We start from the raw sequence: 44,758 nt of genomic DNA, 5'->3' as shown, positions 1-44,758 counted from the left end.
CGTTCGCGAAGATCCTCAGAATATGGGTGCGTCATCCTTGCCGGCCGTCCTTTTCCGGTAGGACAGAGAATCATATTTCAGCTGATTTGCGAATCCGCGATTCTGAAAAATCGAAGCGTGCTCTAAACAGCCTGTTCCGTCCCTTCCTCCGCGGGGAGGGAGGCCTCAGAGCCCCAGCGCCGTCAGCATGACGAAGGTGGCGAAGAGGATGAAATGTGTCATGCCCTCGATGGCGTTTGTCTCGCCGTCGTTGAGGTTGATCGCGGCGGCAATCAAGGTGATCGTCACCATCACCGTCTGCACCGGGGTCATCGCCATGATGAAGGGCTGGCCGGTATAGAGTGCGATCGCCTCCATCACGGGCACCGTCAGGATCACCGTCGATAGCGAGGCGCCCATGGCGATGTTGACGGTCGCCTGCATTCGATTCTTGAGCGCCGCCCGCAAGGCGGTCAGGATTTCGGGGGCGGCCGAAATCGCCGCGACGACGACGGCCGTCACCGCGATCGGCGTGCCGCTGTCGCGCAGGCCTTCGGTCATGAAGGCCGACATGAATTCCGCCAGCAGGCCGATAATGACGACGCCGACGAGAATGGTGGCGATCGAGGCGGCCGCCGGTCCGTCGGCGCCGTGTCCGTGGTGACTTTCCTTCTTCCGCTCGGAGCGCGGGTAGCTGTAGCTGAAGAAATAGCTGTGCTGGCCGACCTGCATGCGCAGGAAGAGGCCGTAGAGAGCGATCATCGCGATGATGGTGAAGGCGGAATAATAGTGCCATTTGTCGCTCGGCACGAATTCCGGCACGATCATCGAAATGCCCATGGCGGTGAGGATCATCACGCCGTAGGTCTTGCCCGAATTGTCGTTGTAGGGCTGCTCCCCATGCTTGAGGCCGCCGAGGAGAGCTGCGAGACCGAGGATGCCGTTGATATCCAACATCAGGGCCGAGTAGATCGTGTCGCGCACGAGGGTTGGCGAGCTCTCGCCCCTCATCATGATAGCGAGAATGATGACTTCGACGGCGAGGGCCGAAAGTGTCAGGATCATTGTGCCGTAGGGATCACCGACCTTGACGGCGAGCAGTTCGGCATGATGGGCGACGCGGATCGAGGCGAGTACAATGGTGGCGACGAGTGCTGCGGCGGCGACGAGCGCCAAGCCGCGCCCCATCTCCATAATCGCATGCTCCAGAACGTGGGCGGTCAGCGCGACGACGAGTGCGGTGACCAGGAACTTCTCCTCTTTAAGGCGTGACGCGATGCCCAAATCTCAGCTCCCGTTGCGATTCACGCTTTTAAGTAAGTCACTGATTTCGGATGGGAAGCAAGCGGCGGCACTCTGCTATTTGCAGTCTTGGGCGTTTAATGGAATACTGACGCCCTCGGGGCCGGAAAGCAGATCGCGGCGTCCTCGAATTCTCGTCACGCGGCCGCGATGATCCGGACCCTGTCCGGAAGCATGCGAATGCGCAACAAGATGATGAGGAGACGGATGCATGATCAAGGTGGTCTATGAAGTCGTGCCACATGACGGCGGTTGGGCCTACAGGCTGGGAGGCGTCTATTCCGAGGCATTCCCGACCCATGCCGAGGCGCTCGAAGCTGCGCGCATCGTCGCGGCCGAACAGCAGGTCGGGGGCGATTCCGCCGAGATCAGCTGGCAGGACGAAAACGGCAAATGGCATGAGGAATATGCCGAGGGCGGCGACCGACCGGAAACCGAGGTGGTCGACGGCTTATGGCAGGAGCGTATGGCCGGAGCCTCGCAGAGCGCGGGACGTCAACCCTAAAGCGCGTCGCGATCTTTCAAATTCGCTTGCTGCGCTTTGGGCCTTTTGTTTCGCGCATGCCGTTATCGCAAAATCGCGCACACTTTTGCGCGACATGATCTATCCCTTCAATGCCCGCGTGACGATCGTGTCGACAAATTCGCGCTTCTCAGCGGTATAGCGATCGCCGTCCATTCTGAATTCGGCTGCCAGCCTGCGTTTGAGCGCGGCATAATCGGCCGCCGCCTCCGGATGTGCGATGAGATAATCCCGGAAAGCCAGCCTGTTTCGATGCGTGCCGTTGCCGGCCGGGCAAAGGTAGACCCGCTCCGCCGGCGCCGAATCTCTCGACAAAAATGCCCAAACCTCGTCGTCGTAGCGATTGCCGCGGGGCTCGTAGTTTTCCGAGAGAAGCACCTGCGTCGCAGGTTCGATATGCTTCAGACCGGGAAGAACGATGTCGATATCGATGAGCGGCTTGGCGGTCATATCAGGTATGGCGGTGCTGCCCACGTGATCGATAGCGAGCGCCTGCGGCAGCAAGGCCAGCAGCCTGGCTCGGATGCGCTGGAAAGCTTCCGGCCATTCCCTGTCATAACTCACGAGTTCAACCGGCTTGTGCATCGTCATCTCCATAGGACCTGCGAGATTGCCCATGATTCTCACCAAAAATCGATCTCGTTTTTCTACTTACGCGCCGGTCGAGTGATGATGGTAGGCCCGGAGGCCCTTGACCAGCGCGTCGAACGTGGCGCGGCAGCGCGGTGAGGTCTTCAAGCTTTCGTGCATGACCACCCATGTGCCGAGCGGAATTTCGAACGCGTCGGGAAGGACATGCACGAGGTCGGGGTTTTCCCGTGCCAGTCCGATCTGGCAGAGACCGATGCCGACGCCAGCGCGGATTGCAGAGAGCTGGGCAAGATTGCTGTCGGTCCTGTAGGCGAATTTGATGCCTTCGGGCGCCGGATAGCGTTTCATCACCATGCGGACGTAGGCCGTCTGCCGGTCGAAGCCGATGAGCCGGTGGGTGGCGAGGTCCGCCATGGTTTGCGGAATGCCATGCCGTTCGAGATACCGTCGGTGGGCGTGGAAGCCGATCGGGATGTCGCCGATGCGGCGCACGATGAGAGTACGCTGCTGTGGCTCGGCCATGCGCACGGCGATATCGGCCTCGCGATTTACCAGATCTTCAATCGCATCGGATGCCGAGAGCTCGATGTGGAGTTCGGGATAGGCTTCCTGCAGCGGCCCGAGAATCCGAGGCAAGACTTCGACGGCGACGACCTCGCTGGCGCTGACTCTGACCGTTCCGGCTACCTTCTCTCGCTCACCGGATGCCGTGCGCAAAAGGGCAGCGACGGTTGCCGACAGCGTTTCGGCATAGGGTTTCAGCGCCTGTGCGGCGTCGGTCGGCAGGAGGCCGTTCGGCGACCGGATGAAGAGCTCGGCGCCGATCGCCTGTTCCAGAGCAGCGACATGACGGCCTATGGTCGGCTGGGTCAGCCCCAGTTCGCGCGCAGCCGCCGAAAGCGACCCCTGCTGGAGCACGGTCAGGAAACTGCGGTAGAAATCCCAGCTTGGTTCGAGCGTCATATGTTTTTGTATAGCTGAGCCACTCATTTCGTCAATTTTGTTTATCCGGAAGCAGGAGCATAGTCATCTCGTTGCAATTGAAGGAGATGATTGCGATGAATGGAGAGATGAAGATCACGGCACTGGTTCTCGGCGCGACCGGCGGCATCGGCGGCGCGATCGCGCGCAAGCTTCTGGCCCGTGGCTGGCGCATCAGGGCGCTCAACCGTGACGCCGCCAAGGCGTCGAAGAACGAGCCGGCATTCGAATGGGTGCAGGGCGACGCGATGAATGCCGGCGACGTGCTGGAGGCGGCTGAAGGTGTTGGCCTGATTGTCCACGCGGTCAATCCGCCCGGCTATCGCGATTGGGAAAGGCTGGTGCTGCCGATGCTCGACAATACGATCGCTGCCGCTCGCATCGCCGGTGCCCGCATCGTGCTGCCGGGCAACGTCTATAATTTCGGTCCCGATGCCCTGCAGTCGCCGACGGAGGAAAGCCCACAGTGTCCCCTTACAAAGAAGGGAGCGATCCGGGTCGAGATGGAAAAGAGACTGAAGGCGGCCGCGCAATCGGGCACCGGTGCCATCATCGTCCGTGCCGGCGATTTCTTCGGTCCGGGCGCAACGGCCAATAGCTGGTTCTCATCGGGGCTGGTGACGCCGGGCAAGCCGGTCGGCACCATCAAGAATCCGGGGCGACGCGGCATCGGCCATCAGTGGACCTATCTGCCGGATATGGCGGAAACCATCGCCCAACTCATCGAGCGGGCCGATCGGCTGCCGTCCTTCGCCATCTATCACATGGATGGCTTCTGGGATGCGGATGGCATGCAGATGGCAGAAGCGATCAAGCGTGTCGCCGGCGGCAAGGCGAAGATCAGGCGCTTTCCCTGGTGGATCGTGCCGCTCGCCGCGCCCTTCATTCCGTTGATGCGGGAGATCAACGAGATGCGCTATCTCTGGAAAGTGCCGCTCAGGATGAACAACGCGAAGCTTGTGGCCGAACTTGGCGAGGAGCCGCGCACACCGATCGATGAGGCGGTAAGAGCCTCACTCGTGGCGCTCGGCTGCCTGCCCGAAGCGCATCGTGACACCGCGGCCGCCTTTATCGGGCATACGCTGCAGAAGGCGCCTTAGGCCGCCAGCTCGGTCAGCGCGATGCGCGCGACCTTCAAGGCAGTCTCCGCCTGTTCGATATTGGGGTCGCCAAGAAACCAGGCGGCGGAAAGGCCGGAATAGGCGGCGATCCATTGCAGCAGCCGCTTCGGCTCCAGCCCCGCCTCCGCAGAGACGATGGCGAGCTGGCGGCGAAAGCGGGCGGGGTCGGTGATCGACGGCAATTCCTCGTTGGCGAAGATATTGGTGAAATCGAAACCGCGCTCGCCGTGGAGCCGTTTCGGATCGATCGCCAGCCAACCGCGCTCCTCGAAATCGAGAATGTTGCCGTGGTGGATATCGCCGTGGAGGACGGCGAGATCGCGCGGATCGGCAAGGAGGGCGTTGGCGATCGCAGAGCAATCGGCAAGCGTGCCGCCATGTTTGCCGGCGGCCGGCTCGAGATCACGGAACCAGCGGGTGAGGGGAATGGGATCGGGGAGCGGTCTTTCGCGCGGCGCATGCAGCCGCGCGGCGGTGCGGCAGAGAATGCGGCTCGCTTCGTCGTCTTCTCCGTCCATCGCCATGACAAGCAGGGAGCGTTTCCCGGTTGCCCTTTCCAGCAACACAGCGTCGCCTTCGTGTGCGTAGACATGAGCCGCGCCGTCGCCCTCCAACCACTGCATCAACAGTGCGCCGTATCGTTCGTCGATATCCGTCGCCACTTTCAGCATGGCGGGTCTGTCCTGCCAGAGGACCGGCAGCAGACGGCTCGAATGGGTGATGATGGGCTCGCCGTCCGATATGAGCGACCAGCGATCGAGATAGGGAGCAAACATGCGTCCATATAGGGATATTGAACGCAGAAATTCCACCTCTCGGCAAGATTTCTGCGTTTTTCGACAAAGTCTCCTCCGCCATGCCAGGCCTTGTGCCGAGCATCTGACCACGGCAATTGCCTGGGAGGAAAACATTTATTTTCAGTCGCTTAATTGGATCGGCTGAGATCCTCGGCACAAGGCCGAGGTGACGTGCCGGGGTTGGAGCAGTTTGTTTCACCATCCTGAGAAATCCCGCCTCTCGGCGGAATTTCTCGATTCGTACTCAGGCAGCCTCAGGCGACCCTTTCGAGGGCGGGATAGTCGAGGTAGCCCTTGGCGGTGCCGCCGTAGAAGGTCGATTGGTCGGGCGTGTTGAGCGGCAGGTTCTTTGCCAGCCTTTCGACGAGATCGGGATTGGCGATGAAGGGTTTGCCGAAGGCGATCAGATCGGCGCGGCCGCTTTCGGCGGCGTCGATTGCGAGATCGCGGTCATAGCCGTTATTGACCATCCAGCTGGCCTTGCCGCCGGCCTTCTCATAAGCTTGGCGCAGCGCCTTGTAATCGAAGGAGGGGTTGTCGCCCTGCCGGTAATCACGGTCGCCGCCGGTCTGGCCTTCGATGACGTGGATATAGGCGAGGCCGTATCTGGCCAGCCCCTCGACGACATGGGTGAAGGTCGCCTGCGGATTGGAATCGTAGCTTTCGCCAGAGGGCGTTACCGGCGAAATGCGGATTGCGGTGCGGCCTGCGCCGATTTCCTTCACGATCGCATCGACGACCTCGAAGGTGAGGCGGGTGCGGTTTTCGATCGAGCCGCCATATTGGTCGGTGCGGTCGTTGACGCCATCGCGGATGAACTGATCGAGCAGATAACCATTGGCGCCATGGATCTCGACACCGTCGAAGCCGGCGTCGACGGCGGCGCGGGCCGCCCTTCGGTAATCCTCGATGATGCCGGGAATTTCGGACGTTTCGAGCGCGCGCGGCTCAGAGGTATCGGCAAAGCTGCCGCTGCCGTCGGCATTGACCAGATAGGTCTTGGCCTTGGCGATACGATTGGTCGAGGAGACCGGCTTGCCGCCGTCCGGCTGCAGCGTCGTGTGCGAGATGCGGCCGACATGCCACATCTGGACGACGATCCTGCCGCCGGCTGCGTGGACGGCGTCGGTCACCCGCTTCCAGCCGTCGAGCGCTTCCTTGCTGTAAAGGCCAGGCACGTCGGCGTAACCCTGGCCCTGATGGGTGATCGCGGTCGCTTCGGTGATGATCAGACCCGCGGTGGCGCGCTGGCGGTAATATTCGACATTGAGGTCATTGGGGATAGCACCCGGCGAGCGGTTGCGGGTGAGCGGCGCCATGACGATGCGGTTCTTGACTGAGATGTTGCCAACCTTGGTGGGTTCAAAAAGCTTGGCCATGATGGTCCTTTCTTTTGCGGGAGGATCACTCTGCGGGGCGAGGGCGGCCCGGCCCTTAGCGGAGAGATAGGTGAACGCCATCGCACCCGGGCTGATGAGGGCCATCAGGGCTGCGGCGAGTGGAACGCGGGTGACGAGAAGGGCATTCTAGAGATCCTGTGTCAGCTGCTTGAGGAAAGCAGCGATCGCTTCTTCGTTGCGCTTGTAGAAGATCCACTGGCCGACGCGTCTGGTGGTGACGAGGCCGGCGCGCTGCAGGGTTCCGAGATGAGCCGAGACGGTGGATTGAGATAGGCCGCAGCGCTCGAACTGGCTGGCGCAGACGCCCATTTCAAAGGGATGCTCCTGCGTGGGGAAATGTTCCTCGGGATTCTTCAGCCAGCTCAGAATGTCCATCCGGGTGGGGTGGGCGAGGGCCTTGATAATCTCGTCTTTGTCCATCGTTGTTTGCCGAACTATAAATCGTGTTTGAACGATATATTGATCGTTGAATGCCGATATGCAAATCACGGACACGTGAGGCGGCGGCTTTTGTCGATTGAGCAAATTTTGGGCAAAAAAAGAGGGCCACCGGAAAAACCAGGGCCCTTTGAATTGTGAAGGTCAATAACCTCCAGAGGGGAACAGCTAATGCGGTGGAACTGGGAGAGAAACCACGAAATGCATCAGCTGAGTTGGATATGGTGCTTCCTTAGGCAGGTTTCAATGCTTTTTTGTGCATGCCTGCTATGCGCCGCACAAATTTTTTGCGGCGCGGCATTTGTCGAGGCGGCAAGGCAAAAAAAGAGGGCCGCTGGAAAACCAGGGCCCTTATAAGTGTGAAGGTTCAAAAACCTCCAGAGGGGAACAGCTAATGCGGTGGAACTGGGAGGAAAAGCCACCATGTGCATCAGCTATGTGCGATATGGTGGTTTTATGGGCAAACGGCAACCCTCATTTGTGCATGCCAGTCATGCGCTCACCGCATAGTAGGGAAACATTCCATAAATCTGGCTTAAAAATTCCAGTTTCTGGCTTTGCTGACAATGAAATCGCGGAAAGCTTTCAGCTTGGCGGCATTCTTGATTTCGTCAGGATAGCAAAAATACGTGTCGAACGACGGTACGTCAGCATTGATCGGCAGCTGAATAAGGCCAGGATCGCGGCCAACGATATAGTCCGGCAGGCAGGCAACGCCGATTCCGAGCAGGCAGGCGCGCTTGATCGAAGTCTGGCTGTTGATTTGTAGATGCGGGATCCGCTTGTTGTCGGACGAACGGCCAGCCACTTCGAGCCAGTTGACATCGAGCAGGTAACTCGGCGCCGGTTCGCCGAAGGTGATAATGCGGTGATTGTCGAGGTCCTCGATCTTCTGAGGTTCGCCATGGCGGTTGATGTAGGAAGGTGCCGCATAGACGTGCATGTGCACGGTGAAGAGCTTGCGCTGGATGAGGTCGGACTGCTGCGGCTGACGAAGGCGGATTGCGCAGTCGGCGTGGCGCATGTTCACATCCACTTCCTCATTGTCGAGGATGAGCTGGATCTGCACATCGGGATAAAGCTGCAGGAACTCCTGAATCTTGTCGGTCAGCCAGCCCTGGCCGAGGCCGACAGTCGTGGTGACGCGCAGCTTGCCGGACGGCGTCTCGGTCGTCTCGGTCAACTGCATCTTGACGGTTTCGAGCTTCAGCAGCACGTCATGAGCGGTGCGGTAGAGCAGTTCGCCCTGTTCCGTCAGGATCAGGCCGCGCGCATGGCGGTGAAACAGCTTGGTGCCGACATCCTGCTCCAGCGCGCTCACCTGGCGGCTGATGGCGGATTGGGACAGATGCAGTTTATCAGCCGCATGCGTGAACGAACCCGCCTCGGCAGCTGCGTGGAAGATACGCAGCTTGTCCCAATCCAATGGCATTCCCCCACCCCTCATGCCGGTTTTACTCCGCGGCCACGGCGACGGGCATGTGGCCCGTCAGGTAGCGCTCGGCTTCGAGTGCTGCCATGCATCCCATGCCGGCGGCGGTAATCGCCTGGCGGAACGTATCGTCGGTCACGTCGCCGGCGGCATAGACCCCTTCCAGGCTGGTCGCGGTCGAATCAGGCGCCGTCCAGAGATAGCCATTCTCCTTGAGCTTCAGCTTGCCCTTGAACAGCTCGGTTGCCGGGGCATGACCTATGGCGACGAAGACGCCGTCGACCGGCATTTCGGTGATCGCGCCGGTCCTGACGTCGCGCAGGCGCGCGCCGGATACGGATTGCGGCATCGGTGGCTTGGGCGGCGTGCCGGTGATCTCGGCCACTTCGGTATTCCACAACACCTTGACGTTTTCCTTCGCGAACAGGCGCTCCTGCAGGATCTTTTCGGCGCGGAAAGAATCGCGGCGGTGAACGACGGTTACCGACTTGGCGATGTTGGAGAGGTAGAGCGCCTCTTCGACGGCGCTGTTGCCGCCGCCGACCACGATGACATCCTTGTTGCGATAGAAGAAGCCGTCGCAGGTGGCGCAGGCCGAAACGCCGAAGCCCTGGAAATGCTGTTCGCTCTCGATGCCGAGCCACTTGGCCTTGGCGCCGGTGGCGATGATCAGCGTATCGGCGGTCCAGACCTGGCCGCTGTCGGTGCGGGCGACGAAGGGGCGCTGGTTGGTGTCGACTTCGGTCACTAGATCGTTGACGATCTCGGCGCCGACATGTTTTGCCTGCTGCAGCATCTGGTCCATCAGCCACGGACCCTGGATCGGATCGGCAAAGCCGGGATAGTTCTCGACATCGGTGGTGATCATCAACTGGCCGCCCTGTTCGAGGCCGGCGATCAGAACCGGCTTCAGCATGGCGCGCGCGGCATAGACCGCGGCAGTATAGCCCGCAGGTCCGGAACCGATGATGAGCACCTTTGTGTGGCGGGCGGGCATGTCATTTCCTTTCGACTGGCAGGAGGGCGGCGGCTAAAGTGCGATTACGGCCGTTTCGCGGTCCATGCGCCATTTATGAACGTCCAATGCTTTTATTCAAGGGCAGCCTTGCATTACCAACAAGGCAAATCGGCTTGCTGTGCAAGAATCCGTCATCGGCTTGAAACTTTCTTGCGTATTCCGCCGCTTTATATAGAAGCTCGCCGCGAAGAATTAAAGAAAGGCCACGATGTGGGTCGCACGGAACTCGACGTCATCGACATAAAGATCCTCCGGGAGCTGCAGGCCGACGGCCGCATGACCAATGTCGAACTCGCCGACCGTGTCGGCATATCGGCGCCGCCCTGCCTGCGCCGGGTGCGCAAGCTCGAGGAAGCCGGCATCATCGAGGGCTATCACGCCATGCTGAACAGCCCGAAGCTCGGCTTCGATTTGGTTGCTTTCTGTATGGTCGGCCTCAAACACCAGTCGGAAGGCAACCTCAAGGCGTTTGCCGCCGCCACCACCGAATGGCCGCTGGTGCGCCAGGCCTGGATGGTCTCGGGCGACAGCGATTTTCTGCTGCATTGCGTGGCGGAAAATCTCACCCATTTCCAGGATTTCGTCATCGAGATTCTGACGGCGAACGAACATGTCGACACCGTACGCACCATGCTGACGATCCGGCAGGTGAAGAAGCTCGGACTGGTAGAGGTCTAGGGCCAGGCCACACTCAGCCCCAACGGATCTGCAAAGCGCGATTTCCTGTGCTCACGTAGCTGAATTACGCTGCGCTCCAGTGCTCGAAAATCCCACTTTCCGGCGCCACCTGAACGGACTGTCGATCGGCCCTGGGCCGGAAACGACGCCGTCTGTTTGATCGAGAGAGCATCGCATCCGACGGCGACACTCTCCTTCCGACCCCTGGGGACCTATCCCTCTCGATAATAGTAGCTGTAGCCATTGAGCGCCGGGGCGCCCCCAAGATGGGCGTAGAGAACCTTCGAACCCTCGGGGAAGAAGCCTTTGCGCGTCAGGTCTATGAGGCCCTGCATGGATTTTCCTTCATAGACCGGATCGGTGATCATCGCCTCGGTGCGGGCGGCAAGGCGTATGGCCTCGTTGGTTTCCTCTGACGGTACTCCGTAGGCCGGATAGGCATAGTCGGGATTGATGACAATTTCGTCGTCTCGAATGGCTCGGCCCAGCCCGACCAGCTCAGCAGTATTGTCGACGATATGGCGGACCTGGGCTCGCGTCTGATCGAGCGTGCCCGACGCATCGATGCCGATCACGCGGTCGGCGCGGTCCTGCGCGGCGAAGCCGACAATCATGCCGCCTTGCGTCGATCCGGTGACGACGCACACGACGACGTAGTCGAATCTGAAGCCGAGTTCTACTTCCTGCTTGGCCACTTCTTCGGCAAAGCCGATATAGCCGAGGGCGCCGTATTTATGCACCGAGGCGCCCGCGGGGATGGGATAGGGCTTGCCACCCGCGTCCTTCACGGACTGGATGGCATCTTCCCAGCTCTTTCGGATGCCGATGTCGAAACCGTCATCAACAAGGCGGCTGTCGGCGCCCATCAGCCGCGTCATCAGGATGTTGCCGACGCGATCATAGACGGCGTCATAGTGCGGCACCCATTTCTCCTGGATCACCACGCATTTCATGCCGATCTTGGCGGCGGTGGCGGCGACCATGCGGGTATGGTTGGACTGCACGCCGCCGATGGAAACCAGTGTATCGGCACCCGAGGCGATTGCGTCCGGCACGATATATTCGAGCTTTCTGAGCTTGTTGCCGCCCATGGCGAGGCCCGAATTGCAGTCGTCGCGTTTGGCGTAGATCTGCACCTTTCCGCCGAGCGCTGCCGTCAACCGCGGGAGATGCTCGATCGGTGTCGGGCCGAAAGTGAGGGGATAGCGTTCGAATTTTTCGAGAAGGGACATCAGGCGGCTCCGTCGTGTGGCATCGGCTCCGATTTTAAGGCAGACGCTGTGAGAGGTGCTCTCTATTTTGCGAGTAAAGCTTTTGTAACGCGCAGATTTCTTGTACATGAATGAAACTTTCAGTGATTGCATACTCAAAATGTGAAAGTTTCTTTCATGGAGCCGCTGGACCGGATCGACGTCAAGATTCTGAGGGCTTTGCAGGCGGAAGGCCGGCTGACGAATGCCGAACTTGCCGAACGCGTCAACGTCAGTCCCGCCACCTGTCACAGGCGCACGCAGCGTCTGTTCGACGATGGCTACATCACGGGCGTGAGAGCGGAGGTGGCACCCGCCTCGGTCGGTCTCGGGGCACTCGTCATGGTCGGTGTCGTGCTCGACCGTTCCACGCCGGAGAGCTTTGCAGCCTTTGAAAGTGCGGTGCTCGAATTGAAGGAAGTCCTCGACTGTAACCTCGTCGCCGGTGACTTCGATTATCTGCTCAAGATCAGGGTTCGCGACATGGCTGATTTCAACAAGCTGCACGGGCAAAAACTGATCGCGCTGCCCGGCGTCAGGCAGACCCGCACATTTTTCGTCATGAAGGAAGTCAAGGAGGATGCGCGTCTGCCGTTCTGACAGCGCGGTTCAACGCCGGTTCGGCTCACTTGCCCTTGATGTAGCCGCCGCGGCTGATGCCGTGGCGCTGGAGCTTGTCGTAAAACGTCTTTCTGGGGATGCCGAGCGCTTCGATGGTGCGGCGCACGTCGCCATCATTTGCAGTGAGCGCCTCGCGGATGATCTCCGCCTCGTAGCGTTCCAGCCGTTCGGGCAACGTGCCGCCGGTCGGCTGCGGGGGAACGAGCGTCGCTCCGCCGCCCTCAACGCCCAGCACCACCCGTTCGGCATAGTGGGAGAGCTCGCGGACGTTGCCCGGCCATGCGTGGGTGACAAGATGCCGCCGAACATTCTCGGAAAGCTGCGGGACATCGCGGCGGAAGCGCTCGGCCGCGCGGGCGGCGAAATGGGAAAACAGCAGCGGAATATCGTCGCGGCGCTCCCTCAGCGGCGGAATGGAAATCGTCACGACATTCAGCCGGTAATAGAGATCCTCGCGAAAATCGCCGCGCACCTCGGGATCGCCGAGGTCGATCTTGGCGGCTGCGACGACGCGCAAATCCACCGGGCGCACCTCGTTGGTGCCGAGCGGGGTGATTTCGCGCATCTCCAGCACTCTCAGCATCTTGACCTGCGTGGCCAGAGGCATGCTCTCGATCTCGTCGAGGAAAAGCGTGCCGCCGCCTGCATGTTCGATTCGGCCGGTGCGGCGCTTCTGCGCGCCGGTAAAGGCGCCGGCCTCGTGGCCGAACAGCTCGCTTTCGATGACCGTTTCGGGTAGCGCCCCACAGTTCAGCGCCACGAAATTGCCTTTCCGGCGGTGGCTCCACTGATGCAGGATCTGCGCGACCACTTCCTTGCCGCTGCCGGTCTCGCCGGCAACGAGCACGTCGACGTCGGTATCGGCGATGTGGCGAAGAATTTTTCTGAGATTCTCCATGACGGGCGTCTGGCCGATCAGCGGCAAAGTCTCTTGCGCATCTTCGGCTGCTTTGCGCAGCATGCGGTTTTCCAGAACGAGCCGACGTTTTTCGCTGGCGCGGCGCACGCTCTGGACGAGCCTGTCGGCAGGGAAGGGCTTAGCGATGAAATCATAGGCGCCATCCTGAATGGCCTGTACGGCCATCGGAATATCGCCGTGGCCGGTCATCAATATCACCGGCAGGTCGGCATCCATGCCTTGCAGCATGGCGAAGAGTTGCAGCCCGTCGATCTCGGGCATGCGAATATCGGTGACGACGGGGCCGGCGAAGTCCGCCGGCAGGTCCGCCAGCGCCGCCTTGGCGCCATCATAGGCGAAAACGGAAAAGCCGGCGAGCTCCAGTGTCTGGGCTGTGGCGCGGCGCAGGTCCCTGTCGTCGTCGATCAGCGCAACCGGGCTCCGTGTGTCCATGACCTAAGCCTTCCTCAGATGAACGATGAACCGGCTTCCTTCGCCATTGCTCTCAACCTCCATCCGGCCGCCGTAATCGCCGACAATATCCTTGGAGATGACGAGCCCGAGGCCGAGACCACTCTCCTTCGATGTGTTGAACGGCGTGAACAGGCCCTTGCGGATTTCAGGCGAAATGCCGGGGCCGTTGTCGACGATCGTCAGGGTCACCATGTCCGCATCGGTTGATGTTCTGACCTCGACGCGCCCCGCCTCAGCCTTCGGCGCCACTGCCTCCAGGGCGTTCTGAAGCAAATTGATGAGCACCTGCTCGAGGCGGATCCGGTTTCCCATGACCTGCAGCGCGGCCGGCGGCAGCTCGATGTCAAGCGTATCCATGCGGCCGGCAAAGCGGCTGCGCAACAGCATCACCGCACCCTCGATGACTTCCCTCAGGCCAGTCGGCTCGGCACTGCTGCGGCCCTTGCGGGCGAAGGTCTTCAACTCCTCGGTGATCGTGCCGATGCGCTCCGTCAGCGCCGCGATGTTCTGAAGATTATCGCCGGCAGGCGCGGTTTGGCCGCGCTCGAGGAAGGTGCGGGCATTGTCGGCATAGGCGCGGATGGTCGCCACCGGCTGGTTGATCTCGTGGGCGACGCCGGCGGCCACCTGGCCCAGGATTGCCAGCCGGTTGGCCTGCACCAGATCCTGCTGTACCGCCTGGAGCTTCTGCTCCGTGCTGCGGTGACCGGTGATCTCGGCCTGCAGGCGATCCCGGGCCTGGCTGAGATCGAGCGTCCGCTCGGCTACGCGCCGTTCCAGTTCTTCGCGCGCCTGCTGTTCGCTGAAGATCCTGAGCGTGATCGTCTGGCGGCGGCGCAGGAGGAAGGCGGCGCCTGCCAGAAGCGGCAAAAGCAAGAGCAGCGCCAGCATGCGCGTTTCGCGGACCGCCGCATCGACGGACGGCCCCAGCGCTACAAGATGCTGCAGATGCCACCTGGTTGCGGGGACTGGCATCGCGACCCCAAGGAAGCTGGTTTTTCCGGCGCCGCCGGGCATGACGATCTCGACGACGTCAAGCCGGTCGCCCAGATGTCGGACGATATCGAGCGGCAATGGCTGAAGCGGCGCATCACCAAATTGCAGGCTCTCGCGGATCGCCGTCAACCGAGCCTCGGCGATCCGGCCGATCGTCATGAACCGCCATGAGGGAACGCTTGTTATGAGGACGATGGCGCGATCGTCGATGACGTAGGACGGTGCGCCCGAGGCATTCCAATCCGCCTCGACATCGTCGAATTCCACCTTGACGACGACGACGCCCAGAAGACCGCTGCTGCCTGATATCCGCTGGGAAATATAAAGGCCCGGCTTCTTGCTGACCGTCCCGAGCGCGAAATGCTCGGCCTGTCCTTCGGTGACCGCGCCCTGGAAGTATTCGCGAAAACGATAGTCATTGCCGACGAAGCTCGTCGGTTCGAGCCAATTGCTGGCCGAAACCGCGATGCCGTTCTTGTCTATGACGTAGATGACGGCAGCCTTCGTGCCGGCGGCCAGCGTCTCCAGCTTCCGGCTGAGCTCATCGAACGTGGCGGTGTCGCGCCCCGCCAAGGCGGCGGCGAGCGCGGTATCCTGCGACAGCACGAAGGGCAGCGCCCGGTATTTTTCGAGGACCGTGCGCAGCAGCGCTACATTCATCCTCGCATCGGTGCGTGCTTGTTCCTCCAGGGCCGCCTCTGCCCGGCGCCGGCCGATCTCGCCGCTGACCCAGAGGCTTGCGAGGACGGCCGAGAGGGCGAGCACTGCATAGGCCCACCACATCCGTCGGATGCGGTGCTGCAAGGGCAAGGAGGGCCAAGGCCTTTGCGAGGTTGACAAGGACATGGGGGATTTGTGCATCTTTCCGCACGAGACGCAAATAGATTTGTGTGGTTTTTCGCATCTCCTGAAAGACCCCAAGGGTCTATTGAAAGTTTTTATGCAGGAAATACAACGCTCTAGAAAGGCTACTCGAAACTGGCACGGCGCTTGCGAAAGAGATGGCAACAACGGCTGAGCTGTTGGAGTGAAGCGAACGGCTCGGGAGGCCGGAGTTCGTTCCGGACGAGCCTTTAGGAGGACATCATGACCGTAGCACCATTCGATGCAGTCGCGGACAGCAAGCGAAGAAAACCCTTTTATGCCCATCTTTACGTTCAGGTTCTCGCCGCCATCGCCGCGGGTATCCTGCTCGGCCATTTCTACCCCGAACTCGGCACGCAGCTGAAGCCGCTCGGCGATGCCTTCATCAAGCTCGTCAAGATGATCATCGCGCCGGTCATCTTCCTGACGGTTGCGACCGGTATTGCCGGCATGAGCGACTTGAAGAAGGTCGGCCGCGTCGCCGGCAAGGCAATGCTCTACTTCCTGACCTTCTCGACCTTGGCGCTCGTCATCGGCATGGTCGTCGCCAATGTCATTCAGCCCGGCGCCGGCATGAATATCGATCCGGCTTCGCTCGACCCGAAGGCCGTCGCCACCTTTGCCGAGAAGGCGCATGAGCAGAGCATCGTCGGCTTCCTCACGAATATCATCCCCACGACGATTGTCGGCGCCTTTGCCGATGGCGATATTCTGCAGGTATTGTTCTTCTCGGTGCTGTTCGGCATTGCGCTCGCCATGGTCGGCGAAAAGGGTGAGCAGGTCGTGACCTTCCTCAATGCGCTGACGGCTCCTGTCTTCAAACTTGTTGCCATCCTGATGAAGGCCGCCCCGATCGGTGCCTTCGGCGCCATGGCCTTCACCATCGGCAAGTACGGCATCGGCTCGATCGCCAACCTCGCCATGCTGATCGGCACCTTCTACATCACCTCGCTGCTCTTCGTACTCGTCGTTCTCGGCGCCGTCGCCCGCTACAACGGCTTCTCGATCCTGGCGCTGCTGCGCTACATCAAGGAAGAGCTGCTGCTGGTTCTCGGCACCTCGTCGTCCGAGGCCGCACTGCCAGGGCTGATGAACAAGATGGAAAAGGCCGGCTGCAAGCGCTCGGTCGTCGGCCTCGTCATCCCGACAGGTTATTCCTTCAATCTCGACGGCACCAATATCTACATGACGCTGGCCGCCCTCTTCATTGCCCAGGCAACCGGCATCCAGCTCTCCTGGGGTGATCAGATCCTGCTGCTGCTCGTGGCGATGCTGAGCTCGAAGGGGGCCGCTGGAATCACCGGCGCCGGCTTCATCACGCTTGCCGCGACGCTCTCCGTCGTGCCCTCCGTGCCGGTCGCCGGCATGGCGCTTATCCTCGGCATCGACCGCTTCATGTCGGAATGCCGGGCGCTGACCAACCTCGTCGGCAATGCGGTCGCGACGATCGTCGTGGCACGCTGGGAAAAGGAACTGGATACCGCGCAGCTCGCCGCAGCTCTCGGCGGCCAGACGGAAGAGGGCGTCCCGGCTGTGACGCTTCAGCCGGCGGAATAAAAGGCGGCTTTGTTCGCCCTTCTTGGATATTTGCAGCGGCCCGTCATGTGATGGGCCGTCGCTTTTTGCTAAATCTCGTTCTGCTCAGCCACGATTGTCGCCGAGAAGGCGATCATAGACGGCGCCGATCGCGTTTGCTTCCTTCTCCAGCGCGAAATTCGCCCGGACATGACGCAGCGCATTCTCGCCATGCGCGATCGCCAGCGCCGGATCCGCGATATAGGGGGCGATGGCCCGGGTCAGCGCCTCACCATCGCCGGCGGCCACCACCGAGCCGGTCTCGCCTTCGGCGATGAGTTCGGCATAGGCGCCGGCGTCCGATGCCACCACCGCGGTCCGCGAGGCCATGGCTTCGAGCGGCGTCAGACCGAAGCCCTCATTGCGGGAAGGGGCTACGTAAAGCGTCAAACGGCGATACCAGATTTTGATATCGGGCACTTCACCGAGGAAAAGGATACGGTCGGCGAGGCCCGCGGCGGCGACATCGGCCTTGAGCTTTTCGCCGAAGGCGGTGTGCTCCGCCGTCACGCGGCCGGAGACGACGGCCGTCCATTCGGGGTGCTGCGGCAAGAGTTCGATCATCGCTTGGACGAAGAGATCGGTGCCTTTCTGATGGCGCACGCGGCCGAAGCAGCCGACGAGATAGCGTCCGCGCAGCCCGGTGGCGCCAATGCCATCGTCGGCCGTTTCCGGCGGGTGGAACAAGGAAAGGTCGACGCCGTGCTGGATGACCGTGTGAGGCACCTCGAGAAAGGAGCCGGAACGGTCGCTGGTCGCGATTACCGCATCCATGCGGCGGATCAGCCATTTCGTATAGGTGGTGTGACGGCGTTGCGCGGCCGAGGTGAAGAGCAGCTTCAGCGGCATGCGCAGGACATGGCAAAGCAGGATGCCGACGGCCATCTCATTGTTGCGGCGGGCGTGCCAGACGCGGTGACGGCGCCGGGCCGGCGGGCGCCACAGCCCAAAAAGCTGCGCCCAACTCAGTTTTGGCAGGCCCTCCGGCAGGCCCGGCCCCAGCGTTGCTATGCGCATGCCAAGCCGGATCTGGCACGGGATGAGCTGGACGATGGTCGAGGTGACGCCGGAGAGCCGGCGCTTGAAATTGGGCGCGATGATCTCGACGTCACGAATGTCCGGCAAGGATGAATCTCATGTCTGGCGGGCGATCAGCCCCAGGAAACCTGGAGGATTTCGTAGGCCTTGGAGCCACCCGGTGCGTTGACCTCGATGGAATCGCCGACTTCCTTGCCGATCAGCGCACGCGCGATCGGGGAGGAGATGGAGATGCGGCCGGCCTTGACGTCGGCTTCCTGGTCGCCGACGATCTGGTAGGTCTTTTCTTCCTCGGTGTCCTCGTCGACGAGCTTCACCTTGGCGCCGAACTTGATCTTGTCGCCCGACATCTTGGTGAGATCGATAACCTCGGCGCGCGCCGTCAGGTCTTCCAGCTCGGTGATGCGGCCCTCGTTGTGGCTCTGGGCTTCCTTCGCGGCGTGGTATTCGGCATTTTCGGAAAGGTCGCCATGAGCACGGGCTTCGGCGATCGCCTCGATGATTCGGGGACGCTCTTCCTGCTGACGCCAGCGCAGTTCTTCCTGCAGCTTGACGAAACCACCCTGTGTCATCGGTACCTTATCAACCATTTTTCTGTCCTTCACTCCTTGCGGCCGCCCGTCTTGCGTCAGCACAGTCAGGCACACACAAAAGAAAACAGGTCCCGAAGGGGAGCTTCGGAACCGTGCCACAATCATAGTTGCATGCTTATAGCAGATCGCCACGGCTGATTTCCAGAAAATTCGCATAAATGAAACCCAACCCGCTGGTACGTCAGGTGATGTGCGCCAAAACGGGGCATAAAGCGGGGACGTCGGGATTGACTTTGCAGACAAGAACATATAGTGAACATTCTAATGAAGAAGTCGCTAACCGAACGTTTGGCCATCCTTTCAGACGCCGCGAAATACGATGCTTCCTGTGCTTCCAGCGGCACGGTGAAACGCGATTCGAGCAGAAGCGGCGGACTGGGTTCGACCGGGGGGTCCGGCATCTGCCATGCCTATGGTCCGGATGGGCGGTGCATTTCGCTTCTGAAGATCCTGCTCACCAATTTCTGCATCTATGACTGCGCCTATTGCGTCAATCGCTCCTCTAGCAATGTCGAGCGGGCACGCTTCACCGCGGAGGAGGTCGTCTGGCTGACGCTCGAATTCTACCGCCGCAACTATATCGAAGGCCTCTTCCTGTCCTCCGGTATCATTCGCTCTTCCGATTACACGATGGAGGAGCTGGTCCGCATCGTGCGTGAGCTGCGGGTAACCCACAATTTCCGCGGCTATATCCATCTCAAAGCGATCCCTGAGGCGTCGCCGCATCTGATCGAGGAGGCGGGGCTTCATGCCGACAGGCTGTCGCTCAATATCGAACTGCCGACCGATAGCGGGATTTCCCGTTTCGCACCGGAGAAGAAGCCTGCCAGTATTAGGCGATCGATGGGGGACCTCCGGCTCAAGATCGAGGCGGCCAGTGAGCCGACATTAAAGACGAGGAAACGACAGCGTTTCGTCCCGGCCGGCCAGAGCACGCAGATGATCGTCGGCGCAGATGGGGCCAATGATGCGACGATCCTTGCGAGCAGCGGCCGGCTTTACAGCAGCTATGGCCTGAAGCGCGTCTATTACTCCGCCTTCAGCCCCATCCCCGACGCGTCGAAAAACCTGCCGCTGATCAAACCGCCGCTGATGCGAGAACACCGGCTCTATCAAGCAGACTGGCTGTATCGGTTCTACGGTTTCGGCATCGAGGAAATCACCGCAAGCCAGGCGGACGGCATGCTTGATCTCAATCTCGATCCAAAGCTTGCCTGGGCCCTTGCCAACCGGGGCGAGTTTCCGGTCGACATCAACAAGTCTGAGCGTGAGCGACTGCTGCGTGTGCCGGGCCTCGGCACCAAAACGGTGAAGGCGATCGTTTCGGCGCGCCGTTTTCGTCGCCTGCGGCTCGATGATCTCTCCCGGCTGGGCGTTTCGATCAAGAAGGTCCAGCCCTTCATCGCCGCGGAAGGCTGGTCGCCAAGGCGGCTGATCGACCGCCCGGACCTGCGGGCCATGTTCGAGCCGCAGCCCGAACAATTGTCGTTGCTATGATGCGCCGGGTGGTTCTCGCAGGACGCGGAGATCTTGCCGAATGGCGTGACGCGGCACGCGCCCTGGCGGCGGCCGGCATATTGCCGGAGGAGATCGATTGGCGCGAAAGGAGCGCCGAGGCCGATCTGTCCTTTCAGCGGGACGCCATGCCGCCGGCGCCCGCGACGACACGCAAGCCGATGACGGTGCCGCCCGCCTTCATAGGGCTTGCTGAGATGGTTCTTTGCCATTCCGATCCGGCGCGATTTTCTCTGCTGTACCGTCTGCTCTGGCGGCTGCAGATGGACCGGCAGCTGTTGGAGGTGACGTCCGATGAGGATGTCGTGCGGGCCAAGCTGATGGCGAAGAGCGTTCGGCGCGACGCTCACAAGATGACGGCCTTCGTCCGTTTCAAGGAAGTTGGTGCGGTATCGGCAGCGCGTCGGAAATTCCTCGCCTGGTTCGAGCCCGACCATCATATCGTCAGACGCACGGCTCCCTTCTTCCAGCGGCGCTTCAACGACATGGACTGGCTGATTGCAACGCCGAAGGGATCGGCGGCCTGGGACGGAGAGCGGCTGACGATTGCCGACGAGCCGTGTGAAAAGCCCAATCTCAGCGATGCCACCGACGAGCTCTGGCGTACCTACTACGCCAATATCTTCAACCCGGCGCGATTGAAGGTGAAGGCGATGCAGGCGGAGATGCCGAAGAAGTACTGGAAGAACCTGCCGGAGGCGGATCTCATTCCTGGCTTGATTGCATCGGCCGAAAGCAAGGTGCGGGAGATGGCGGCGCGGGAGGCGACGCTATCGCTGCCGTTCCACGACCGCTTGCAGCAGGCGGCACGCAATCTCCCCGCAGAACCTGAGGCTCCAGCGGGCACGCTGGAAGCACTGCGCGCGGAAGCCGCCGTCTGCACGCGCTGTCCGCTGCATGCCAATGCCACCCAGACCGTGTTCGGGGAGGGGCCGCGCGATGCGCAGGTGATGTTTGTCGGCGAGCAGCCGGGCGACCAGGAGGATATTGCCGGCCGCCCCTTCGTGGGACCTGCCGGCAGGCTTCTCGATCAGGTGATAGCAGAGGCCGACATCGACCGATCGAGGCTCTACGTCACCAATGCGGTCAAACATTTCAAGTATGAGCCGCGTGGCAAGCGGCGCATCCACCAGAAGCCCAATATGAGCGAGGTGAAGCATTGCCGCTGGTGGCTCGATCGGGAGTTGGCGCTGATTAAGCCGAAACTGATCGTCGCAATGGGGGCGACGGCGCTTGCGGCGCTGACCGACGTGAAAGAACAGCTGCAGGATGTCAGGGGAAGGGCGATGGCGATCGAAGGAGGGCGTACGCTCTTCGTCACCGTGCATCCATCCTATCTGCTGCGCATTCCTGACGAGCGGCTGAAGGCAGAGGAACTGGCGCGGTTTCGCGAGGATATGACGGAAATTCAGCGGCTTATGGTCTTAGCCGGATAAATTGATTCCGGCGAGATAGCGCCAGCGCCCATTAAGCGATGGCGCTATCTCGTTGTTTTTACGCAATCCAGCAAGACTGCGGCACAGTTCTGCTGGAATTGCTCTCATGTCAGGCGAAATAGCTCTGCAGCGGCCGGACTTCGAGATTGCCCGCCCTCAGCGCCTTGATCGCCTGAGCGGCGGCTTCGGCGCCGGCCATCGTCGTGTAATAGGGCACCTTCTGCATCAACGTTGCGCGGCGCAGTGACTTGGAATCCGAGATCGCCTTGTTGCCGTCCGTGGTGTTGATGACGAGCTGGACCTGGCGGTTGCGGATCGCGTCCTCGATGTGCGGACGGCCTTCCAGGACCTTGTTGATCTTGGTGGCGGTGATGCCGTTTTCGCCAAGGAAGCGGGCGGTGCCGCCGGTTGCCAGCACCTTGAAGCCTTCTTCGACGAGGATGCGGATCGCCGGCAGCACGCGCGCCTTGTCCTCATCACGCACGGAGACGAAGACTGTTCCATCACGCGGCAACTCGACGCCGGCGCCGAGCTGCGACTTGGCGAAGGCCAGGGCAAAATCGCTGTCGAGGCCGATCACTTCGCCGGTCGAGCGCATTTCCGGGCCGAGCAGCGTGTCGACGCCGGGGAAGCGGGCGAAGGGGAAGACGGCTTCCTTGACAGCGATGTGGGTGAGCTTACGCGGATCGGGCTTCTGCCCATAGGCGGCGAAGGTCGCGTCGAGCGTCTCGCCGGCCATGACGCGGGCGGCGATCTTGGCGATTGGCGCACCAATGGTCTTGGCGACAAAGGGCACGGTGCGCGAGGCGCGCGGATTGACTTCGAGCACGTAGACAGTGCCGTCCTTGATGGCGAACTGGACGTTCATCAGGCCGCCGACATTGAGCGCCTTGGCCATGGCCTTGGCCTGGCGCTCCAACTCGTCGAGCAGTTCGACCGGCAGCGAACGCGGCGGCAGCGAGCAGGCCGAGTCACCGGAATGGATGCCGGCTTCCTCGATATGCTCCATGATGCCCGCGACATAGACGTCGGTGCCATCGGAGAGGCAGTCGACGTCGACTTCGATCGCGTGGGTGAGGTAGCTGTCGAAGAGCAGCGGATTCTTGCCGAGCAGCGTGTTGATCTGGCCGGTCTTGTCGTTGGGATAACGCTGCTTGATATCCTCAGGCACCAGTTCCGGAACCGTATCGAGAAGGTAGGTCTGCAACTGGCCTTCCGAATGCAGGATCTGCATGGCGCGGCCGCCGAGCACGTAAGACGGGCGAACGACCAGCGGGAAGCCGATCTCGGCGGCGACGAGGCGGGCCTGCTCGACCGAATAGGCGATGCCGTTGTTCGGCTGGTTGAGATCGAGTTTCATCAGAAGCTTCTGGAAGCGGTCGCGGTCTTCGGCGAGGTCGATCGCGTCAGGCGCGGTGCCGAGAATCGGAATGCCGTTCTTCTCAAGCGCCTCGGCAAGCTTCAGCGGCGTCTGGCCGCCGAACTGGACGATGACGCCGACGACTTCGCCCTTTTCCTGTTCGGCACGCAGAATCTCGATCACGTCTTCGGCCGTCAGCGGCTCGAAGTAGAGGCGATCCGACGTGTCATAGTCGGTCGAGACGGTTTCGGGGTTGCAGTTGATCATGATCGCTTCATAGCCGGCATCCTTCAGCGCGAAGGCGGCATGGCAGCAGCAATAGTCGAACTCGATGCCCTGGCCGATGCGGTTCGGGCCCCCGCCGAGGATGACGACCTTCTTGCGGTCGGAGACTTGCGCTTCCGAGCGGGCGGCGCCGACGAAGGGCGTCTCGTAGGTCGAATACATATAGGCCGTAGGCGAAGCGAATTCGGCCGCACAGGTGTCGATACGCTTGAAAACCGGACGCACGTTCAGGCTGTTGCGGAGTTCCGCGACTTCCTTCGGGCGCTTGCCGGTCAGGGTCGCCAGCCTCGCGTCGGAGAAACCCATGGCCTTCAGCATGCGCAGGTTCGCGGCATCGCCGGGCAGGCCATGCTCGCGGATGCGGGCTTCCATGTCGACGATATTCTTGAGTTCGGCAATGAACCAGGGATCGATCTTGCAGCCTTCATGCACCTCTTCGATGCTGAGGCCCTGGCGCAGCGCCTGGGCGACCATGCGCAGGCGGTCCGGCGTCGGCGTGCCGATGGCTGCGCGGATGGCGTTCTGGCTGGATTCGCCTTCTTCGAAATCGGGGATCTCGATTTCGTCGAGGCCGGTCAGGCCGGTTTCGAGGCCGCGCAGCGCCTTCTGCAGCGATTCGGCAAAGGTGCGGCCGATCGCCATGACTTCGCCGACCGATTTCATCGCCGTCGTCAGGACCGGCGAGGCGCCGGGGAATTTCTCGAAGGCGAAACGGGGGATCTTGGTGACGACATAGTCGATCGACGGCTCGAAGGAAGCCGGCGTTGCGCCGCCGGTGATGTCGTTTTCCAACTCGTCGAGCGTGTAGCCGATGGCGAGCTTCGCGGCGACCTTGGCGATCGGGAAGCCGGTGGCCTTGGAAGCGAGTGCCGAGGAGCGCGAGACGCGCGGGTTCATTTCGATGACGACGAGGCGGCCGTCCTTCGGATTGACGGCGAACTGGACGTTCGAGCCGCCGGTCTCGACGCCGATCTCGCGCAGCACCGCGATCGAGGCGTTGCGCATGATCTGGTATTCCTTGTCGGTCAGCGTCAGCGCCGGAGCGACGGTGATGGAATCGCCGGTATGAACGCCCATCGGATCGATGTTCTCGATCGAGCAGATGATGATGCAGTTGTCCGCCTTGTCGCGGACCACTTCCATTTCATACTCCTTCCAACCGAGCACCGATTCTTCGATCAGCACTTCGGTGGTCGGCGAAGCATCGAGACCGCCGCCGACGATCTCGAAGAATTCCGAGCGGTTGTAGGCAATGCCGCCGCCGGTGCCGCCGAGGGTGAAGGAGGGGCGGATGATGGCGGGCAGGCCGACATGGTCGAGTGCCTGGGCGGCGATCGCCATGGCATGGTTCAGGTAGCGCTGCTTGCGGTCGCTCTCGCCAAGATTCCACTGGTTTTCCAGCTCGTCCAGCGCCTTGTCGAGGTCGGGACCGGAGAGGCTTTCGCGCAGTTTGGTGCGCTCGGCTTCGTGCGTCTTGCGGTCGAGATCCTTGATGTCGGTGGCGTTCGCCAGCATCGAGCGCGGCGTTTCAAGGCCGATGCGTGCCATAGCCTCGCGGAACAGAGCGCGGTCTTCGGCCATGTCGATGGCCGCCGGCTTGGCGCCGATCATCTCGACATTGTAGCGGTCGAGCACGCCCATGCGCTTTAGGGATAGGGCGGTATTCAATGCCGTCTGGCCGCCCATGGTCGGCAGCAGCGCGTCCGGGCGCTCCTTGGCGATGATCTTCGCGACGACTTCCGGGGTGATCGGCTCGACATAAGTTGCGTCTGCCAGCCCGGGGTCGGTCATGATCGTCGCCGGGTTGGAGTTGACGAGGATGACGCGGTAGCCTTCCTCTCTCAAAGCCTTGCAGGCCTGGGTGCCGGAATAGTCGAATTCGCAAGCCTGGCCAATGACGATCGGTCCCGCGCCGATGATGAGGATCGATTTGATGTCTTGGCGCTTCGGCATGGCGATATCCATTTTCTGGCTGCGCAGAAAACCGGCCAGGGTGGGAGATCACCGGGTCGGTTGCGCATGCTGGGTCTTTTCAGGCTAGAAGCGGCTTATAGGCAAATGTATTTGCAAACGGAACCCCATAAATCGCGGAATCGACAGGAATTCGAACCGGCGCGGACGCCTATTCCCGGCCGGGGATGACGAGTGCCCGGATTTCGCCGCTGCGCGCCGGATTGACGATCGCGTCTGGGGCTTCTGCAAGCCCAATCCTGCGGGAGATCAACGGCTCGACCTTGATCCTGCCGGAGGCGATCAGATCGGCGGCGCGGCCATGGGTGAAGGGGTTGACGAAGGAGCTTATCAGCCTGACTTCGCGAAACAGCAGGTCAAAGGGCTCGATCTCGATTTTTGCCCCCTGCGGCATCACGCCGAGAATGACGGCAGTGCCGCCACGGCGGGCAAGCCGCGGCGCCTGTTGCATGGTTTCAGCGACGCCGGCGCATTCGAAGACGACATCGGCGCCGCCGGGCAGCAATCCGTCTGCGGCGGTGATGCGGGCAACGATATCGCCGTCGCCTGGATCGGCCGTTGCCGTGGCGCCGAGGATTTCGGCCAAGCGTCGTTTTTCGGCGCTGCGCGTCACCAGAATGACGCGGGTGGCGCCGGCGAGCCTTGCCAGTTGAACCGTGAGCAGGCCGATCACGCCGCCGCCGAGTACGATGACTGAAGCGCCGGTATGCAGCCCGGCGAGATCGACGCCGTGGATGCAGCAGGCGAGCGGTTCGCAGAAGGCGCCGTGGAGCGGATCAAGATCGGTCGGCAGCGCGAAGGCCTGGCTTTGCGGCATGCAGACATAATCGGCAAAGCCGCCGTCGCGGTGAATGCCGATCGCCTGCAGGTTCCGGCAGAGATTGACTCGGCCGCGCCGGCATTCCCCGCAGCCGCCGCAGGAAATGTTCGGATCGCCGGTCACGCGCATGCCGGGGCGGAAATCGGTCACATCAGGTCCGACGGTCTCGATGATGCCGGCGAATTCATGGCCGAGCGTCACCGGCGGCTTCGACGGAAATTCGCCGTGGAAGATATGGCGGTCGGTGCCGCAGATGCCGCAGGCCTCGATCCGAACGAGCAATTCACCCGGACCTGGTGCCGGCTTTCCGACTTCGCAAAGCTGCAACTGTCCCGTCGCTTGCAGACGCACCGCCTTCATCGCCATCTCCTCCCGCATTCTCCCCTTCTAACAGGAAGGGCGAAAGCAGGAGTCGCGTCAAGCGGTTGACGCATCTTCTTTACGTGATGGGGACGCATGGCTGGGGCCGATGGGCTGAGGGAACAATATACCGTCCGTCAAGTTTGCAGCCGAGGAGCCGTGCAGCCGCCTATTTTGCATGCGGTTGAAGCCGCTGGAATTCCTCCTGCTGACGGTTATATAAATTCATTGATGACAAGCATCGGGATTGGCGGGGAGAACGAAGATGGAATGGAGAGGCCGGCGTCAGTCCGACAATGTCGAGGATCGTCGCGGCGATCCCACCGGCGGCGGTTTTGGCCGCGGCGGTGGTTTCAGCTTTCCCTCAGGCGGCGGTGTTCGCCGCGCCGGCGGTGGCTTGAGCATCGGCACGATCATCTTCCTCGTCGTCATCTATCTGATCTTCAAGGCGATGGGCATCGACTTGATGCAGGTGCTGGACACCGGGGGCCTGTCCAGCGGCCCCGGCTACGAGCAGAGCGAATCCGGCGCCCGCACCCCCGCCAATGACGAAATGACCGCTTTCGTGCGGACCGTCCTTGCCGAGACCGAGGATACCTGGAACGGCATTTTCCAGGCACAGGGCCGGGATTACGAGGAGCCTCGGCTCGTACTCTTCTCCGACCAGACGCAGTCGGCCTGCGGCTTCGCCTCTGCCGCGACCGGTCCGTTCTATTGCCCTGGAGATCATAAGGTCTATCTCGACACGGCCTTCTTCCAAGAGCTGTCCGATCGCTTCGGCGCATCCGGCGATTTTGCCGAAGCCTATGTCGTTGCGCATGAGGTCGGCCATCACGTGCAGAACCTGCTCGGCATCCTGCCGAAGTTCAACCAGGCCCGCCAGCGCATGAGCGAGGAGGAGGCCAACAAGATGTCGGTCCGCGTCGAGCTGCAGGCGGATTGCTTCGCCGGCATCTGGGGCAAGTATACCCAGCAGAAGGGTATCCTGGAGGCGGGCGATCTCGAGGAGGCGCTGAATGCCGCACAGCAGATCGGCGACGATACGCTGCAGAAGCGCTCGCAAGGTTACGTCGTGCCCGAGAGTTTCAACCACGGCACCTCGGCGCAGCGCGTCAGATGGTTCAAGCGCGGTTTCGACAGCGGACAGCTGACGGCGTGTGATACGTTTTCGGGGCCAGTTTGAGGTTTCCAGAGTCCCTGCGTGTGGCCCCTCATCCGACCCTTGGGGTCCCATCTACCCGAGGGGAGAAGGGGACTTTCCGCGACGTCTCGATTCCCTCTTCTCCCCTCGGGAGAAGGTGCCCGTAGGTCGGATGAGGGGGCTACACGGCCGGACGTTTGAGCCCCTTTGACCTAACACCTAACCTCACTTCACACTATCCATGTGCTGCAGCATATGCTCGGGATAGCGCCCGCCGGCCGCAGCATCCTTCGGCACGACGCGTTCAATGGCAGCGAAATCTTCTGCCGACAGATCCACCGCAAGTGAACCGAGCGCCTCAGTCAACCGGTCGCGGCGGCGGGCGCCGATGAGGGGAACAATGTTCTGCTTGGATTGATCTGGATGCCGTCGCGGCGATTGCAAGGGAGTTTTATAGCTACGATTCGCCGGAACGACGGCGCGCGTCTACCGGTTGAGGCCCTGACGATTTTCCCGTAGAACTCCTGAGATGCTTCCGGATGTTCACCGATTGTTTCAGTTTCTTTTCTGAGCTATGTCACTTTCCGGCGACGGAGATCGTCTTTTCAGAAACAGCTGCTGTAGAGATGCCTCATGCTTGATCCGAGATTCGTTCGCCGCGGCCTTTTCCTGGTCTTCGTCATCCTCTTCCTCGACATTATCGGCATCGCCATCATCATGCCGGTGCTGCCCGCCTATCTGGAGCAGCTGACCGGCGGCAGCGTCAGCGATGCGGCGATCGACGGCGGCTGGCTGATGCTCGTCTATGCCGGCATGCAGTTCCTGTTCGCGCCGTTGCTCGGAAACCTGTCCGACCGCTTCGGCCGCCGGCCGATCCTTCTGCTTTCGGTGCTGACCTTCGCCATCGACAACTTCATCTGCGGCATCGCCACCAGCTTCTGGATGCTGTTCGTCGGCCGCGTGCTTGCCGGCATCAGCGGCGGCAGCTTCGCCACCTGCTCGGCCTATATCGCCGATATCAGCACGGAGGAGAACCGCGCGAAGAACTTCGGACTGATCGGCATCGCCTTCGGCGTCGGCTTTACCATCGGCCCTGTCATTGGCGGATTCCTCGGGGAATTCGGCCCACGCGTACCCTTCCTCGGCGCTGCCGCTTTGTCGCTTCTCAATTTCATCGCCGCCTGCTTTCTGCTGCCGGAAACGCTGGAGGCGAAGAACCGCCGCCGCTTCGAGTGGAAACGCGCCAACCCCCTCGGCGCGCTGCGCCAGATGCGCCATTACCCTGGCATCGGCGGGGTCAGCCTCGTCATGTTCCTGTTTTTCCTGGCGCATGCCGTTTATCCCTCGGTCTGGTCCTTCGTCTCCACCTACCGCTACGGTTGGAGCGAGGGCCAGATCGGCCTGTCGCTTGGCATTTACGGCATCGGTGCTGCGCTCGTCATGGGCCTTGTCCTGCCGCGGATCGTGCCTGTGCTTGGCGAGTGGAAGACCGCGCTTCTCGGCCTCTGTTTCTCGGCTGCAGGCTTGACCGGCTATGCCTTCGCCTGGGAGGGCTGGGTGGTCTATGTCGTCATCGTGGCGACCGTCATCGAAAACGTCGCCGATCCGGCGCTGCGCAGCATTGCCGCCGGGAAGGTGCCGCCTTCGGCGCAGGGCGAGTTGCAGGGCGCGCTGACCAGCCTCAGCAGCATCACCACCATTGTCGGGCCATTGATCTTCACACAAATGTTCGGCTATTTCACGCGGCCTGAGGCGCCCGTCACCTTTGCCGGTGCGCCGTATCTCACGGCTGCTGTGCTCATTGTTGTGGCCGCCGGGATATTCCTCACGAGGGTTCGAGCCGGGGAGCCGGCCGAGGCGCTGGAAGGTGTGGGCTGAACCGATCAGAAATGGTGATGGTATGATGAATTTTTCATCATCTGCCTGTTTTGGGGTAGTTCTTTGCGGGGCTTTGATTTAAGCCCGAGTGATATTTTTGCGCCACTACGCGGCGTTGCAGATCTCAATCACAGGACTGGTGTCATGGACACGCCGATCGACGCGCGCAGCCTTGCGCCGACAAACGATAATCGTTGGGGTGCGCATTTTCGTGCAACACTGGCGCTCGGCATTCCGCTGATCGGCGCACAGCTCGCTCAGCTCGGCATCAATACCACCGACGTGATGATCGTCGGCCGCCTCGGCGCCGAGCATCTGGCGGCGATGGTGCTGTCAGCTCAATTCCTCTTCACCATCCTGATCTTCGGTTCGGGTTTTGCCATCGCCGTCATTCCGATGGTGGCGCAGGCCTATGGTCGCGGCGACGTCGTCTCTGTGCGCCGATCGCTGCGCATGGGTCTGTGGGTGGTGATTGGATATTGGGCCGTCATGCAGCCCGCCTTCTTCTATTCCGAACAAATCCTGCTCTTCGCGCAGCAGAAGCCGGAGGTAGCCAAGCTCGCGCATGGCTATATCATGATCGGTCAGTTCGGCGTGCTGCCGGCACTGCTCTTCAACGTGATGCGCGCGCTGGTCAGCGCCATCGGCAAGGCAGGCATCATCCTCAACGTCACCATCGTGACGCTGGTGATGAACGCGTTCTTCGCCTATGCCCTCGTGCTCGGCCATTTCGGCTTTCCGGCGATGGGGCTCGAGGGTGCGGCGATCGTATCGGTCGTGGTGCAGACGGCTGGTTTCCTCTTCATCCTTGCCTTCGTGCAGAGGCGGGATGAGACGCGCCGCTACGAGATCTTCGTGCGGTTCTGGAAGCCCGACTGGCATGCGCTGCTGGAAGTCATCCGGCTCGGCTTCCCGATCAGCGTCACCATCCTTGCCGAGGTCAGCCTGTTCACGGTGGCCTCGCTGCTGATGGGCTATATCGGCACGATCGAACTCGCCGCCCACGGCATCGCCCTGCAATGGGCTTCGATCGCCTTCATGATCCCGCTAGGCCTCAGCCAGGCGGCGACGGTGCGCGTGGGCGTCGCCCACGGGCAGGGAGATTATGACGGGCTGGTGCGGGCTTCGATCATGGTGTTCATCCTCGGCTGCGCCATTTCGGCGGTGGGCTCGGTGCTCTTTGCCACAATGCCCCAATTCCTCGGCAGCTGGTTCCTCGACGTCAGTTCGCCCGAGGCGCCCGAGGTGCTCTCCTATGCCGGGCCGCTGATCGTCGTTGCCGGGCTTTTCCAACTGGTCGACGGGCTGCAGGTGATCGCTAATGGACTGCTGCGCGGCCTGAAGGACGCGCGCGTGCCGATGATCATGGCGCTGATAGCTTACTGGCCGATTGGCTTCTTCCTGGCCTGGGCCTTCGCCTTTCCGTTGGGTCTGGGCGGCATCGGCATCTGGTTCGGCTTCCTCGTTGGCCTGGCGGCGGCCGCCGCCATGCTCTGCGGACGCTTCTATCTTCTCGTTCGCCGGGAGGGCGCGATCGCCGGCGTCTGAGCCGGCGTCCTTGCCCTCAGGCCGCGACAGGCTTGTAACTGCCGATATCGGCTCGAATGCCGAGACGCGAGAACATTTCCTGCGGATCGAAATTTGCGGCCTTGTGGGCGGCCGTCACGGCTGCCCGCGCCCGCTCGACGACTTCGGTATTTTTCCATTCGGCGATGGTAACGAAATTGAATTCGCCGGGACCTGAGACCTGCTCCAGCACCCGGTGATCGATGAAGCCCTCCTGTGCCTCCAGCAGCTTGTGGGTCATCATCACTTTGACAAGAAATTCCTCACGCGCCGCCGCCGGCACGATGAACTTGTCGACACGATAGAAAGCTCCGCTCATCTATATCTCCTGCATCGGATCTGCGGGTAGTTCTGTAATTCCTCAAGCATGGTTGAGGTCAATAGTGAAAGGGCAGGGGCCGGGCGAATGTCCATTGCTTTCCTGTTTCGGGGACATTGTCGAAGCTTGATGCAACGGTGCGCCAGAAGCAGTTGCTGGCTCGGCGTCAAGGAACGACAGAGCAGTCATTGCGTGCAGCTTCAACGTTGGGTGCGTCGATGAGCCATTAGACAAGTCGATCTCAGCCAAGATCGCTCCAAGCCGCGGCTAGAAGTTCTTTCTTGCCTTCTGTCTCCCTGCTATCCTGGAAGTGAGGAGACCGCGCCATGAGCGAGAACCGAAAGCTGGCTGCAATCCTGGCCGCAGACGTGGTCGGGTACAGCCGGCTTGCCGGCGCCGACGAGGACCGCACCCTGGCGAGGTTACGGGCACTGCGCAGCGATCTCATCGATCCGACGATCGCCGTGCACCATGGCCGGGTGGTGAAGCGCACCGGCGATGGTGCGCTGGTCGAGTTCCGCAGCGTGGTGGACGCCGTGCGCTGTGCCATTGAGGTGCAGAACGGTATGCTGGAGCGCAATGACGGCGTGCCGCAGGACCGTCGCATCGAGTTTCGAATCGGTATCCATCTGGGCGACGTCGTGGAGGAAAGCGATGGCGATCTGATGGGCGACGGCGTCAACATCGCCTCGCGATTGGAGGGCGTCGCCGCGGCAGGCGCGATCTGCCTGTCCGAGGATGCCTATCGCCAAGTCAAGGCGAGGCTCGACCTCTCGGTCAGCGATCTCGGCAACACGCAACTCAAGAACATCGCCGAACCGATCCGCGTCTATTCGCTGCAAGTCGGCAGCGCCGGGACCAATGCAGCCGCCACCTCGGAAACCGCAACGAGTCCACCTGCGAGGGCAACGTCGCCGAAGCTGTCGATCGCCGTCCTGCCCTTCGCCAACATGAGCGGTGACGCCGAACAGGACTACTTCGCCGACGGCATCTCGGAAGATATCATCACGGCGCTATCGAAGTTGTCGCAGCTCTTCGTCATCGCCCGCAATTCGTCATTTACCTTCAAAGGCAGGAACGTCCACGTGCAGGAGGTGGGCACGAAGCTCGGCGTGCGGCATGTTCTTGAGGGCAGTGTGCGCAAATCAGGCAACAGGGTACGCATCACCGCGCAGCTCATCGACGCGACCACCGGCGGGCATCTATGGGCGGAGCGGTTCGATCGAGACCTGACCGACATTTTCGCGGTTCAGGACGATGTCACGCAGCAGATCGTCGACGCACTGGCGGTCAACCTGACAGAAGGTGATCGGAAAAGGCTGGTGCCGGGCCAGACCGGTCAGCCCGAGGCCTATGACTGCTTCCTGCGTGGCCGGGAGCTGTGGCACCGGCTGACGAAGCAAACGAACAGCGACGCCCGCGATCTTTTGCAACATGCCGTCGAACTGGACCCCAACTTCGCCTCGGCACATGCCTTTCTCGCCCTTACCCATGGGCTCGACTACCTGAACCGGTGGAGCGCGTCGCCGCAACGCTCGCTCCAGCAGGCCGAAGAGGCTGCGATGCTGGCGGTGGCGCGGGATGAGAGCGACCCCGTGGCGCACTGGGCATTGAGTGTCGTCAGGCTTTACTCACGGCAGCACGATAGAGCCATCGGCGAGGCCGAGCGTGCGATAGGCCTCAACCCGAACTTCGCCGAAGGGCAGGTCAGCCTCGGCGAGGCACTTCTCTATTCAGGCAGATCTCACGAGGCACTCGCCTGTTTCGATCGGGCGAGAATCTTGAACCCGTATTTTCCGGATGTCGTTCTCCACTTTCAGGCCTGGGCTTGGTTTCAACTGCGAAGGTACGAAGAGGCCGTTGAATTGTTGGTGCAGCGCGTGAGCCGCAATCCCGTCACCGACGTCTCGCGCGCGCTTCTGGCCGCCTGTTACGGACACCTCGGCCGGTTCGAAGAGGCTCGGGCGACGTGGCAAGAGGTGCTGCGCGTTAATCCCGACTTCTCCTTGGAATACCGTCGCAAAGTCTTGCCCTTCAAGAACCCCGCCGATTTCGACCTCGCCATGGAGGGGCTACGCAAGGCCAGTGTCGTACAATGATGAGTGATCAATGCCCGATCTTGAACCTGTTGGCCATTTCGGCGGAAGATCAACAACAGCCGGTGCCAGCGTAACCACCACCTCCAGCGCAATCTGCCATCAAGGTCTGCTTTCAGGAAGCTGCGAAGTCGCCCTCTACTTGCGGCGCAAAGCAGCCCTATCCTTCAACAAAGAAAAAAGACGCTATGGGCAGATAGCGGTCCTTTCTCTGATAGCTGTCTTTCAAGATTCAAGAGATGCCACATTACGTTGGTGGCTGCCGGTTTAACAGAGTTTGCGAAACCGGCACTTCTTGAAACTAGCGCTCTGCAAGCGCCGGTTCGCCCTTCTTCTCGCGCACCATGTTGACGAAGCGGCGGAAGAGATAATGGCTGTCCTGCGGGCCGGGAGAGGCTTCCGGATGGTGCTGGACGGAGAAGACCTGCTTGCCGAGCACGCGCAGGCCGCAATTGGTGCCGTCGAAAAGCGAAATATGAGTCTCTTCAACGCCGTCGGGCAGCGACTTCGAGTCGACCGCGAAGCCGTGGTTCATCGAGACGATCTCGACCTTGCCCGTCGTGTGATCCTTGACCGGATGATTGGCGCCGTGATGGCCCTGGTGCATCTTTTCGGTCTTGGCGCCCAAGGCGAGGCCGAGCATCTGATGGCCGAGGCAGATGCCGAAGACCGGGATATCGGTCTTAACAAGCGTCTTGATGACAGGCACGGCATATTCGCCGGTTGCCGCTGGATCGCCGGGACCGTTCGACAGGAAGATACCGTCCGGCTGCAAGGCGAGCACGTCTTCGGCGCTCGTTGTTGCCGGCACGACGGTCACCTTGCAGTCGAGGCCGGCAAACAGGCGCAGGATGTTGCGCTTGACGCCGTAATCGAGGCAGACGACGTGATATTTCGCATCCGCCGCACCGAGTTCGCCGTAACCCTCGTTCCAGACCCACGGCGTCTGCGCCCATTGTGAGGACTGGCCGGACGAGGCGATCTTGGCAAGATCGAGACCTTCCAGGCCGCTCCAGGCCTTGGCTTCGGCCTTCAGCGCCTCGATGTCGAAGACGCCGTTGGCGTCGTGGGCGATCACCGCGTTCGGGGCGCCGTTCTCGCGGATCCAGGCGGTGAGCGCACGCGTGTCGACGCCGCAAAGGCCGATGATGCCGCGGGCCTTGAGCCACTGGTCGAGATGCTTGGCGGCGCGGTAGTTCGAGGGGTCGGTGATGTCGGCCTTGAAGATGACGCCGACGGCGCCGTGGCGGGCGGCAGGGGTCAGGTCCTCGATATCTTCGTCGTTGGTGCCGATATTGCCGATGTGGGGAAAGGTGAAGGTGACGATCTGGCCGAGATAGGAGGGGTCGGTCATGATCTCTTCGTAGCCGGTCAGCGCCGTGTTGAAGACGACTTCAGCCTGGACCTTGCCGGTGGCGCCGATGCCCTTGCCTTCGATCACTGTGCCGTCGGCAAGAACGAGCAGGGCGGTCGGCTTTTCGGTTGTCCAGGGTGCTGTTGCGGTCATCTTCATCCCGTTTCCGGCGGCCGATGCGCTTAGCCGCGCTCGTCGCCATTTGATCTCGCAGACGTGTGGGCACGGCAATGCCGCGCGCTTCAGGCCTGATCACGAATTTTGGTGCAGGTGGCGGTAAATAGCCACGCAATCGCTGAGCGTCAATCTTTGTAGCCGGGATTGCGGCCGTTTTCTTGCGCTTTATCGTGCCGATCGCGCAATTTATTTGATCCGTCGCATCGGCGTGGTTTATGAAGCGGCATCAAAAAAGGAGTGAAGACATGCTGCGCGATCAACTCGCCACCCAGCTGAAAGAGGCGATGAAGGCCAAGGATTCGGAGCGGCTGTCGACCGTTCGGCTGATTCAGGCGGCGATCAAGGACCGCGACATTGCCAATCGCGGTACCGGCAAGGAGCAGGCGAGCGACGACGAGATCCTGCAGATCCTCGCCAAGATGGTGAAGCAGCGCGACGAATCGGCAAAGATCTATGAGGAGAATTTCCGACCGGAGCTCGCTGCCAAGGAGCGTGCGGAAATCGCCGTCATTCAGGACTTCATGCCGAAGCAGCTTTCCGACGGCGAAGTGCGCGCCAATATCTCGGCGATCATCACCGAGACGGGTGCCGCCGGCGTCAAGGACATGGGCAAGGTGATGGCGGCGCTCAAGGAGCGTTATGCCGGCCAGATGGATTTCGCCAAGGCATCGGCAACCGTCAAGGAGCTTTTGAACGGATAAGCCTCAGATGGCCCGTCTCGCCTGCGGCTCTTCACGGACCGCAGGTCCGAGCACGGCCTCGGCTGCGGCATCGACGATCGCAAACTTCGCCGCCTGGTAGTTCCAATATTCGAGGATAAAGCGGCGGGACAGCCAGAAGTCGCCCTTGCGCGAAGGTTCTGTCCAGCCGACGCTTTCCATGGTCGTGGCCTGGGTCAGAAGCCGCTTCAGGTGGGTATTGGAAATCATGAATTGTTCGCGGAGCTCCCGGAGCGACAGTGGGCCGATAACGACGCACTCGGCCGCCCGAGGAAATTGCGGAAGGCGGGAGATCAGGTAATCCATCACCAGTCCGCCGGAATTCGCCCAGTTGAAGAGGTTGAAGGTGGGGCCCGGATTGCGCACGGACTCACTGCCGATGATCGCCCTTGCGATCCGCGGCTGAATCGCAGCCATTGTCGCGGAGGGGTCGGCGGTAATCTGGTCGGCGCGTTCGCCGCCGTCGAGGCTGTCGAGGATCATCATATGGGTGACGAGCCATCGGATGAAATGCTGTTCGGCGATTTCGGTCGGTTCCAGATAGCGTGTGCGCTTGTCAGGTCCAGGCACCACACGCAGGAAACGATAGGCCAGCATTTCCTGCATGAAGGCCGCGGCCGTGTTGCGGCTGGCGATGTCATTCTTGACTGCGAAATCGACAAAGCGGCCGGAATAGAGGCCACCGCTCTGGCCGTCGTCGGGATGACCGTAATGAAGTGCGAAGCCGGCATGGGCCATCAACCAGCGCTGCTGCGCGGCGAAAATCGATGCGATGCGCGGGCTCTCGCGATAGATCGCAAGCAGTTGATTGGCGCAATGAAGGATCGCAGCGAGAAAGCGATCGTCTGCTGCAAGATTTTCCGCGGTGAAAGCCATTGGCAAGGGTCCAGGAGTTCGGCGCAACATCTTTCATTCACGCGCCGTCTGTCAACGGTTCCGTCGATAAGCGGTTAATTTCAAAGGGAGAGTTGGCAACAGAGCCTAAAATTTAAGAAGGCAGGAGCTGGGGGCGCTCCTGCCTTCTTGCTCTTTGCTTCCGCCGGCAACGCAGGGCTGAGGCCCAAGCCGGAGGGTATTTGCAAAGGCACCCTTGCGAAGCGGCGCCGGGGGTAGGGATGGTGCTTCGCTTGGGGATCGCTTTGTTGAGATCAAACCTATTGCGGTGCGGCCGTCTGTTCAAATTACAAAAAAATAATGATTGCCGGAAAAGGCGCTTCGAGAGGACTTCGAAGCGAAGGTTCGACAAGCGCCGCGAGGATGAGGGCGCCCAAGCGGCGGCTCCGATAAGTGACTGTTTCGAAAAGCTTTAATTCAACTCGGCCGAACGATCTCGCTCATGCCGAAGCACCTGCAGTGCCCGCTCCATAGACGTTCGGCGACAATAATGTCGCACCCTGTCGCAGGGGTCGGTCACGAGTTGTTGATTGGATAACTGACGCCGCCGACGTCGGGTGCACTTGCCTGTGAATAGCGGGTTTTCCTGACGAGTTTCGTGGCATGGCGCGGCAAAGCAGCTTATATGGAGCTTGGCCAAGAGGGATAAATGCGCTTTTCGAACACCTTTCTCGATGAGATCCGCGACCGCGTTCCGATTTCGAACGTGATTGCGCGCCGCGTCAGCTGGGACAAGCGTAAGACCAATGTCTCGCGGGGCGACTACTGGGCCTGCTGCCCCTTCCATGGCGAGAAATCGCCGAGCTTCCACTGTGAGGACCGAAAGGGTCGGTATCACTGCTTCGGCTGCGGGGTCACCGGCGATCACTTCCGTTTTCTGACGGAGCTGGAGGGCTTGAGTTTTCCCGAGGCGGTGCAGCAGATCGCCGACATGGCCGGCGTGCCGATGCCGCTTGCCGATGCCGCGATGGAGAAGCGCGAAAAGGAGCGCGGCTCTCTGATCGACGTCATGGAAATGGCGACCAGCTTCTTCCAGGACCAGCTGCAGACGGCCAATGGCGCAAAGGCGCGCGCCTATTTGCGCGATCGCGGGCTGACGGGGCGTACCATCGAGACCTTCCGACTCGGTTATGCGCCTGACAGCCGTAATGCGCTGAAGGAATTCCTCGCGGGCAAAGGCGTTTCCAAGGAGCAGATCGAGGCCTGCGGCCTGGTTGTTCATGAAAACGTGCCGGTCTCCTACGACCGTTTCCGCGACCGCATCATGTTCCCGATTCTTTCGTCCCGGGAAAAGGTGATCGCCTTCGGCGGCCGCGCTATGTCATCAGATGCGCCGGCGAAATATCTGAACTCCAACGAGACTGAGCTCTTCCACAAGGGCAATGTCCTTTACAATTTCGCCCGAGCGCGCCGCGCCATACAAGGGCTTGGCCGCGGCGATCAGGATGACAATGCGAGCGGCACCATCATCGCCGTCGAAGGCTATATGGACGTGATCGCGCTCTATCAGGCCGGTATCGAAAACGCCGTTGCGCCGCTCGGCACTGCGCTCACCGAAAACCAGCTCGAGCTGCTCTGGAAGATGGTGCCGCAGCCGGTGCTCTGCTTCGATGGCGACGGCGCCGGCATTCGCGCCGCCAATCGCGCCGCCGAGCTGGCGCTGCCGCATCTGAAACCCGGCCGTTCCGTCCGCTTCGCGCTTCTGCCTGACGGCAAGGATCCGGACGACCTCGTGCGCGACGAGGGACGCGCGCCTTTCGACAAGGTGATGAGTCAGGCAAAGCCGCTTTCGGAGATGCTGTGGAGCCGGGAGATCAACACCGGCAAGTTCGATACGCCCGAGGCGCGCGCCGAGCTCGAAGCGCGGCTGAAGCAGCTCGTCGCCGTCATCGCCGACGAGAATGTGCGCCGTCATTACCAGCAGGATATTCGCGACCGGCTGAATGCCTTCTTCCAGCCGCAGTTCCAGAACCGCAACGGTGGCGGGCGGCGCGGTTTCAGCAGCAGCCCCCGGAACGCCCGCGACAATGCGGCCAAGGCAGGACCGAAAAGCCCCAGCCTGATTTCCGATCGGCTCGCCCGCTCGGGCCCCGTGCGCGGACACCGGGACAATACGGCGTTGCGCGAAAGCGTGCTTGCGCTCACCATCGTCAATCATCCGGCCCTGATGATCGATGATTATGATGAAATCGCCGCGATTGAATATGACAGCCGCGAGCTGCAGCGGCTCTGGTCGGCGATGCTTGGCGCAGCCGCTGCCGTCGCCGGTCCGCATCTGACGCGCGAATATCTGACTGAGCGGCTGGAATTCGAAGGTTTCGGTCCGCTCATCAAGAGTCTCGACCAGCAGGTGCGCAATGCGAGGCTCTGGACGGCAACCGAGGAGGCGGCGATGGAGGATGCTCGTGAAGGCTATCGTCAGGCGCTCGCCTTCCACAAACGGGCGAAGGCGCTGCGCCGGCAGAAGATGGAACTCGAACGCGAGATTGCGCTGGCGACCGAAGCCGGCGACGGCGAGGCAATCATTCAGCTGATACGGGCGCAGCAGGAAGTGCATCTCGAAGGCGTACGCCTCGAGAACCAGGAGGCGATTATCGACGGCTTCGGCGTGCTTTCCGGCCGTGTCAAAGGGGCGGCGAACCACTGATGCCGCTCAGCAAACGCAATGAGCCCGGTTTTTCCGCTTCCGATACGCTGTTTTCCGCCGGCCGCTCGCCGCTCGACATCCTGAAACAGGTCTATGGTTATTCCTCCTTCCGCGGCAAGCAGCAGGAGGTGGTCGAGCACGTGGTTTCAGGCGGCGATGCCGTGGTGCTCTTTCCGACAGGTGCAGGCAAATCGCTCTGCTTCCAGATCCCGGCGCTTTGCCGTGACGGCGTCGGCATCGTCGTTTCGCCGCTGATTGCGCTGATGCGCGATCAGGTGGAGGCGATGAAGCAGCTCGGCATCAGGGCTGCGGCACTCAATTCGTCGCTGTCGCGCGAGGAGTTCGTCGAGGTTCGCCGTGCGCTTTCGGCTGGAAAGCTCGACCTTCTCTACGTCACGCCCGAGCGCATCCTGACGGACGGTTTTCGCGAGCTGATCGCCAGTGAGAAGATTGCGCTGTTTGCGATCGACGAGGCCCATTGCGTCTCGCAATGGGGCCATGATTTCCGCCCGGAATATCGCGAGCTCGGCCGGCTCGGCGAACAGTATCCCGGCGTGCCCCGCGTGGCATTGACGGCAACGGCCGACCCGCACACGCGTGACGATATCATCGAGCGGCTGGGGCTGGGCAATGCCGAAATCTTCACCACCAGCTTCGACCGGCCGAATATTGCCTATGAAATCGTCGAGCGCGACCAGCCGCGCCAGCAGCTGCTGCGCTTCCTCTCCGGCCATAAGGGCAACAGCGGCATCGTCTATTGTCTGTCGCGCGCCAAGGTCGAGGATACGGCCGAGTGGCTGAACGGGCAGGGCATCCGCGCGCTGCCCTATCACGCCGGCATGGACCGGGCGGTTCGCGACGCCAATCAGGACGCTTTCCTCAAGGAGGAAAACCGCTGCCTGGTCGCGACCGTCGCCTTCGGCATGGGCATCGACAAGCCGAATGTGCGCTATGTCGCCCATCTCGACCTGCCGGGTTCGGTGGAGGCCTATTATCAGGAAACCGGGCGCGCCGGCCGAGACGGGTTGCCGTCCGAGGTCTGGATGGCCTATGGCATGGCCGACGTTATCCAGCGCCGCCGCATGATCGACGAGGGCAACGCCGCAGACGAAATCAAGCGGGTCGAGCGCGCCAAGCTCAATGCCTTGCTGGCGATCTGCGAAACCGCCTCCTGCCGTCGGCAGGCGATCCTTGCCCATTTCGGCGAGGCGCATGCCGGCCAATGCGGCAATTGCGACACCTGCCTGAAGCCGGTCGAGACCTGGGATGGCACGGAAGCGGCGATCAAGGCGCTGGCCGCGGTCTACCGCACCGGCGAGCGGTTCGGCGCCGGTCATGTCATCGATGTGCTGGTCGGTAACATCAACGAAAAGACCGAGCGTTTCGGTCATGTCGATATGCCGGTCTTCGGCGCCGGCAAGGACATTCCGGCGCGGACTTGGCAATCCGTCTATCGCCAGCTGCTCGCCATGGGGCTGATCCGTATCGATCATGAGGCCTATGGGGCGCTGAAGCTGGAGCCGGAGGCGCGCGCCGTCTTCAAGCATGAACGGCAGGTCTTCTTCCGCAAGGACCGGCCGGCATCGGAACGGCGTACGAAGAAGGCCGAGCGCAGCGAGCGCAAGTCGGGCCTGTCGGGCGCCGACGGCACGCTTTTCGAAGCGTTGAAAGCCGAGCGCATGGCGATCGCCAAATCGCTCGGCGTGCCGCCTTACGTCGTCTTCCCCGATACGACGCTGATCGCTTTTGCGACGGAACGGCCGCGCAGCCGCAAGGAATTGCTCGGGATATCGGGCGTCGGGCAATCGAAGCTTGAGCGCTATGGCGACGCGTTCCTGGAGATCATTCTCTCGCACGATGAATAGCCCGGTTGTCCGGAGCAGTATGGTCTCGTGGAGATCGGCGATGGTTCCGATCTTTGAGAAATTGGTTCAGGCAAGGTCTGTGTAGAGAAAATCGTTGCCTTTGTAGAGAAGGCGCGTTTTCAGCGCCTTGGCGCAAGCATAGGCAAAGCAATCGCCGAAATTCAGGTCTGCCCGATGACCGATGACTTTTCCATAGCGCATGCTTGCAGACAGTGCATCTTCGCCGACCTCATGCGAGATCGAAATCTCTTCGAGAAGCAGATCTTCGGCGAATGCATCAACCGCTTCGGCTGATGCCCGCAGGAGTTCGGGTGTTGTCTTCCGGCCTGTCGGCGTCTTCTGCCGTGCGAGCGCCTGGATGGCTTCGAAGCGGACAAGGGGCGAGATGTGCATGATGGAATCGTCCGATGCCGCCAAGGCTTTCTCGAGTTCTTCATGACCGGGCTCTCGCGCGAGAATGGCGACGATCGCCGATGCGTCGATAAACATCAGCGACCCCACATCTCGTCGCTGAATTTCTTCATGTCGAATGACGGGTCGTTTGCTCCCATCGCATCCGCCAGCGATTTTGCGCGCATGAGGCGTTCATGCAGCGGCCGGCTTTGCCGCGCGCGCGTAAGCTCATGATGGAGGGCCGTTCGCACGGCGTCGGTTTTTGTCGCGGCCTTGGTCAGGCGCTGCAATTCACTCGCAAGCTCGTCTACTTCAGGATCTCTGATAAAAAGCGCCATCGTGATATTCCTTCTGCATATACAGATATCATTTTTGGATATTCATTTCAATTTCTGCCACGGCGGGTCTTTCCCTGCGAAAATATTTCGTATCAAATCGGCGACATCCGCGCTGGCTTTGTGCTAATTGCAGCGTCCATCGGAGGACGTTTCGGGGCAAGGGCTGTACAATGACAAAAGCATTTTTCTCCCACCTGCAATCGGAGCTTACCTCTCTCAAGGATGCAGGCCTTTATAAATCTGAGCGGGTCATCAGTTCCAAGCAGGCGGGCGAGATTGCGATTTCCACCGGCGAGCGGGTGCTGAATTTCTGCGCCAACAACTATCTCGGCCTTGCTGACAACGAAGAGCTGGCCGAGGCCGGCAAGAAGGCGCTCGACCGCTATGGCTACGGCATGGCCTCGGTGCGCTTTATCTGCGGCACGCAGGAGGAGCACAAGCAACTTGAAGCCCGCATTTCCTCCTTCCTCGGCATGGAAGACACGATCCTCTATTCCTCCTGCTTCGACGCCAATGGCGGCCTGTTCGAAACGCTGCTTGGCGAAGAGGATGCGATCATCTCCGACGCGCTGAACCATGCCTCGATCATCGATGGCGTGCGTCTCTCCAAGGCCAGGCGCTTCCGCTACACCAACAACGACATGGCAGCGCTGGAAGAAGAGCTGAAAAAAGCCGAAGGCAGCCGCTTCAAGATGATTGCGACCGACGGCGTCTTCTCCATGGACGGCATCATCGCCAATCTGCAGGGGGTGTGCGATCTCGCCGAGAAATATGGCGCGATGGTTATGGTCGACGACAGCCACGCCGTCGGCTTCGTCGGCAAGAACGGCCGCGGCTCGCCGGAACATTGCGGCGTCGAGGGCCGCATCGACATTATCACCGGCACGCTCGGCAAGGCGCTCGGCGGGGCCTCCGGCGGTTATACCTCGGCAAAGGCCGAGATCGTCGAATGGCTGCGGCAGCGCTCGCGGCCCTATCTGTTCTCGAATACGCTGGCCCCCGTCATCGCCGCTGCCTCGCTGAGAGTGTTCGACCTGATCGAAAACGGTGATGCCCTTCGCAAGCGCCTTTCCGACAATGCCGATCTCTTTCGTATTGAAATGACCAAGCTCGGCTTCAAGCTTGCCGGCGAAGGCCATCCGATCATCCCGGTCATGCTTGGCGATGCCAAGCTCGCGCAGGACATGGCAAGTCTGATGCTGAAGAAGGGGATCTATGTGATCGGCTTCTCTTTCCCTGTGGTGCCGAAAGGCCAGGCCCGCATCCGCACGCAGATGTCGGCGGCGCATTCGAGGGCGGATGTGGAGCGGGCGATTGCAGCCTTTGCCGAGACCGGGCGGGAGTTGGGGGTGATTTGAGCGGGGCTTGCTTCCTCTTCTCCCCAGTGGGGAGAGGTTGTCCGTCAGGACAGACGAGGGGGGTGAGCGAAGCGAGGTTACGAGCGGTAAGCGAGAAACAATATTGGATTTGAGCGGTGTGCCGTGTGGCCCCCTCATCCGCCCTACGGGCACCTTCTCCCCCGCTGGGGAGAAGAGGGAATAGCGAAGTCTGCGCCAAGCAAAGGTGGGATAGTTGAATGTCGAACATGATGAAGGCGCTGGTCAAGTCGAAGCCCGAGGTCGGGCTTTGGATGGAGAATGTGCCGGTGCCGGAGGTCGGGCCGAACGATGTGCTGATCCGGGTGAAGAAATCGGCAATCTGCGGCACCGACGTGCATATCTGGAACTGGGACCAGTGGGCGCAGAAGACCATTCCGGTGCCGATGGTGGTTGGCCATGAATTTTCCGGCGAGATCGCCGAGATCGGTTCGGCCGTCACCCGCTATCATGTCGGCGAGCGCGTTTCCGGCGAGGGGCATATCGTCTGCGGCAAGTGCCGCAACTGCCGGGCGGGCAGGGGGCATCTCTGCCGCAACACGCTCGGCGTCGGCGTCAACCGGCCGGGCTCGTTCGGAGAGTTCGTCTGCATTCCCGAAAGCAATGTCGTGCCGATCCCGGACGATATTTCAGACGAGATCGCCGCGATCTTCGATCCGTTCGGCAATGCCGTGCATACCGCACTTTCCTTCGATCTTGTCGGCGAGGACGTGCTCGTCACCGGCGCCGGGCCGATCGGCATCATGGGAGCACTGGTCGCCAAGCGTTCCGGCGCCCGCAAGGTTGTTATCACCGACATCAATCCGCACCGCCTGGATCTGGCGCGCAAGCTCGGCATCGACCATGTCGTCGATGCATCGACGGAAAACCTCGCCGACGTCATGAAGGCGATCGGCATGACGGAAGGGTTCGACGTCGGGCTCGAAATGTCGGGCGCAGCACCCGCCTTCCGCGACATGATCGACAAGATGAACAATGGCGGCAAAATCGCCATTCTCGGCATTGCGCCGGCTGGTTTCGAGATCGACTGGAACAAGGTGATCTTCAAGATGCTCAATCTCAAGGGCATCTATGGCCGCGAGATGTTCGAGACCTGGTACAAGATGATCGCCTTCGTGCAAGGCGGCCTCGACCTTTCGCCCATCATCACGCATCGCATCAAGATCGACGATTTCCGCGATGGTTTCGAGGCGATGCGGTCGGGCAATTCAGGCAAGGTCGTGATGGACTGGATGTGAGGGAAGACGACATGCTCTACGAGGGAAGCTGTCATTGCGGCAACGTTGCTTTCGAGGTCGAAGGCGAATTCACCGAGGCGCTGGACTGCAACTGTTCGCTCTGTCGCAGGCGGGGAGGACTTCTCGCTTTCGTGCCGCGCGAGAAACTGGTGCTGAGGACACCGGAAGACGATCTTTCGACCTATACTTTCAACCGGCACGTCATTTCTGCGCCAATTGCGGCATCGCCCCCTTCGGCGAGGGCGTGGCGCCGAACGGTGCCGCGATGGCTTCGATTAATCTGCGCTGCATTCCCGCGATCGATCTCGGCGCGCTGAAGGTGACGCCTTACGACGGCCAGGCTCGTTAGAGCCTGCTGCTTTCATACGGAAGCATATCCTGAATTTGTGAGGTAGTTTGCGCATTCTGCTGGCGAGAAGCAGTCGAGCATTTCACCAGCCT

At 61.3% G+C, this 44,758-nt stretch carries 37 protein-coding genes and 2 pseudogenes; 18 read left to right on the top strand and 21 right to left on the bottom strand.

Going from position 1 to position 44,758, the window contains the following annotated elements:
* Positions 1-165: 165 nt before the first annotated feature.
* Positions 166-1,263, bottom strand: coding sequence for a calcium:proton antiporter (locus FHT70_RS27470; RefSeq protein WP_183706208.1), 1,098 nt, complete (start codon positions 1,261-1,263; stop codon positions 166-168).
* 229 nt (positions 1,264-1,492) lie between these two features.
* Between FHT70_RS27470 and FHT70_RS27465 the strand changes: the two genes are divergently transcribed.
* Positions 1,493-1,786, top strand: coding sequence for a DUF2188 domain-containing protein (locus FHT70_RS27465; protein ID WP_085778883.1), 294 nt, complete (start codon positions 1,493-1,495; stop codon positions 1,784-1,786).
* A gap of 99 nt (positions 1,787-1,885) precedes the next feature.
* On the opposite strand, the gene FHT70_RS27460 is transcribed toward FHT70_RS27465, so the two are convergent.
* Together FHT70_RS27460 and FHT70_RS27455 are read right to left on the bottom strand one after the other, a co-directional pair.
* Positions 1,886-2,395: a GrpB family protein gene (locus FHT70_RS27460; protein ID WP_097596926.1), complete on the bottom strand. Its 510-nt coding sequence runs from the start codon at positions 2,393-2,395 to the stop codon at positions 1,886-1,888.
* A gap of 60 nt (positions 2,396-2,455) precedes the next feature.
* Positions 2,456-3,358, bottom strand: coding sequence for a LysR family transcriptional regulator (locus FHT70_RS27455; RefSeq protein ID WP_097596914.1), 903 nt, complete (start codon positions 3,356-3,358; stop codon positions 2,456-2,458).
* A gap of 95 nt (positions 3,359-3,453) precedes the next feature.
* Between FHT70_RS27455 and FHT70_RS27450 the strand changes: the two genes are divergently transcribed.
* Positions 3,454-4,476 (top strand): NAD(P)H-binding protein, encoded by a 1,023-nt coding sequence (locus FHT70_RS27450; protein WP_183706206.1) that lies wholly within the window; start codon positions 3,454-3,456, stop codon positions 4,474-4,476.
* Here the strand turns inward: FHT70_RS27450 and FHT70_RS27445 are convergent.
* The 5 genes from FHT70_RS27445 to trxB form a co-directional block, all read right to left on the bottom strand.
* A complete protein-coding gene (locus FHT70_RS27445; RefSeq protein ID WP_183706204.1) occupies positions 4,473-5,273 on the bottom strand; it encodes an aminoglycoside phosphotransferase family protein in 801 nt (266 codons plus the stop codon). The genes FHT70_RS27450 and FHT70_RS27445 overlap by 4 nt on opposite strands.
* Positions 5,274-5,548: 275 nt before the next feature.
* Complete coding sequence (locus tag FHT70_RS27440; protein WP_183706202.1) at positions 5,549-6,673, bottom strand: alkene reductase; 1,125 nt, start codon at positions 6,671-6,673, stop codon at positions 5,549-5,551.
* Between the two features lie 147 nt (positions 6,674-6,820).
* Complete coding sequence (locus FHT70_RS27435) at positions 6,821-7,114, bottom strand: metalloregulator ArsR/SmtB family transcription factor (protein WP_097596912.1); 294 nt, start codon at positions 7,112-7,114, stop codon at positions 6,821-6,823.
* 553 nt (positions 7,115-7,667) lie between these two features.
* Positions 7,668-8,564, bottom strand: a complete 897-nt coding sequence (locus FHT70_RS27430) for a LysR family transcriptional regulator VtlR (protein ID WP_085778879.1) — start codon at positions 8,562-8,564, stop codon at positions 7,668-7,670.
* Between the two features lie 22 nt (positions 8,565-8,586).
* Entirely contained in the window at positions 8,587-9,561 is a 975-nt protein-coding gene (trxB, locus tag FHT70_RS27425; RefSeq protein ID WP_183706200.1) for a thioredoxin-disulfide reductase, read from the bottom strand.
* A gap of 231 nt (positions 9,562-9,792) precedes the next feature.
* Between trxB and FHT70_RS27420 the strand changes: the two genes are divergently transcribed.
* Positions 9,793-10,260, top strand: coding sequence for an Lrp/AsnC family transcriptional regulator (locus FHT70_RS27420; protein WP_064695956.1), 468 nt, complete (start codon positions 9,793-9,795; stop codon positions 10,258-10,260).
* A gap of 212 nt (positions 10,261-10,472) precedes the next feature.
* On the opposite strand, the gene FHT70_RS27415 is transcribed toward FHT70_RS27420, so the two are convergent.
* Positions 10,473-11,492: a 1-aminocyclopropane-1-carboxylate deaminase gene (locus tag FHT70_RS27415; protein ID WP_097596910.1), complete on the bottom strand. Its 1,020-nt coding sequence runs from the start codon at positions 11,490-11,492 to the stop codon at positions 10,473-10,475.
* Between the two features lie 141 nt (positions 11,493-11,633).
* On the opposite strand from FHT70_RS27415, the gene FHT70_RS27410 reads away from it, so the two are divergent.
* Positions 11,634-12,110, top strand: a complete 477-nt coding sequence (locus tag FHT70_RS27410; RefSeq protein WP_097596909.1) for an Lrp/AsnC ligand binding domain-containing protein — start codon at positions 11,634-11,636, stop codon at positions 12,108-12,110.
* 25 nt (positions 12,111-12,135) lie between these two features.
* Here the strand turns inward: FHT70_RS27410 and FHT70_RS27405 are convergent, their stop codons facing one another.
* Together FHT70_RS27405 and FHT70_RS27400 are read right to left on the bottom strand one after the other, a co-directional pair.
* The gene (locus FHT70_RS27405) at positions 12,136-13,482 is read right to left on the bottom strand and encodes a sigma-54 dependent transcriptional regulator (RefSeq protein WP_183706198.1); all 1,347 of its coding nucleotides are present in this window, start codon (positions 13,480-13,482) and stop codon (positions 12,136-12,138) included.
* A 3-nt stretch (positions 13,483-13,485) separates the two neighbouring features.
* On the bottom strand, positions 13,486-15,360 hold the full coding sequence (locus FHT70_RS27400; RefSeq protein WP_183706196.1) for an ATP-binding protein: 1,875 nt from the start codon (positions 15,358-15,360) through the stop codon (positions 13,486-13,488).
* A 225-nt stretch (positions 15,361-15,585) separates the two neighbouring features.
* Here FHT70_RS27400 and FHT70_RS27395 point away from each other — a divergent pair, with 225 nt between their 5' ends.
* Positions 15,586-16,920 (top strand): dicarboxylate/amino acid:cation symporter, encoded by a 1,335-nt coding sequence (locus FHT70_RS27395; RefSeq protein WP_183706194.1) that lies wholly within the window; start codon positions 15,586-15,588, stop codon positions 16,918-16,920.
* A gap of 84 nt (positions 16,921-17,004) precedes the next feature.
* Here the strand turns inward: FHT70_RS27395 and FHT70_RS27390 are convergent, their stop codons facing one another.
* Together FHT70_RS27390 and greA are read right to left on the bottom strand one after the other, a co-directional pair.
* Positions 17,005-18,063 carry a glycosyltransferase family 4 protein gene (locus tag FHT70_RS27390; RefSeq protein WP_183706192.1) on the bottom strand — a complete coding sequence of 353 codons (1,059 nt, stop codon included), beginning with the start codon at positions 18,061-18,063 and terminating at the stop codon, positions 17,005-17,007.
* A 26-nt stretch (positions 18,064-18,089) separates the two neighbouring features.
* A complete protein-coding gene (greA, locus tag FHT70_RS27385; RefSeq protein WP_004672775.1) occupies positions 18,090-18,566 on the bottom strand; it encodes a transcription elongation factor GreA in 477 nt (158 codons plus the stop codon).
* Positions 18,567-18,833: 267 nt separating this feature from the next.
* Here greA and FHT70_RS27380 point away from each other — a divergent pair, with 267 nt between their 5' ends.
* Together FHT70_RS27380 and FHT70_RS27375 are read left to right on the top strand one after the other, a co-directional pair.
* Positions 18,834-20,066, top strand: coding sequence for a putative DNA modification/repair radical SAM protein (locus FHT70_RS27380; RefSeq protein WP_183706191.1), 1,233 nt, complete (start codon positions 18,834-18,836; stop codon positions 20,064-20,066).
* Entirely contained in the window at positions 20,066-21,520 is a 1,455-nt protein-coding gene (locus FHT70_RS27375) for a UdgX family uracil-DNA binding protein (RefSeq protein WP_183706189.1), read from the top strand. Before FHT70_RS27380 ends, FHT70_RS27375 begins: the two co-directional genes overlap by 1 nt.
* A gap of 109 nt (positions 21,521-21,629) precedes the next feature.
* On the opposite strand, the gene carB is transcribed toward FHT70_RS27375, so the two are convergent.
* The gene (gene carB, locus FHT70_RS27370; protein ID WP_097596922.1) at positions 21,630-25,118 is read right to left on the bottom strand and encodes a carbamoyl-phosphate synthase large subunit; all 3,489 of its coding nucleotides are present in this window, start codon (positions 25,116-25,118) and stop codon (positions 21,630-21,632) included.
* 169 nt (positions 25,119-25,287) lie between these two features.
* Positions 25,288-26,316 (bottom strand): zinc-dependent alcohol dehydrogenase family protein, encoded by a 1,029-nt coding sequence (locus FHT70_RS27365; protein ID WP_183706210.1) that lies wholly within the window; start codon positions 26,314-26,316, stop codon positions 25,288-25,290.
* Between the two features lie 265 nt (positions 26,317-26,581).
* Here FHT70_RS27365 and FHT70_RS27360 point away from each other — a divergent pair, with 265 nt between their 5' ends.
* On the top strand, positions 26,582-27,499 hold the full coding sequence (locus tag FHT70_RS27360) for a neutral zinc metallopeptidase (RefSeq protein WP_183706186.1): 918 nt from the start codon (positions 26,582-26,584) through the stop codon (positions 27,497-27,499).
* Positions 27,500-27,682: 183 nt separating this feature from the next.
* Here the strand turns inward: FHT70_RS27360 and FHT70_RS27355 are convergent.
* A pseudogene (locus tag FHT70_RS27355) lies at positions 27,683-27,865 on the bottom strand (aldo/keto reductase); the annotation flags it as partial.
* 225 nt (positions 27,866-28,090) lie between these two features.
* On the opposite strand from FHT70_RS27355, the gene FHT70_RS27350 reads away from it, so the two are divergent.
* Positions 28,091-29,335, top strand: coding sequence for a TCR/Tet family MFS transporter (locus tag FHT70_RS27350; RefSeq protein ID WP_097596902.1), 1,245 nt, complete (start codon positions 28,091-28,093; stop codon positions 29,333-29,335).
* Between the two features lie 144 nt (positions 29,336-29,479).
* Entirely contained in the window at positions 29,480-30,883 is a 1,404-nt protein-coding gene (locus FHT70_RS27345; protein WP_097596901.1) for an MATE family efflux transporter, read from the top strand.
* 16 nt (positions 30,884-30,899) lie between these two features.
* Here the strand turns inward: FHT70_RS27345 and FHT70_RS27340 are convergent, their stop codons facing one another.
* Positions 30,900-31,220: an antibiotic biosynthesis monooxygenase gene (locus tag FHT70_RS27340; protein WP_085778866.1), complete on the bottom strand. Its 321-nt coding sequence runs from the start codon at positions 31,218-31,220 to the stop codon at positions 30,900-30,902.
* Positions 31,221-31,546: 326 nt separating this feature from the next.
* Here FHT70_RS27340 and FHT70_RS27335 point away from each other — a divergent pair, with 326 nt between their 5' ends.
* On the top strand, positions 31,547-33,319 hold the full coding sequence (locus tag FHT70_RS27335; RefSeq protein WP_097596900.1) for an adenylate/guanylate cyclase domain-containing protein: 1,773 nt from the start codon (positions 31,547-31,549) through the stop codon (positions 33,317-33,319).
* A gap of 10 nt (positions 33,320-33,329) precedes the next feature.
* Entirely contained in the window at positions 33,330-33,587 is a 258-nt protein-coding gene (locus FHT70_RS27330) for a hypothetical protein (RefSeq protein WP_141504762.1), read from the top strand.
* A gap of 30 nt (positions 33,588-33,617) precedes the next feature.
* On the opposite strand, the gene carA is transcribed toward FHT70_RS27330, so the two are convergent.
* Complete coding sequence (carA, locus tag FHT70_RS27325; RefSeq protein ID WP_183706184.1) at positions 33,618-34,823, bottom strand: glutamine-hydrolyzing carbamoyl-phosphate synthase small subunit; 1,206 nt, start codon at positions 34,821-34,823, stop codon at positions 33,618-33,620.
* Positions 34,824-35,092: 269 nt separating this feature from the next.
* On the opposite strand from carA, the gene FHT70_RS27320 reads away from it, so the two are divergent.
* Positions 35,093-35,548 carry a GatB/YqeY domain-containing protein gene (locus FHT70_RS27320; RefSeq protein ID WP_183706174.1) on the top strand — a complete coding sequence of 152 codons (456 nt, stop codon included), beginning with the start codon at positions 35,093-35,095 and terminating at the stop codon, positions 35,546-35,548.
* 3 nt (positions 35,549-35,551) lie between these two features.
* On the opposite strand, the gene FHT70_RS27315 is transcribed toward FHT70_RS27320, so the two are convergent.
* Positions 35,552-36,442, bottom strand: coding sequence for a hypothetical protein (locus tag FHT70_RS27315; RefSeq protein ID WP_183706172.1), 891 nt, complete (start codon positions 36,440-36,442; stop codon positions 35,552-35,554).
* A 667-nt stretch (positions 36,443-37,109) separates the two neighbouring features.
* Between FHT70_RS27315 and dnaG the strand changes: the two genes are divergently transcribed.
* A complete protein-coding gene (gene dnaG, locus FHT70_RS27310; protein ID WP_183706170.1) occupies positions 37,110-39,107 on the top strand; it encodes a DNA primase in 1,998 nt (665 codons plus the stop codon).
* Entirely contained in the window at positions 39,107-40,972 is a 1,866-nt protein-coding gene (recQ, locus tag FHT70_RS27305) for a DNA helicase RecQ (RefSeq protein ID WP_183706168.1), read from the top strand. The genes dnaG and recQ overlap by 1 nt, the downstream gene beginning before the upstream one ends.
* A 66-nt stretch (positions 40,973-41,038) precedes the next feature.
* Here recQ and FHT70_RS27300 read toward each other — a convergent pair whose 3' ends face one another.
* Positions 41,039-41,461 carry a type II toxin-antitoxin system VapC family toxin gene (locus FHT70_RS27300; protein ID WP_183706166.1) on the bottom strand — a complete coding sequence of 141 codons (423 nt, stop codon included), beginning with the start codon at positions 41,459-41,461 and terminating at the stop codon, positions 41,039-41,041.
* Entirely contained in the window at positions 41,461-41,703 is a 243-nt protein-coding gene (locus FHT70_RS27295) for a type II toxin-antitoxin system VapB family antitoxin (RefSeq protein ID WP_183706164.1), read from the bottom strand. Before FHT70_RS27295 ends, FHT70_RS27300 begins: the two co-directional genes overlap by 1 nt.
* Positions 41,704-41,873: 170 nt before the next feature.
* Here FHT70_RS27295 and FHT70_RS27290 point away from each other — a divergent pair, with 170 nt between their 5' ends.
* The 3 genes and pseudogenes from FHT70_RS27290 (at position 41,874) to FHT70_RS27280 (ending at position 44,666) form a co-directional block, all read left to right on the top strand.
* A complete protein-coding gene (locus FHT70_RS27290; RefSeq protein ID WP_183706162.1) occupies positions 41,874-43,061 on the top strand; it encodes a glycine C-acetyltransferase in 1,188 nt (395 codons plus the stop codon).
* A 218-nt stretch (positions 43,062-43,279) separates the two neighbouring features.
* Positions 43,280-44,317, top strand: coding sequence for an L-threonine 3-dehydrogenase (gene tdh, locus FHT70_RS27285; protein WP_183706160.1), 1,038 nt, complete (start codon positions 43,280-43,282; stop codon positions 44,315-44,317).
* A gap of 11 nt (positions 44,318-44,328) precedes the next feature.
* Positions 44,329-44,666, top strand: a pseudogene (locus FHT70_RS27280) (GFA family protein).
* Positions 44,667-44,758 lie beyond the last annotated feature (92 nt).

It is taken from the genome of Rhizobium sp. BK049 (genome assembly GCF_014193135.1).
Taxonomy (GTDB): domain Bacteria; phylum Pseudomonadota; class Alphaproteobacteria; order Rhizobiales; family Rhizobiaceae; genus Rhizobium.
The sequence above is the reverse complement of the archived record's forward strand: the minus strand, read 5'-3'. Positions and strand labels throughout refer to the sequence as shown.

What these genes read in the sequence shown, in the direction of transcription:
- FHT70_RS27465 (WP_085778883.1), top strand. Translation starts at nt 1,493, where the DNA reads ATGATCAAGGTGGTCTATGAAGTCGTGCCACATGACGGCGGTTGGGCC.
- FHT70_RS27460 (WP_097596926.1), bottom strand. Translation starts at nt 2,395, where the DNA reads ATGACGATGCACAAGCCGGTTGAACTCGTGAGTTATGACAGGGAATGG.
- FHT70_RS27455 (WP_097596914.1), bottom strand. Translation starts at nt 3,358, where the DNA reads ATGACGCTCGAACCAAGCTGGGATTTCTACCGCAGTTTCCTGACCGTG.
- FHT70_RS27450 (WP_183706206.1), top strand. Translation starts at nt 3,454, where the DNA reads ATGAATGGAGAGATGAAGATCACGGCACTGGTTCTCGGCGCGACCGGC.
- FHT70_RS27445 (WP_183706204.1), bottom strand. Translation starts at nt 5,273, where the DNA reads ATGTTTGCTCCCTATCTCGATCGCTGGTCGCTCATATCGGACGGCGAG.
- FHT70_RS27440 (WP_183706202.1), bottom strand. Translation starts at nt 6,673, where the DNA reads ATGGCCAAGCTTTTTGAACCCACCAAGGTTGGCAACATCTCAGTCAAG.
- FHT70_RS27435 (WP_097596912.1), bottom strand. Translation starts at nt 7,114, where the DNA reads ATGGACAAAGACGAGATTATCAAGGCCCTCGCCCACCCCACCCGGATG.
- FHT70_RS27430 (WP_085778879.1), bottom strand. Translation starts at nt 8,564, where the DNA reads ATGCCATTGGATTGGGACAAGCTGCGTATCTTCCACGCAGCTGCCGAG.
- trxB (WP_183706200.1), bottom strand. Translation starts at nt 9,561, where the DNA reads ATGCCCGCCCGCCACACAAAGGTGCTCATCATCGGTTCCGGACCTGCG.
- FHT70_RS27415 (WP_097596910.1), bottom strand. Translation starts at nt 11,492, where the DNA reads ATGTCCCTTCTCGAAAAATTCGAACGCTATCCCCTCACTTTCGGCCCG.
- FHT70_RS27405 (WP_183706198.1), bottom strand. Translation starts at nt 13,482, where the DNA reads ATGGACACACGGAGCCCGGTTGCGCTGATCGACGACGACAGGGACCTG.
- FHT70_RS27400 (WP_183706196.1), bottom strand. Translation starts at nt 15,360, where the DNA reads ATGCACAAATCCCCCATGTCCTTGTCAACCTCGCAAAGGCCTTGGCCC.
- FHT70_RS27395 (WP_183706194.1), top strand. Translation starts at nt 15,586, where the DNA reads ATGACCGTAGCACCATTCGATGCAGTCGCGGACAGCAAGCGAAGAAAA.
- greA (WP_004672775.1), bottom strand. Translation starts at nt 18,566, where the DNA reads ATGGTTGATAAGGTACCGATGACACAGGGTGGTTTCGTCAAGCTGCAG.
- FHT70_RS27380 (WP_183706191.1), top strand. Translation starts at nt 18,834, where the DNA reads ATGAAGAAGTCGCTAACCGAACGTTTGGCCATCCTTTCAGACGCCGCG.
- FHT70_RS27375 (WP_183706189.1), top strand. Translation starts at nt 20,066, where the DNA reads ATGCGCCGGGTGGTTCTCGCAGGACGCGGAGATCTTGCCGAATGGCGT.
- carB (WP_097596922.1), bottom strand. Translation starts at nt 25,118, where the DNA reads ATGCCGAAGCGCCAAGACATCAAATCGATCCTCATCATCGGCGCGGGA.
- FHT70_RS27365 (WP_183706210.1), bottom strand. Translation starts at nt 26,316, where the DNA reads ATGAAGGCGGTGCGTCTGCAAGCGACGGGACAGTTGCAGCTTTGCGAA.
- FHT70_RS27360 (WP_183706186.1), top strand. Translation starts at nt 26,582, where the DNA reads ATGGAATGGAGAGGCCGGCGTCAGTCCGACAATGTCGAGGATCGTCGC.
- FHT70_RS27350 (WP_097596902.1), top strand. Translation starts at nt 28,091, where the DNA reads ATGCTTGATCCGAGATTCGTTCGCCGCGGCCTTTTCCTGGTCTTCGTC.
- FHT70_RS27345 (WP_097596901.1), top strand. Translation starts at nt 29,480, where the DNA reads ATGGACACGCCGATCGACGCGCGCAGCCTTGCGCCGACAAACGATAAT.
- FHT70_RS27340 (WP_085778866.1), bottom strand. Translation starts at nt 31,220, where the DNA reads ATGAGCGGAGCTTTCTATCGTGTCGACAAGTTCATCGTGCCGGCGGCG.
- FHT70_RS27335 (WP_097596900.1), top strand. Translation starts at nt 31,547, where the DNA reads ATGAGCGAGAACCGAAAGCTGGCTGCAATCCTGGCCGCAGACGTGGTC.
- FHT70_RS27330 (WP_141504762.1), top strand. Translation starts at nt 33,330, where the DNA reads ATGCCCGATCTTGAACCTGTTGGCCATTTCGGCGGAAGATCAACAACA.
- carA (WP_183706184.1), bottom strand. Translation starts at nt 34,823, where the DNA reads ATGACCGCAACAGCACCCTGGACAACCGAAAAGCCGACCGCCCTGCTC.
- FHT70_RS27320 (WP_183706174.1), top strand. Translation starts at nt 35,093, where the DNA reads ATGCTGCGCGATCAACTCGCCACCCAGCTGAAAGAGGCGATGAAGGCC.
- FHT70_RS27315 (WP_183706172.1), bottom strand. Translation starts at nt 36,442, where the DNA reads ATGGCTTTCACCGCGGAAAATCTTGCAGCAGACGATCGCTTTCTCGCT.
- dnaG (WP_183706170.1), top strand. Translation starts at nt 37,110, where the DNA reads ATGCGCTTTTCGAACACCTTTCTCGATGAGATCCGCGACCGCGTTCCG.
- recQ (WP_183706168.1), top strand. Translation starts at nt 39,107, where the DNA reads ATGCCGCTCAGCAAACGCAATGAGCCCGGTTTTTCCGCTTCCGATACG.
- FHT70_RS27300 (WP_183706166.1), bottom strand. Translation starts at nt 41,461, where the DNA reads ATGTTTATCGACGCATCGGCGATCGTCGCCATTCTCGCGCGAGAGCCC.
- FHT70_RS27295 (WP_183706164.1), bottom strand. Translation starts at nt 41,703, where the DNA reads ATGGCGCTTTTTATCAGAGATCCTGAAGTAGACGAGCTTGCGAGTGAA.
- FHT70_RS27290 (WP_183706162.1), top strand. Translation starts at nt 41,874, where the DNA reads ATGACAAAAGCATTTTTCTCCCACCTGCAATCGGAGCTTACCTCTCTC.
- tdh (WP_183706160.1), top strand. Translation starts at nt 43,280, where the DNA reads ATGTCGAACATGATGAAGGCGCTGGTCAAGTCGAAGCCCGAGGTCGGG.